The organism is Flagellimonas halotolerans (assembly GCF_035818535.1).
Lineage (GTDB): Bacteria > Bacteroidota > Bacteroidia > Flavobacteriales > Flavobacteriaceae > Flagellimonas > Flagellimonas halotolerans.
On sequence record NZ_JAYKYV010000015.1, the window covers coordinates 1 to 57671 of the forward strand.

General features: G+C 41.6%; 55 protein-coding genes (1 of these 55 running past the window's edge). 29 read left to right on the forward strand and 26 right to left on the reverse strand.

Annotation, left to right across the window (positions count from 1 at the left end; genetic code table 11):
- Nucleotides 1–87: 87 nt before the first annotated feature.
- The 7 genes from VM932_RS14145 to uvrC all read right to left on the reverse strand — a co-directional run bounded on the left by VM932_RS14145 (nucleotide 88) and on the right by uvrC (nucleotide 12007).
- Complete coding sequence (locus VM932_RS14145) at nucleotides 88–2736, reverse strand: TonB-dependent receptor (RefSeq protein WP_326279480.1); 2649 nt, start codon at nucleotides 2734–2736, stop codon at nucleotides 88–90.
- A gap of 172 nt (nucleotides 2737–2908) precedes the next feature.
- Nucleotides 2909–4546 carry a glucose-6-phosphate isomerase gene (pgi, locus tag VM932_RS14150; protein ID WP_326279481.1) on the reverse strand — a complete coding sequence of 546 codons (1638 nt, stop codon included), beginning with the start codon at nucleotides 4544–4546 and terminating at the stop codon, nucleotides 2909–2911.
- On the reverse strand, nucleotides 4546–5829 hold the full coding sequence (locus tag VM932_RS14155) for a M23 family metallopeptidase (RefSeq protein ID WP_326279483.1): 1284 nt from the start codon (nucleotides 5827–5829) through the stop codon (nucleotides 4546–4548). Before VM932_RS14155 ends, pgi begins: the two co-directional genes overlap by 1 nt.
- Before the next feature lie 8 nt (nucleotides 5830–5837).
- Nucleotides 5838–6812: a tryptophan 2,3-dioxygenase family protein gene (locus VM932_RS14160; RefSeq protein ID WP_326279485.1), complete on the reverse strand. Its 975-nt coding sequence runs from the start codon at nucleotides 6810–6812 to the stop codon at nucleotides 5838–5840.
- Nucleotides 6813–6823: 11 nt separating this feature from the next.
- Nucleotides 6824–7606 (reverse strand): DUF3108 domain-containing protein, encoded by a 783-nt coding sequence (locus VM932_RS14165; protein ID WP_326279486.1) that lies wholly within the window; start codon nucleotides 7604–7606, stop codon nucleotides 6824–6826.
- A 336-nt stretch (nucleotides 7607–7942) separates the two neighbouring features.
- On the reverse strand, nucleotides 7943–10210 hold the full coding sequence (locus VM932_RS14170) for a patatin-like phospholipase family protein (protein ID WP_326279488.1): 2268 nt from the start codon (nucleotides 10208–10210) through the stop codon (nucleotides 7943–7945).
- A gap of 3 nt (nucleotides 10211–10213) precedes the next feature.
- Nucleotides 10214–12007: an excinuclease ABC subunit UvrC gene (gene uvrC, locus VM932_RS14175; RefSeq protein WP_326279490.1), complete on the reverse strand. Its 1794-nt coding sequence runs from the start codon at nucleotides 12005–12007 to the stop codon at nucleotides 10214–10216.
- A 475-nt stretch (nucleotides 12008–12482) separates the two neighbouring features.
- Between uvrC and VM932_RS14180 the strand changes: the two genes are divergently transcribed.
- Nucleotides 12483–13046 (forward strand): 5-formyltetrahydrofolate cyclo-ligase, encoded by a 564-nt coding sequence (locus VM932_RS14180; RefSeq protein WP_326279492.1) that lies wholly within the window; start codon nucleotides 12483–12485, stop codon nucleotides 13044–13046.
- Here VM932_RS14180 and VM932_RS14185 read toward each other — a convergent pair.
- The 4 genes from VM932_RS14185 to ileS all read right to left on the reverse strand — a co-directional run bounded on the left by VM932_RS14185 (nucleotide 13034) and on the right by ileS (nucleotide 18155).
- Nucleotides 13034–13684 carry a lipoprotein signal peptidase gene (locus VM932_RS14185; RefSeq protein ID WP_326279493.1) on the reverse strand — a complete coding sequence of 217 codons (651 nt, stop codon included), beginning with the start codon at nucleotides 13682–13684 and terminating at the stop codon, nucleotides 13034–13036. The genes VM932_RS14180 and VM932_RS14185 overlap by 13 nt on opposite strands.
- A 33-nt stretch (nucleotides 13685–13717) precedes the next feature.
- Nucleotides 13718–14299 carry a DUF4097 family beta strand repeat-containing protein gene (locus VM932_RS14190; protein ID WP_326279494.1) on the reverse strand — a complete coding sequence of 194 codons (582 nt, stop codon included), beginning with the start codon at nucleotides 14297–14299 and terminating at the stop codon, nucleotides 13718–13720.
- Between the two features lie 67 nt (nucleotides 14300–14366).
- Nucleotides 14367–14750, reverse strand: coding sequence for a TraR/DksA family transcriptional regulator (locus tag VM932_RS14195; RefSeq protein WP_326279496.1), 384 nt, complete (start codon nucleotides 14748–14750; stop codon nucleotides 14367–14369).
- Between the two features lie 3 nt (nucleotides 14751–14753).
- Nucleotides 14754–18155: an isoleucine--tRNA ligase gene (gene ileS / locus VM932_RS14200; RefSeq protein WP_326279497.1), complete on the reverse strand. Its 3402-nt coding sequence runs from the start codon at nucleotides 18153–18155 to the stop codon at nucleotides 14754–14756.
- Between the two features lie 180 nt (nucleotides 18156–18335).
- Here ileS and VM932_RS14205 point away from each other — a divergent pair, with 180 nt between their 5' ends.
- Nucleotides 18336–18629, forward strand: coding sequence for a hypothetical protein (locus VM932_RS14205; RefSeq protein WP_326279499.1), 294 nt, complete (start codon nucleotides 18336–18338; stop codon nucleotides 18627–18629).
- Nucleotides 18630–18803: 174 nt separating this feature from the next.
- Here the strand turns inward: VM932_RS14205 and VM932_RS14210 are convergent, their stop codons facing one another.
- The 4 genes from VM932_RS14210 to VM932_RS14225 all read right to left on the reverse strand — a co-directional run bounded on the left by VM932_RS14210 (nucleotide 18804) and on the right by VM932_RS14225 (nucleotide 24655).
- Nucleotides 18804–21224 (reverse strand): TonB-dependent receptor, encoded by a 2421-nt coding sequence (locus VM932_RS14210; RefSeq protein ID WP_326279500.1) that lies wholly within the window; start codon nucleotides 21222–21224, stop codon nucleotides 18804–18806.
- A gap of 2 nt (nucleotides 21225–21226) precedes the next feature.
- Nucleotides 21227–21946 (reverse strand): DNA repair protein RecO, encoded by a 720-nt coding sequence (gene recO, locus VM932_RS14215; RefSeq protein WP_326279501.1) that lies wholly within the window; start codon nucleotides 21944–21946, stop codon nucleotides 21227–21229.
- 84 nt (nucleotides 21947–22030) lie between these two features.
- Complete coding sequence (gdhA, locus tag VM932_RS14220) at nucleotides 22031–23371, reverse strand: NADP-specific glutamate dehydrogenase (protein ID WP_326279502.1); 1341 nt, start codon at nucleotides 23369–23371, stop codon at nucleotides 22031–22033.
- Nucleotides 23372–23500: 129 nt separating this feature from the next.
- A complete protein-coding gene (locus VM932_RS14225; RefSeq protein ID WP_326279504.1) occupies nucleotides 23501–24655 on the reverse strand; it encodes a cystathionine gamma-synthase in 1155 nt (384 codons plus the stop codon).
- A 74-nt stretch (nucleotides 24656–24729) separates the two neighbouring features.
- Between VM932_RS14225 and VM932_RS14230 the strand changes: the two genes are divergently transcribed.
- Nucleotides 24730–25470 carry a DUF3298 and DUF4163 domain-containing protein gene (locus VM932_RS14230; protein WP_326279506.1) on the forward strand — a complete coding sequence of 247 codons (741 nt, stop codon included), beginning with the start codon at nucleotides 24730–24732 and terminating at the stop codon, nucleotides 25468–25470.
- On the opposite strand, the gene VM932_RS14235 is transcribed toward VM932_RS14230, so the two are convergent.
- Nucleotides 25467–25934: a DinB family protein gene (locus tag VM932_RS14235; protein WP_326279508.1), complete on the reverse strand. Its 468-nt coding sequence runs from the start codon at nucleotides 25932–25934 to the stop codon at nucleotides 25467–25469. The two genes, VM932_RS14230 and VM932_RS14235, sit on opposite strands and share 4 nt — an antisense overlap.
- Nucleotides 25935–26108: 174 nt before the next feature.
- Here VM932_RS14235 and VM932_RS14240 point away from each other — a divergent pair, with 174 nt between their 5' ends.
- Together VM932_RS14240 and VM932_RS14245 are read left to right on the forward strand one after the other, a co-directional pair.
- A complete protein-coding gene (locus VM932_RS14240; RefSeq protein ID WP_326279510.1) occupies nucleotides 26109–26462 on the forward strand; it encodes an arsenate reductase family protein in 354 nt (117 codons plus the stop codon).
- On the forward strand, nucleotides 26459–27355 hold the full coding sequence (locus VM932_RS14245; RefSeq protein ID WP_326279512.1) for a DMT family transporter: 897 nt from the start codon (nucleotides 26459–26461) through the stop codon (nucleotides 27353–27355). The genes VM932_RS14240 and VM932_RS14245 overlap by 4 nt, the downstream gene beginning before the upstream one ends.
- Before the next feature lie 11 nt (nucleotides 27356–27366).
- Here VM932_RS14245 and VM932_RS14250 read toward each other — a convergent pair whose 3' ends face one another.
- Nucleotides 27367–27855, reverse strand: coding sequence for an acyl-CoA thioesterase (locus VM932_RS14250; RefSeq protein WP_326279514.1), 489 nt, complete (start codon nucleotides 27853–27855; stop codon nucleotides 27367–27369).
- A gap of 118 nt (nucleotides 27856–27973) precedes the next feature.
- Here VM932_RS14250 and VM932_RS14255 point away from each other — a divergent pair, with 118 nt between their 5' ends.
- The 8 genes from VM932_RS14255 to VM932_RS14290 all read left to right on the forward strand — a co-directional run bounded on the left by VM932_RS14255 (nucleotide 27974) and on the right by VM932_RS14290 (nucleotide 33937).
- Nucleotides 27974–28951, forward strand: coding sequence for an NAD(P)H-dependent flavin oxidoreductase (locus tag VM932_RS14255; protein ID WP_326279516.1), 978 nt, complete (start codon nucleotides 27974–27976; stop codon nucleotides 28949–28951).
- A 22-nt stretch (nucleotides 28952–28973) separates the two neighbouring features.
- Nucleotides 28974–29933 carry a YheT family hydrolase gene (locus VM932_RS14260; RefSeq protein ID WP_326279517.1) on the forward strand — a complete coding sequence of 320 codons (960 nt, stop codon included), beginning with the start codon at nucleotides 28974–28976 and terminating at the stop codon, nucleotides 29931–29933.
- 117 nt (nucleotides 29934–30050) lie between these two features.
- Complete coding sequence (locus VM932_RS14265) at nucleotides 30051–30530, forward strand: c-type cytochrome (RefSeq protein ID WP_326279519.1); 480 nt, start codon at nucleotides 30051–30053, stop codon at nucleotides 30528–30530.
- Between the two features lie 83 nt (nucleotides 30531–30613).
- Nucleotides 30614–31321: a membrane or secreted protein gene (locus VM932_RS14270; RefSeq protein WP_326279520.1), complete on the forward strand. Its 708-nt coding sequence runs from the start codon at nucleotides 30614–30616 to the stop codon at nucleotides 31319–31321.
- Between the two features lie 34 nt (nucleotides 31322–31355).
- The gene (locus tag VM932_RS14275) at nucleotides 31356–31907 is read left to right on the forward strand and encodes a dihydrofolate reductase family protein (RefSeq protein ID WP_326279522.1); all 552 of its coding nucleotides are present in this window, start codon (nucleotides 31356–31358) and stop codon (nucleotides 31905–31907) included.
- A 181-nt stretch (nucleotides 31908–32088) separates the two neighbouring features.
- Nucleotides 32089–32508: an META domain-containing protein gene (locus VM932_RS14280; protein WP_326279524.1), complete on the forward strand. Its 420-nt coding sequence runs from the start codon at nucleotides 32089–32091 to the stop codon at nucleotides 32506–32508.
- A gap of 92 nt (nucleotides 32509–32600) precedes the next feature.
- Complete coding sequence (locus VM932_RS14285) at nucleotides 32601–33329, forward strand: META domain-containing protein (protein ID WP_326279526.1); 729 nt, start codon at nucleotides 32601–32603, stop codon at nucleotides 33327–33329.
- Between the two features lie 2 nt (nucleotides 33330–33331).
- Nucleotides 33332–33937 (forward strand): DinB family protein, encoded by a 606-nt coding sequence (locus VM932_RS14290; RefSeq protein WP_326279528.1) that lies wholly within the window; start codon nucleotides 33332–33334, stop codon nucleotides 33935–33937.
- A gap of 110 nt (nucleotides 33938–34047) precedes the next feature.
- On the opposite strand, the gene VM932_RS14295 is transcribed toward VM932_RS14290, so the two are convergent.
- Nucleotides 34048–34968: a nicotinic acid mononucleotide adenyltransferase gene (locus tag VM932_RS14295; protein ID WP_326279530.1), complete on the reverse strand. Its 921-nt coding sequence runs from the start codon at nucleotides 34966–34968 to the stop codon at nucleotides 34048–34050.
- A 124-nt stretch (nucleotides 34969–35092) separates the two neighbouring features.
- On the opposite strand from VM932_RS14295, the gene VM932_RS14300 reads away from it, so the two are divergent.
- The gene (locus VM932_RS14300; protein WP_326279532.1) at nucleotides 35093–36094 is read left to right on the forward strand and encodes an NAD(P)H-dependent glycerol-3-phosphate dehydrogenase; all 1002 of its coding nucleotides are present in this window, start codon (nucleotides 35093–35095) and stop codon (nucleotides 36092–36094) included.
- Here VM932_RS14300 and VM932_RS14305 read toward each other — a convergent pair.
- Genes VM932_RS14305 through VM932_RS14315 form a run of 3 tightly spaced genes read right to left on the reverse strand, consistent with a single transcriptional unit; the run spans nucleotide 36091 to nucleotide 38428 of the window.
- Nucleotides 36091–37758, reverse strand: coding sequence for a glycerol-3-phosphate dehydrogenase/oxidase (locus VM932_RS14305; protein ID WP_326279534.1), 1668 nt, complete (start codon nucleotides 37756–37758; stop codon nucleotides 36091–36093). The genes VM932_RS14300 and VM932_RS14305 overlap by 4 nt on opposite strands.
- A gap of 4 nt (nucleotides 37759–37762) precedes the next feature.
- The gene (locus tag VM932_RS14310) at nucleotides 37763–38071 is read right to left on the reverse strand and encodes an antibiotic biosynthesis monooxygenase family protein (protein WP_326279536.1); all 309 of its coding nucleotides are present in this window, start codon (nucleotides 38069–38071) and stop codon (nucleotides 37763–37765) included.
- Complete coding sequence (locus VM932_RS14315) at nucleotides 38072–38428, reverse strand: hypothetical protein (protein ID WP_293165934.1); 357 nt, start codon at nucleotides 38426–38428, stop codon at nucleotides 38072–38074.
- Nucleotides 38429–38487: 59 nt separating this feature from the next.
- Between VM932_RS14315 and VM932_RS14320 the strand changes: the two genes are divergently transcribed.
- The 6 genes from VM932_RS14320 (at nucleotide 38488) to VM932_RS14345 (ending at nucleotide 43288) form a co-directional block, all read left to right on the forward strand.
- Nucleotides 38488–39018 (forward strand): CvpA family protein, encoded by a 531-nt coding sequence (locus VM932_RS14320; protein WP_326279538.1) that lies wholly within the window; start codon nucleotides 38488–38490, stop codon nucleotides 39016–39018.
- Between the two features lie 188 nt (nucleotides 39019–39206).
- A complete protein-coding gene (locus tag VM932_RS14325) occupies nucleotides 39207–39722 on the forward strand; it encodes a CAP domain-containing protein (protein ID WP_326279540.1) in 516 nt (171 codons plus the stop codon).
- Between the two features lie 107 nt (nucleotides 39723–39829).
- Entirely contained in the window at nucleotides 39830–40372 is a 543-nt protein-coding gene (locus tag VM932_RS14330) for a 3-hydroxyanthranilate 3,4-dioxygenase (protein ID WP_326279542.1), read from the forward strand.
- Nucleotides 40372–40743 (forward strand): DUF1304 domain-containing protein, encoded by a 372-nt coding sequence (locus VM932_RS14335; protein ID WP_326279544.1) that lies wholly within the window; start codon nucleotides 40372–40374, stop codon nucleotides 40741–40743. The genes VM932_RS14330 and VM932_RS14335 overlap by 1 nt, the downstream gene beginning before the upstream one ends.
- A gap of 70 nt (nucleotides 40744–40813) precedes the next feature.
- Nucleotides 40814–42367, forward strand: coding sequence for an L-piperidine-6-carboxylate dehydrogenase (amaB, locus tag VM932_RS14340; protein ID WP_326279546.1), 1554 nt, complete (start codon nucleotides 40814–40816; stop codon nucleotides 42365–42367).
- 363 nt (nucleotides 42368–42730) lie between these two features.
- Complete coding sequence (locus VM932_RS14345; RefSeq protein ID WP_326279548.1) at nucleotides 42731–43288, forward strand: hypothetical protein; 558 nt, start codon at nucleotides 42731–42733, stop codon at nucleotides 43286–43288.
- Between the two features lie 27 nt (nucleotides 43289–43315).
- Here VM932_RS14345 and VM932_RS14350 read toward each other — a convergent pair whose 3' ends face one another.
- Together VM932_RS14350 and VM932_RS14355 are read right to left on the reverse strand one after the other, a co-directional pair.
- The gene (locus VM932_RS14350) at nucleotides 43316–44311 is read right to left on the reverse strand and encodes an acyl-ACP desaturase (RefSeq protein WP_293165948.1); all 996 of its coding nucleotides are present in this window, start codon (nucleotides 44309–44311) and stop codon (nucleotides 43316–43318) included.
- Between the two features lie 47 nt (nucleotides 44312–44358).
- Nucleotides 44359–45084 carry a metallophosphoesterase gene (locus VM932_RS14355; RefSeq protein WP_326279550.1) on the reverse strand — a complete coding sequence of 242 codons (726 nt, stop codon included), beginning with the start codon at nucleotides 45082–45084 and terminating at the stop codon, nucleotides 44359–44361.
- Nucleotides 45085–45235: 151 nt separating this feature from the next.
- Here VM932_RS14355 and VM932_RS14360 point away from each other — a divergent pair, with 151 nt between their 5' ends.
- The gene (locus tag VM932_RS14360; RefSeq protein ID WP_326279551.1) at nucleotides 45236–46180 is read left to right on the forward strand and encodes a carbohydrate kinase family protein; all 945 of its coding nucleotides are present in this window, start codon (nucleotides 45236–45238) and stop codon (nucleotides 46178–46180) included.
- Nucleotides 46181–46193: 13 nt separating this feature from the next.
- On the opposite strand, the gene VM932_RS14365 is transcribed toward VM932_RS14360, so the two are convergent.
- From VM932_RS14365 to VM932_RS14375, 3 genes are all read right to left on the reverse strand, one after another.
- Nucleotides 46194–47330, reverse strand: a complete 1137-nt coding sequence (locus VM932_RS14365; protein WP_326279552.1) for an ATP-binding protein — start codon at nucleotides 47328–47330, stop codon at nucleotides 46194–46196.
- Nucleotides 47331–47481: 151 nt separating this feature from the next.
- Entirely contained in the window at nucleotides 47482–48240 is a 759-nt protein-coding gene (locus tag VM932_RS14370) for an SDR family NAD(P)-dependent oxidoreductase (protein ID WP_326279553.1), read from the reverse strand.
- Between the two features lie 9 nt (nucleotides 48241–48249).
- Nucleotides 48250–49122, reverse strand: coding sequence for an aldo/keto reductase (locus VM932_RS14375; RefSeq protein ID WP_326279555.1), 873 nt, complete (start codon nucleotides 49120–49122; stop codon nucleotides 48250–48252).
- Nucleotides 49123–49281: 159 nt separating this feature from the next.
- Here VM932_RS14375 and VM932_RS14380 point away from each other — a divergent pair, with 159 nt between their 5' ends.
- From VM932_RS14380 to VM932_RS14415, 8 genes are all read left to right on the forward strand, one after another.
- On the forward strand, nucleotides 49282–50283 hold the full coding sequence (locus VM932_RS14380; RefSeq protein ID WP_293165960.1) for an AAA family ATPase: 1002 nt from the start codon (nucleotides 49282–49284) through the stop codon (nucleotides 50281–50283).
- Nucleotides 50284–50352: 69 nt separating this feature from the next.
- Nucleotides 50353–51219, forward strand: a complete 867-nt coding sequence (locus tag VM932_RS14385; protein ID WP_293165961.1) for a DUF58 domain-containing protein — start codon at nucleotides 50353–50355, stop codon at nucleotides 51217–51219.
- Nucleotides 51219–52883, forward strand: coding sequence for a hypothetical protein (locus VM932_RS14390; RefSeq protein ID WP_326279558.1), 1665 nt, complete (start codon nucleotides 51219–51221; stop codon nucleotides 52881–52883). Before VM932_RS14385 ends, VM932_RS14390 begins: the two co-directional genes overlap by 1 nt.
- Nucleotides 52884–53882 (forward strand): vWA domain-containing protein, encoded by a 999-nt coding sequence (locus tag VM932_RS14395; protein ID WP_326279560.1) that lies wholly within the window; start codon nucleotides 52884–52886, stop codon nucleotides 53880–53882.
- A gap of 3 nt (nucleotides 53883–53885) precedes the next feature.
- Nucleotides 53886–54938, forward strand: coding sequence for a VWA domain-containing protein (locus tag VM932_RS14400; protein WP_326279562.1), 1053 nt, complete (start codon nucleotides 53886–53888; stop codon nucleotides 54936–54938).
- Nucleotides 54925–55818, forward strand: coding sequence for a tetratricopeptide repeat protein (locus VM932_RS14405; RefSeq protein WP_326279564.1), 894 nt, complete (start codon nucleotides 54925–54927; stop codon nucleotides 55816–55818). Before VM932_RS14400 ends, VM932_RS14405 begins: the two co-directional genes overlap by 14 nt.
- A complete protein-coding gene (locus tag VM932_RS14410; protein WP_326279566.1) occupies nucleotides 55818–57605 on the forward strand; it encodes a BatD family protein in 1788 nt (595 codons plus the stop codon). The genes VM932_RS14405 and VM932_RS14410 overlap by 1 nt, the downstream gene beginning before the upstream one ends.
- Nucleotides 57606–57607: 2 nt before the next feature.
- On the forward strand, nucleotides 57608–57671 hold the start of the coding sequence (locus VM932_RS14415) for an SH3 domain-containing protein (protein ID WP_326279568.1). The gene runs 695 nt beyond the window's last position; only the first 64 of its 759 coding nucleotides appear in the window; it begins with the start codon at nucleotides 57608–57610; its stop codon lies off the right edge, out of view.

Consider the following 57671-nt stretch of genomic DNA (forward strand, 5'->3'; position numbering starts at 1 on the left):
AAAAATCCAGCGAAGCTAGCTTCGCTGGATTGATTTAATTATTAAAAACTGTCAACCTATTTTAGGACGACTCAATCGGTATAACGATTAGAACCTGTAAGTCACACTTGCATTAAAAGTACGACCGTTTCCATAAAAAACACCGAAGGCATCAGTTTGGTTCAAATAAGCATGGTTGAACAAGTTGTAAACGTTTGTTCTTAATTCCATTTTGTTTGTTCCAAAGTCAAATGTGTATGCTGCTGTCATATCAAATAACGTGTAAGCATCCAACTTTGAGGTTTCATAAGAATTTCCTTCGGCAACAACATCAGCTACATCATTGAACTCATATAGGTTACTAAAGTGGTTCACATCAAAACCAACCTCAAATCCATTTGCAAAATCATAGTCAGCGTTAAGACCCATGGCAAACTGAGGTGCATTGCTAATCTCAACTCCATCAAGATTCACATTTCCATCAAAGAAGTTTGCTGGAAGTGGGTCACCATTTTGATCGGTATAATCATCAATTTGAGCATTGGTGAAGTATGTATTATCCCTAAAATCTCTTGTTCTGTAAGGAGTGCTTCCAGAGTATACCCAGTCTCCAATAGAAGTATAGCCCCCAATTATCAATCCTTGAGCCGCTCTCCATCGGGCAGTAAGCTCAATACCCTGGTGCAACTGTGTTACATCAGTTTGTTCACGGTTAATATCTACTTCTGTATCAGTAGCTATATCAACAATACTGTTACCATTGGCTATAAATCTGTTAGCCCATTCTGTCCTATACAAATCAATTGTGAATTGGAAATCATATGTGTTGAATTTATATCCAATTTCCAAGCCTGTAATCTCTTCATTTTCAACTTCTGGATCAGCCAGCTCAGCTGTACCTGAAAAAATATTATCCAAGAAAGGTTGACGGGAATAGAAACCTGCATTGGCATATACAGTGTTTTTTTCGTCAAAGTTATATGCTCCACCACTTTTCAGGTTGTATCCAAACTTGTTTGCCTTGTCGGATGTTTGGGTAGTCTGATTACCATTGATGTCAGTAGCGAATCTATCTTCCCTTTGATACGATTGGTTAGATATTGCTCCTTGAAAAAATACGGAAAATGCTTCTTCAGCATACTCAACCTGCCCGAACATTCCCTGATAGTTAATATCTTCGGAGTAATCGTAGTTGATTCTCTCGTCTTCATCAGCAAATGTTGTCAAGGTTTTCCATGGATTTATACTAAAAGATTCAGTAACGACTCTATCATCTGGCCTGTCGTTAGACCATCCAGAAAGTCCATAAAAATCAGCTACTTGCCTGAAGTGATCACCTGTATAAAATCTGAAATCGGCACCAACGTTAAAACTAAGGTTGTCGTTAAGGTCGTGACTAAAGTTGGATACCATTCCATACCATTGGTGATTGTTCATAGAAGCACGACGGATATAACCAGCTCCATTTGGTGCACTATAATCACCACCGATACCTACTTGAGCATTTCTTTCACGTGTTGCCGCATAGTCAATTTGTCCATCTATTCCTCCAGCAACAGGATAATCTGGTAATCTTAGGGCACTATTACCTCTTGGTCCAGTTCCACCACCACGACCCCAAGATGCGTAAAGCACTGTTGAAAGGTCTGATTTATCTGAAATATCCCAATCCCAGTTTAAGTTCATGACCGGCTTGTGGTAGAAGTTCGTTCTTTCAGACTCCAATTCACCTTCATCAAATCCCCAGTGTTGATTATATTTTCTTTTGGCTTCAACAACTTCCAAAGGCTGTGACCAACGCTGCATGTGCCATTGTGGGGCACCAAAAACCAAAAAGTTGAAGTTATGGTCTCCGATAAGTTTACCCACAGAGAAGAAATAATTCTGACCTTGTCCTTTAGTTCCTTCAGCAAACTTTCTTTGACCTTGCCAATGATCTAGCATAACTGAGAATCCCCAGCCATTCTCATTGATTCCTGAATCGTAAGAAGCAGTTGTCTTAAAGAAACTGTCGTTACCAACCATAAAACGACCGAAACCGCCTTCCCTTTTTTCAGTAGCTTTAGAAACGATGTTAACCGTACCTCCTACTGATGAAATGGCCAATTTGGAAGAGCCAAGCCCTCTTTGTACCTGAACTGCATTGGCAATGTCTGCCATACCAGCCCAATTGGACCAGTACATTCTTCCATCTTCCATGCCGTTGATGGGCTGTCCGTTCAATAGGAAGGCCGTGTTGGTTTGATCAAAACCTCTCAAGAACATTTGTGAATCCCCAAAACCTGTTTGGTTGGAAACATATACAGAAGGAACATTTTTCATTACCTCAGGGAATTCCACGTTACCAGCAGAAACAGCTTGTATTTCGTCTCTTTTAATTGTGGTTACAGCAATTGGTGTACTTCTGTCTTCTTCAAGGTCGATAATACCCGAACCAATTACAACAACTTCTCCCAATTCTTGTGCATCTGGCAACAATTCAATTGTTCCGAGATTTCCTGTTGAAGTAAATTCAACCTGTTTTTTAATAAAACCAATGTAAGAAACAATCAATGTTCCCGAACTTTGGTTTACCTCCAAAGTAAAGTTACCATCAAAATCTGTAGATGTACCATTAGAGGTACCTTTAACAACAACGCTGGCTCCTGGAAGCGGACCGCCAAGCTCGCCGTCAACTACAGTACCAGTAAGAGTTCCTTGTGCAAATGCCATCGCGGAAATAAAAATAGCCGCAAAAGCCAAGTAAATTCTTTTCATTTAATTCAGTGTTTAAGTGTTTAATTAGCCCTGCAAATGTGATTCATTTTTGACACTCTGCGATTAAGTCAAAGTTAAAATCGGGCAAATATAGTTAACACTAAATTAACAAATAAAGTTAACTGACAAACAATTGTTTACGGTTTTGTTCCTAATTTGAGAAGATAGCAGCCTACTCCTTAAAAAAATGTAAAAGATTCAATGTGGAACTATCGTGCTTGCCAATTTTTGAATTCTCGATGTCAATCAAAATATTTTTGGCCAATTGCTTGCCCAATTCCACCCCCCATTGATCATAGCTGAAGATATTCCAAACTACGCCCTGAACAAATATTTTATGCTCGTAAAGTGCAATCAATGCACCTAGGCTTTTGGGCGTAAGCTTTTTAATTAAAATGGTGTTGGTAGGTTTGTTTCCCTCAAAGATTTTGAAAGGAAGCAGTTTTTGAAGTTCTTCACCTGACAAGCCTTGGGACTCGAGTTCTTGTTTTACCTCATCAGCGGTTTTCCCGTTCATCAAGGCTTCGGTCTGTGCAAAAAAGTTGGCCATTAATTTATTATGATGGTCCACATCGCCATGCAATGATTCCTTATACCCGATAAAATCTGTTGGAATCAGTTTTGTTCCCTGGTGCATCAACTGGAAGAAGGCATGTTGCGAATTGGTTCCCGGCTCGCCCCAAATTATGGTGCCGGTTTCATGCCCAACCCTGTTTCCAGCTCTATCCATACTTTTTCCGTTGCTTTCCATAATACCTTGTTGCAAATATGCGGAAAAGCGGTGCAAGTATTGTGTGTATGGGATGATGGCCTCGGTCTCTGCCTTGTAAAAGTTGTTGTACCAAACACTGATTAAGCCCAACACCACCGGAATATTCTCTTTAAACGGGCTTCCCTTAAAATGGTCGTCCATTTCATTGGCTCCGGTCAAAAGGGCTTCAAAGTTTTCATAACCAACGGAAAGCGCAATGGATAATCCAACGGCGCTCCACAGCGAGAATCGACCGCCGACCCAATCCCACATGGGGAATACATTGTTATCGGCTATACCAAATTCCTTGATTTTTTCAAGGTTGGTGGACACTGCCACAAAATGATCGGCCACATCTTTTTCGGATGCACTTTGCAAGAACCATTTTTTAATGGTCAGTGCATTGGACAATGTTTCCTGCGTGGTAAACGACTTTGATACGATAACGAACAAAGTGGTCTCGGGGTCGAGTTCCTTCAACACTTCGTGAACTAAATCACCGTCCACATTGCTCACAAAATGCGTTTTTAGGTCATTTTGATAGAACTTCAATGCCTCGGTCACCATCACAGGTCCTAAATCCGACCCGCCGATTCCAATATTAACCACATCGGTAAAGGCTTTACCGCTATGCCCTTTTCTTTCTCCAGAAATAACGGCTTCTGAAAAAGATTTGATTTTTTCCTTGACCTCAAAAACCTCATCAACAATATTTTCTCCGTCAACAATAACCTTACCCCCCTTTTTGGCCCGCAAGGCGGTGTGCAGCACGGCCCTTCCTTCGGTTTGGTTTATAAGCTCTCCATTAAAGTAGCTTTTAATAGCGTCCTTCAATCCCACTTCGTCGGCCAGATCCAACAACAACTTCAAGGTTTTATCGGTAACCCTATTTTTTGAGTAGTCCACCAAAAAATCGTTCCAAAGTATAGCGTATTTTTTGCCACGGTCTTCTTCGGTCGCAAACAATTCCCTTAAATGTACTTCCTCGGTTTCTTTGTAATGTTCCTGAAGTTTTTTCCAAGATTCAGTGGTAGTAGGGTTGATTGTGGGTAGTGCCATTATTGGGTGTATGATATTAAGGTTTCTTCAGGTTCTTCTGGGGTTGGATCAACAAATTCGACACAGTCCAATTGTTCTTTTAAGGGGGTAATATGCGCCATATAGTCTGCGCGCAACGAATCTGCTATGGGTTCTGCAGCGGGAAGTTCTTCTTTAAATGGGTCCACCTGTCTTCCATTCTTCCAAAAACGGTAGCAAACATGGGGGCCTCCAGTATTTCCCGTCATTCCAATCCAACCAATTACATCGCCTTGGCGCACAAAGTCACCTCTCTTTACATTTTGTGCCTTCATATGGAGGTATTGAGTGCTGTAGGTACTATTGTGCTTGATCTTGACATATTTTCCGTTGCCGCCCCTTCGGGTAGATTCCGTTACGGTTCCATCCGCGGTAGCCACAATTGGCGTTCCTATTGGTGCGGCAAAATCTGTTCCTTTATGGGGCCGAACTTTGTAACCATAGTAAGCTATCCTTCTTTTAAGGTTATAGCGAGATGACAAACGATACCTAAATTTAACCGGTGCACGTAAAAAGGTACTGCGTAAGTTATTGGCATCTTGATCAAAATACTCCAAAATATGGTTAGTGGCATCTGATATATAGGGAAAAGCATAAATGGCTTTTCCTTTATGCTCAAAATAAGCTGCCTTTATGGAACCAATACCTGCATAAATACTGTCATTGATATAGCGCTCATCAAAAACCACCTTGAACTTGTCTCCTTTGTCCAATCGTCCAAAATCGATGGTCCATGCATATATATCGGAAAGCGCAAAGGTTAGATTGTAATCCACTCCCAAAGTATCAATGGACATGGACAAACTATGATCGATAACCCCTCCTATCTCACGCTCTACCAACGTTACTTTTTTCTTGCTCTTGTAGGCTTTGGTAGAATCGCGGAGGTCTACCACCGTATAGTTTATTTTATCGTTTTGATAGATAAAGACTTCGGCAACCTCGGAAGTGTCCTTGGATTTAAGGATCAGGTAGGGTTTGCCTACCATGATCTTGCGGACATCGAAAGTATCTCGATATTTTTCGGAAATGGCGGCAATCTTTGGGTAATCTACCTTGTTCTTGAGCATAAGCTCACCAAAACTATCGCCACTGCGGACAGTATCGTGGACTACATTGAACTCATCCAAATTAAAGCCATAGCGCAGCACTGGAAGTTTTTCTATCGGTTCTGCCTTTGCTACTTCATTAATAACCGGTTCTTTCGTCTGTTTACACGATATGAGCACTGCCAGCGTCAATATCGCCCCAATAATTTTCCGCATTTCTCTTCTTATTCCTTGTATTCTTCTTTTTCGGGATTAAAAACATGATCGACCCATTGTTTGCCCCATGTATCCAACTCTTCTTTGGTATGCAAAGTTGGGAAAAAAATTATTTTCTGGAAACTTGGCGGCAAATAGTCCTTCCAATTAGTGCCTCCAGTTGCCTCGACATCTTGGCCTTCCCTTGCCAAATATCTGTGTGCCGATCCCATGTGCATCAACGGCCAATTTACATTGGCATTCAAATCCATTGTCTTTAACGCAGAAATCAGTTCTTCATTGTTTTTGGATGCATCGGGTAGTTGAAGATATTTGTGGTATATGGTACTGTTCTTTACCTGATTGGCAATCCGCAAGAGTCTGGGCGTGTATCTTACCTCAAACTGTTTCAGTGTAAGGGTTTTTTCGCCCGTTGCCAAATCGGTTGCTCCTTTTTTCCAATATACGTGTTCAAAAAGTTCTTCTATGCTGTTTTCCGAAGAAAACAACCCCCTTTCAGATGGATGTACCATATTCTCCAACGGGGTTGCGTAGAACTCTATCATCCTGTATTGTGCCGATTGGAATCCACTTGCCGGAAGCAAGGCCATTCGGTAACGCAGGAATTGCTCCCTTTCCATACCTTTGATCATAATACTAAAGGAGGATATAAGGGCCTTGAAGTAACTGTTGATTCTTCGAACTTTTTCTATAAAAAAAGCTACATCCTGGGATTTGTCTTCAACAATCTGTTTTTGTTCATGTAGAATAAGTTTGAAGTACAGCTCTGTAATCTGGTGGTACATGATGAAGATTTCCTCATCCGGAAAATGTGTTCGCGGTACTTGAAGACTGAGCAAGGTATCCAAGCGGATATAATCCCAATAAGTAAGATATCTCTCGTAAAGGAGTCCATCCAAGTAAGAACTTAAGTCCTGCCCCGAGTTTTTGAACTTTTCCTCTAGTTTATTGATTTGGGAAGCGATTTTTGCATCCTTATCCATTAATCTCGATACTAATCCATTATTATTTTAAACTGGTTCTTAAGTCCATTATAGCCGTCTAAGTCCGCCTTTAATGACCCTACGGCCAAATCTGCCTTGATCCGAATGGGTATTTTGTTCCAATCATTGGAAACCCAAAGCGTAAGACTCTCTTTTTCCTTAAAAACACGACCGGACTGAACCAAAGGTCTAAATTTAAGACATTCTACCTTTCCAAACTTGGTCCTAAGGATTTCTTTTCCCAAATATTTTAACTGGAACTTAAAAACCCCGTCATCGTCAAAAAGCATATCCAAATTAATGGATTCCCCTTCTTCAAACTCTTCAAGATTGTAGTTGCTTCTTAAATAATACGAAGCGGAAATCAAATCCTGGATCCCATCATGTATGGCAATGTTCTTTTTTGTATCATTTTTATTGTCAATCAGAATCGCTTTGTCCTTATCGTAATCAAATTCAATTTCTATGTCCTTGGTATAACCGCCTTCATCTATTTTTCGGATAAACTTGTAGGGTTTACCGTGTTCACGGCCAAAATAGCTTTCGTAGGTATCGTCGACCTTAAAAAAGATACTTGCAAATCCGGTAGTCCTCCCCTTGCCCACAACGTGATATACGGGAATATTGTCCAAGTTTTCGGAAGTCAAGTGCAATGTGGCATAACTGGCATTTAGGATGCCATAGTGTATCCTAAATTTTAGCCATTCACCTGGTTTAAAGGCAGGGCGTGAACTTTGACCCATAACGGACATTGACAAAAGAAGCAGTAGTGTAGGTATTATAGTCTTTTTCATTTGCAATTTTATTGGTATAAAATTAGTAAAATCACTTTAGGGGCCATGCTGTTCACATATACTTAAACAAAACTTATTCCAAAATAGTATAAACAAAAAAAGCCCAGTCTTAAGACTGGGCTTTTCCTAAATAACCAACCAAACTTTAAATTATGAAAAACCAATACTTAAAGTTATAAGGGAACCACCCCTTATGTGGGTCAAAGATACGGCAAGGTTTTGTAGGAAAAAGTGTTTTTAACGGACTTTAACTAAACACTTATATTATTGGTTGATTTTATCGGTTTTTTTGACAAATTATTAAGAGAATTGGGCTGATTGATCAAGTGATTTTTATTAGAACCAATACCCGACACTGAAGAAGATATTGCTTTCACTAATCTCCGGAGACCACGAATAGTAAACTTGAATTGGTCCTAGAAAAGATTCGAAACCATAGCCTACCCCATATCCTGAAAAACTCGGCTCTTTGAACCAATCCCCTGTTCTAAAAAGATCGTCGTTGATATTGGCATAATTTGCAGAAAACAAAAAGTGGTGCTTGTAGGTAAATTCGTAATCCAAACGACCATATCCTTTAATGTAACTATTGCCTGGCAAGCTAAGAAAATCGTAACCGAAGAAGGGCACAAAATTGTTTACAAAGTCGTTGCCAAAACCTCCCAGGATAAAATCAAAAGAAGTTACTTGCGAAGTTCCAAGCTTTACACCTCCATCCGCTTCCAGCTGTAAGCTTAAGTTATTTAGCATTGAAAATGTGCCGCCAAACTTAGTCTTTGCTACGGCAAACTGGCTAAAATTATTGTTATAATCGGAAGAGAACGCGTAAAAGTGAAAATCGCCATCGAACAAAAGCCCTTTGGTGGGAAAGTATTTATCATCGTACGTGTCCAGTTTTATTTGGGAGAACGCGCTAAAATAATTGGAGTTTTCAAAAGTAGTCCTTTTGTTGGATGCCGACATTGCAACCTCCCCATCTGTATCTATTTGGTTTAGTGTTCGAGTACTATAGTTCAAGAATTTGTACTCTGCTCCAATGGTAAAGGCAAACTCTTCTTGGAGAACGGTTTGCAGATATACTTGGTTGGTAAGGTCGGTCACATCTATATTAATTCTTTGGATATTGGGATTGTTCGGAACATTAAAGTTGCCTTGAATCAAAGAAAAATCGGTTTCAGCATCAAAATCGGTCAATTTTGAATTTATCCCAAGGCTCCAGTAATAGCCTTTATCCAAATAGTACTGCATGTTGTACCTAATATGGTCGCCCAATATAAAATCAAAGGAAGCCACATCATCCTTCATTAAAAAATTCTTTTTGGTGAGATTGATCAATGCCGCACTTTTATATAGATCATCATAATGAGCAGACATTTTTATGAACATTTTGGTGGGGTTCTCTTTGAGTTTTAGAATCAAGTCCGTGCCCAGACCGTTAGATACAAGGTCGTACCGGATTGCCTTAAAGTTTCCCGTTGCAGAAAGATTGCTCATTCCTTGCTTTAAATCATCAAACGAAATCTTCTCCGCCAGATTAAACCTCAACTTACCTTTAATGTACCCTCTGGTGTACTGGTCGTTACCTTTAATGATCATCCTGTTGATGGTTAGGCTGTCTACCATCTTGATTCTTTTACGGGGTTTTGGGGCTTCATCTTGACTTTGTGCTATTTGTTTTAGCTCATCCATTTTATTTTGAGCCGCAGCTTCCCCACTCTTCAGAATTTGTTTGCCCTTATCAAAAGCAATAACGGAAAATTCGTCAATGTCCGGCCGGATATACAAATCGGTTTCCTTGGATTTTTTCTTCATATCGTTTACCGTACGATAATTGTTGATCTGGAGCAATATTTCCGTAGCCGAAGAAAGTGATTCCCTTGTGGCCAGATCGTGTTGCACGTCTACCCCAATAATAATGTCTGCCCCCATTGCCTTTACTTGATTTATAGGGTAATTGTTCACCACGCCGCCATCGATCAAGATCTGTCCATCGATCTCAGCAGGTTCAAAAAGTGAAGGGAATGTCCCACTTGCCACAATGGCCTCGGGCAGATATCCTTTGTCCAGAAGAACCTCTTCCCCAGTTTCTACATTGGTGGCCACACACAAGAAAGGTGTAGGCAATTTTCTGAAATCCTGCACATCCTTTACATGGTACAAGAGCTGAACCAATAGGTTGTATATGTTCTGTCCGCCAGAAATAGCTTGCGGGAAGGTTACCTTAAAATTTTCGAAAGGCAAGGAAAGGGCATAGCGTTCGGAATCCTCTTTCTCGTAAAATGTTTTTGCACTTCGGGGAACATTGTCCTGTATCAAATCGGTAAAATCGGTACTCCTAAAAATGGAATCCAATTGCTGGGCGGAGTAGCCCGATGCGTACAAAGCCCCAACAATGGCCCCCATACTGGTTCCGCCAATATAATCCACTTTAACACCAGCTTCCTCAATAATCTTTAATGCGCCAATATGAGCCAAACCCTTGGCACCGCCTCCACTTAGTACCAGCCCAACTTTTGGCGACTTTTTGTCTGTAGTGTTTTGGGCCATCCCCACCACACCTAGTAAAGCAATTAAAAGTGTTGTGATTGTTAGTTTTTTTCGCATTGCTCACTTATGAAAAGTTTTATAAATCTTCTTTGCCTTGGACACCCCAACGGAAGCTGTTAAAGTTTCCAGGGACGCTTCTTTGATTCGTTTTACCGATTTAAAGCTTTTTAGTAGTTGCTGGGCGGTTTTTTCCCCTATCCCCTCAATATTAACCAATTCTGAACTAATTGCACCCTTACTCCTTTTGTTCCGGTGATGGGTGATCCCAAACCGGTGGGCTTCATTTCGGAGCTGTTGGATTATTTTTAAACTTTCCGACCTTTTGTCCAAATACAGCGGTACCGGGTCGTCCGGAAAATAGATTTCTTCCAACCGCTTGGCAATGCCAATAATGGCTATTTTTCCACGTAGCCCCAAAACTTCCAAACTCTTTAACGCCGACGATAATTGCCCTTTTCCTCCATCTATTACAATAAGTTGGGGCAGGGATTCTTCTTCTTCGAGCAACCTTTTGTACCTCCTAAATACTACTTCCTCCATACTGGCAAAGTCGTCCGGTCCCTCCACAGTTTTTATATTGAAGTGACGATATTCTTTTTTTGAGGGTTTTCCATCCTTGAAAACAACACAGGCCGCAACGGGATTACTGCCTTGTATGTTGGAATTATCAAAACACTCAATATGTCGTGGCTCCTCCGAAAGCCTTAAATCCGACTTCATTTGTGCCATGATGCGTTTGGTATGGCGGTCTGGGTCGGTAATTTTGATTTGCTTTAGCCTATCCTGCCTATAAAACCTTGCGTTGCGTTCGGACAGATCTAATATCCTGCGTTTATCGCCCAACTTGGGCAGGGTCATCTTTACATCATCTTCCACGATAACCGGAAAGGGCAAATACACTTCCTTGGATTGTGAGTTGAAGCGCTGTCTAATTTCCGTAATTCCCAATTGGAGCAATTCTTCATCGGTTTCATCAAGCTTCTTCTTTATTTCCAGAGTATGAGACCTAATTATGGCCCCGTGGGAAATCTGTAAAAAGTTGACATAGGCATGGGTCTCATCAGAAATAACCGAAAATACATCCACATTGTTGATCTTGGGGTTCACTACAGTGGATTTGGCTTGATAATTTTGCAGAACTTCAATCTTATCCTTCACACGCTGTGCCTTTTCAAATTCCATTTTCTCGGCAAAATCCTTCATTTGCTGCTTAAAGGTCTGTATGGAGTTTTTTAAGTTTCCTTTTATGATCTGCCTAATATCTTCTATCCGGTCATGATACTCTTTTTCGCCCTGAAGTCCCTCGCAAGGCCCCAAACAATTGCCCAAATGATAGTCCAAGCATACTTTATATTTACCGGCATCTATTTTTTCTTCGGATAGGTCGTAGTTGCAGGTACGCAATGGGTACAGGCTCTTTACCAGATCCAGAAGCGTCCTCACCGTTTTCATGCTGGTGTAGGGGCCAAAGTATTCGGAACCGTCCTTGATCAGTTTTCGTGTGGAAAATACTCTGGGGAATCTTTCATTTTTAATACAGATCCACGGATAGGATTTATCGTCCTTGAGCAAAACGTTGTATCGGGGCAACAGTTTTTTAATGAGATTGTTCTCCAGCAAAAGGGCGTCCGACTCCGTAGGCACCACAATATGTTTAATGGAATGGATCTTCTTTACCAGCACCCGGGTTTTGCCATACTCTTGTTTTTTATTGAAATACGAGGAAACCCTCTTTTTAAGGTTTTTGGCCTTGCCCACATATAAAATCTTTCCATCGGCATCATAAAATTGATAAACCCCTGGATTGTTGGGCAGCGAGCTTAACTGTACTTTTAAAGATGCTGATTTGGACATAAGTAGTTCTAAAATGAACTGTTTTTGACTTTATAACAAAGTTATATTTTAATTGTGGTGATAATTGTTAAACTTGATGAATTCACGTTTTGCGTTCATATTTGACCGTTTTCACTTTAAAATCCGTCAAAAAGCACACAAAATCAGAATTTTGGCTACCCTATCCCAAACAAGGGTTTGTCCCTAAAAAAACTATGGAAATTGGACAATTTGATGATTGAGGTTTGGTTTAATTTGTTAAACAGTTGCTAAAAATTGTGCATTTCGTCGATAAAAAGTGCATTTCATGGTAAAATTTTCAATTGTTTTACTTACATTTAACCATCTAAATACAGTCCGATGGAAAACTATATTATCGTTTTGGGAATGTACTTGATTTTGATGCTTTTCTTCAAAATATTTTTCTTCGTTGCAACCAACAAGGGAGAATAATGCTCCATTGCCCAAAAACAACCCCAAAATCTTCAACAGTTAAATGTTGAAACGTGAACTTAGAAAAAAATACACAAATCTGAGAGCAGCTATTACTCCTGCAAAAGCCTCGGATTTGAGTTTAGTGTTAGCCAACAATATACTCCAAATCCCTATCTGGGATTTTTTTTATTTCCATATATTTCTGAGCATAGAGGAAAAGAGCGAAGTGGACACTTTGCCTTTGATAACACTTCTCCAAGGAAAGGATAAAAACGTGGTGGTCCCCAAAGTGGTAAGCAGCAATTCCATGGAAAATTATTTGCTCACCGACAATACTTCTTTAAAAAAAAGTGCCTGGGGCGTACCCGAACCTGTGGATGGCATTGAAGTCCCTGAAAACAAAATTGATGTAGTCTTTGTACCCTTATTGGCTTTTGACTCCTTGGGTAACCGGGTGGGATACGGAAAGGGCTTTTACGATACCTTTTTGAACAAATGCCCCAAGGAAACCATAAAAATTGGCTTATCGTTTTTTGAAGCTGAAAATGAACGAATTACCGATGTCCATAAAAACGACGTAAAATTGGACTACTGCGTTACCCCAAAAAAGGTTTATGCATTCTGATCGGCAACGGCTTCTTTCTTATCTTCCTCCTTTGGAAATGCTTTTTTATTGAAAACAATCAAAATTCCTACCCCTGTACTTATTGCGGTATCGGCAATGTTGAACACTGGCTCAAAAAAGCGAAAACGTTGACCTCCCCATGAGGGAACCCAATCTGGCCATGTGGTATCCACCAAAGGAAAGTAAAGCATGTCCACCACTTTGCCGTGGAACAAACTTCCATAAGGCTCTTCCGCAAAAAGCGTAGCTACCTGACCATGGCTGTGGTCAAAAATAAGTCCGTAGAAAACAGAATCGATAATGTTACCTACCGCTCCGGCAAAAATTAGGGAAACCGCCAAAATCAAAGTTTTGGGTGACTGTTTTCTAATAATGTCCCACAACCAATATCCAATTCCAAAAACGGCAAAAATCCTGAATATCGTCAAAACCAGTTTTCCCACTGGCTCGGATATTGGCAGCAAATCACTCAATTTTGTGCCCCAAGCAGCGCCTTCATTCTCAATAAAAAGTATTTTGAACCAACTGAAAACCTCATGCGCCTCACCCAATATAAAACTGGTTTTGATATAGATTTTACTGATCTGGTCCACCAATAGGATCAGAATGATTATAATAAGGGACTTCTTTAAATTCATTATTCTATTAAAAGGGTAGCAAAAATATGGATATTATTTTGTTTTGGTTAAGAAGATGTCTCCTTCTATCGTCTTCAGAACAAATTGATTGTGACCAAAGGGTATTGTTTCCTTCTCTACTCTTCCGTAAGTGCTCTCCGCAACAATATCTCCACTCGGTACAGTTACCGTAATATCCCCTTTTTGGGTGGTCACCTTAACAGATTCGGAAACATTCTCCAAGGTACAGCGCCCATCGGACAAGGTAACGTTCAAATCTCTATATTTTCCCGAAACATACAAATTGGTATTGGTTCCAAATACATCTACACTTTTATATTCGGGAACACTAATTTCCAAAGCTATGGAAACAACTTTGTGCGCACTGAGTTTGTCGTTGGGGTTTACAAAAAGGGGTTGAAAGCCAGCACTTATCATGGCCGTGGTCCCGCTTTGTTCAATGGATATCAATAAATCTTTGGCATATTCCCCCTCCATACTTGCAGCGACCTGTACCTCATCGGACGATGTGGTCTTTAAATCAATTCGGTAACAATATTGGGCATCTATTTGAATAGTTTCCGTGCGAGGGCCAATAAAGGCTTTCCTTACTGATTTTTGCGCGTGAGTATTCACGAGCGTAAAAAAAACCAGCAAAAACAATAGTGCCCTCATAAATAAAAAACGCCCGAAGGCGTTTCAATTACTTCTGCATGTTCTTCGCCTCAATGCTCAAAGTAGCATGGGGCACAAGCTTTAATCGCTCCTTGTTGATGAGCTTACCGGTAACCCTGCAAACACCATAGGTCTTGTTCTCGATTCTCAATAGCGCATTCTTTAAGTCGCGGATAAATTTCTCCTGACGGATGGCCAATTGGGTGTTCGCTTCCTTGCTCATGGTCTCAGAGCCCTCTTCAAATGCTTTAAACGTTGGTGAAGTATCATCTGTACCGTTGTTACCATCGTTCATATAGGAGCTCTTTAAAAGTTCCAAGTGTTTCTTGGCCTTCTCTATTTTTTCCTCTATCAAAGCCCTGAATTCTGCAAGGTCATTGTCGGAATATCTTACTGTTGAATCTTCTGCCATTTTCTAATGTTTTTGAATAAACAATTTTGTATTCACTTCATCAAAGGCAATTGCTATACCTTCTTCAAGTTTTTCTTCAAAGTTGAGCTCAGCGGTCAAAGTTTCCGTTTTGATGTAATCCTCGTTACTGGAAACCGCATTTTCCACAAAGCCGTCCTTCAATATCTTAATATCAATTTTATCAGTCACCTCAAACCCGGATTCCTTTCGAAGATTCTGGATTCGGTTCACCAGCTCTCTCGCAATACCTTCTTTTCTTAAGGTTTCATCTATGGTAACATCCAGCGCTACGGTCAATGGACCGGAACTGGCCACCAACCAACCTTCGATGTCTTGGGAACTTATATCTACATCGGTTAACTGTAAATTAACGGTTTTATTTTCCAACTGTAGCAATAATTCTCCCTCGCGTTCCATTTTTTGTATGTCCTCTTGGCCCAATTTAGATACTCCGGCAGCAATTGCTTTCATATCCTTACCAAATTTTGGGCCCAACACCTTAAAGTTGGGTTTTATTTGTTTTACCAGAACTCCTGAAGCATCGTCCAACATCTCAATTTCCTTCACGTTTACTTCGGATTTCACCAAATTGGAAACCGCTTCAATATCACTCCTTTGCTCATCATCCAAAACTGGGATCATGATTTTTTGAAGCGGTTGGCGTACCTTTATTTTCTCCTTCTGACGGATGGAAAGTACCAAAGAGGAAATTTTTTGGGCCAACTGCATTTTGCGTTCCAAGTCTTTGTTTACCATATTGGCATCAAAAACAGGGAACTCGGCTAAGTGTACACTTTCAAAACCTTCCTTTTTGGTGGTAGCGTCCAAATCCCTGTACAGTTGATCCATAAAAAATGGGGCGATCGGGGCAGATAATTTGGCTACTGTGGATAAACAAGTATAAAGGGTTTGGTAAGCCGAAATCTTATCGGTTTGATAATCGCCTTTCCAGAAACGTCTTCTGCTCAAACGCACATACCAATTGCTCAAATTCTCCTGTACGTAATCGGAAATCATCCTTGCTGCCCGGGTAGCTTCGTAATCTCCGTAGGCTTCATCCACATTTTTGATCAAGGTATGGAGCTCGGACAAAATCCATTGGTCAATTTCTGGCCTTTCCTTTAACGGAATATCGGCCTCGGAATAATCAAATTCATCAATATTGGCATAAAGTGCCATAAAGGAGTAGGTGTTGTAGAGCGTTCCGAAGAACTTTCGTTTTACCTCAACAACGCCTTCGATATCAAATTTGAGATTGTCCCATGGGTTGGCATTGGAAATCATGTACCAACGTGTGGCATCGGGGCCATGCTCCGGCAACACCTCGAACGGATCTACCGCATTGCCCAATCGTTTGGACATCTTTTTGCCTTCCTTGTCCAAAACTAGCCCGTTGGAGACTACATTTTTGTAGGCAATGCTATCAAAAACCATAGTGGCGATCGCATGCAGGGTATAGAACCAACCACGGGTCTGATCCACACCTTCAGCAATAAAATTGGCCGGAAATGCAATTCCATCATCAATGAGTTCCTTGTTCTCAAAAGGATAGTGCCATTGGGCGTAGGGCATGGAACCACTATCAAACCAAACATCGATAAGATCTGCTTCGCGCTTCATGGGCTGTCCAGATGGCGAAACCAAAGTGATGCCATCCACTATATTTTTATGCAGGTCGATTTTATCGTAGTTGGACTCGCTCATATCACCAACCACAAAATCCTCAAAAACATCCTTCTCCAACACACCTGCCTCAACAGCTTTGGTCATTTCTGACTTTAGTTCTTCCACGGAACCAATCATCAGTTCCTCCTTGCCATCTTCGGTGCGCCAAATGGGCAATGGAATACCCCAGTATCGTGATCGGGACAGGTTCCAGTCGTTTGCATTGGCCAACCAGTTTCCAAAACGACCTTCGCCAGTGGATTTTGGTTTCCAGTTGATGGTCTGGTTTAGCTCGAACATACGGTCTTTTACATCCGTTACTTTGATAAACCAGGAGTTTAACGGGTAATAAAGGATAGGTTTGTCCGTACGCCAGCAGTTCGGGTAGCTGTGCACATATTTTTCGACCTTAAAGGCCTTATTCTCTATTTTCAGTTTGATGGCAATCTCAACATCAACAGACTTTTCGGGTGCTTCACCCTCATCATAGTATTCGTTCTTTACATATTTGCCGCCAAATTCCTTCATTTCAGGTCTAAACCTGCCTTGCAGGTCAACGAGCGGAATCGGATTGCCATTTTCATCCAAAACCAACATCGGCGGAATCTCTGGAGTGGCTTGTTTTGCCACCAAGGCATCGTCCGCACCAAAGGTGGGTGCCGTGTGCACGATTCCCGTACCATCTTCTGTGGTTACAAAATCACCTGGAATTATTCTGAAAGCATTTTCCGGGTTTTGGTAGGGCTGCACATAATCAATCAACTGCTCGTACCGGATGCCTACCAAATCCTTGCCCACAAAAGTTTCGCACACCAAATATGGAATCTTTTTATCGCCTTCTTGGAATACATTCAATTCCTCTTCTGTCTCAACCTTAGAGAACTTTCCTGAAAAATTGTAGTTTACCAAGTTTTTGGCCACCACCACATTGATAGGTTCAAACGTATATTGGTTGAAGGTTTTTACCAACACATAATCTATTTTTGGACCAACTGTCAACGCCGTATTAGATGGAAGCGTCCAAGGTGTGGTGGTCCAAGCTAAAAAATAAATATCCCCATCAACTTTCTTCAAAAATTCTGGAAGCGAATCGATTTTGGCCTTGAATTGCGCGGTTACCGTGGTATCCGTCACATCTTGATAGGTCCCTGGCTGGTTCAGTTCGTGTGAGCTTAACCCGGTACCCGCCTTTGGGGAATAGGGCTGTATGGTATAGCCTTTATAGATAAGCCCTTTGTCGTAAATCTGTTTAAGCAACCACCAAACGGATTCCATGTACTTGGACTTGTAGGTGATGTACGGATTGTCCATATCCACCCAATACCCCACTTTTTCGGTCATCTCGTTCCAAACGTCCGTATAGCGCATTACCGCTTTTTTACAGGCTGCATTGTATTCTTCAACCGATATTTTTTTGCCAATATCCTCTTTGGTGATGCCCAGTTCTTTTTCCACGCCGATCTCTACAGGTAGGCCGTGGGTATCCCATCCCGCTTTTCTTTTTACCTGAAATCCCTTCATGGTTTTGTACCGCGGAAATATATCCTTGATGGTACGTGCCATAACGTGGTGGATCCCGGGCATTCCGTTTGCAGATGGCGGTCCTTCGAAGAACACATAGCTTTCCTTGCCTTCCCGTGTGGAAACGCTCTTTTCAAAAATCTGTTTGTCCTTCCAAAAGTCAAGAATTTCTTCAGATACTTTTGGCAAATCCAATCCCTTATATTCCGCAAACTTCATATACTGCTTCTTCTACTAGAATTCAAGTTTGCAAAATTATAAATTTAGATGGAATTACACCCTCCCTTTTTGCATTAGAATTCACTTAATTCCCTTAACCTAAATATGATAAGCACCAAATCAATTCTTAACATAAATTTCCTTATATTGATTCCTCATTAACACTTAACCATATATATCATGAAAAAAGTACTAATTGCCGCAATGGCATTGACCTTGTCCATGTCTGTTATGACTTCCTGTAGGGACACTAAGGACAAAACCGAGGAGGCTTCGGAAGAAGCTGCAAAAAGCTTGGAAGAGGCTGGTGAAGATTTAGAGAGGGCCGCTGAAGATGCTGCAGACGCCATGAAAGAAGCAGGCGAAGATGCCAAAGAAATGGGCGAAAAGGCTCTGGACAGCATTAAAAAAGTTGGTGAAGAAACCATGGATGCTACAAAAGAGGCTGCGAAAAAAGCTATTGATAGCATGTAGCTTTATACTGACTCAAGACGAAACCTCAACAAAAAAAGGAGGGTGTCCAAAAGCCTGTTACTCGTCAGTTCGGGCGCAGTCGATAACCTAATTAAATCTGATAATCAAGAGGTTTAGACTGCGCTCATCCTGACAAAATCGAAATTTTGTTGCTTAGAATTCACCCTCTTATCTTTAAAATACATATCCCAAGCCCAAAACCAAATTAACCCCGGGGGCAGCAATGCCCGAAGAATACATCCGATACCGTTGGTTTGTCATGTTTTCCAAGCTCACAGATGCTTTCAAAGCATTGGTTATTTGATATTGCGACCTAAAATTTAAAGTGTACCAAGATGGCGAAAAAGGGTTTCCATTAGCATCACTGGCGTACATATACGTCTTGCCCTGTTCTGAAAGTGCCAAATCATTGTTGCTTACCTCGCCATTGTAGTTGACAAACACATCTGCTTTCAGTTTTTGGTTTTCCCAAATCAAATGTACATCACCAAAGGTTGGCGCGGCGTGGCGGGATGGGCTATCGGTTCCATCATCGTCCTCCTCAACTCCTTTTGTTAAGGTTAAATTGGAGTTTAAGGAAAGGTGTTCGTTAAAATAGGCTTCCAATCCAAACTCAAAACCATACACATAGGCCTTGGCTGCATTTTGTATGGCCTGCACATTGCTTGGTTCCCCGTTGTATTCAATTTCGGTTTGCCCACCGAAGGTGAAATCCCTTCGCACCAAAGCATCCACCAAGTAAGTGTAATAAGTAGCACCTTTCAAAACCAAAACATCATTAAAATTTTTTCTGAGCCCCAGCTCACCATTGTAGGCATATTCGGGTTCCAAATCGGGATTGGGCACTACTACCGAGCCAGGTTCGGAGTCAAATATTTTACCGATATCATCAATATTGGGTGCTCTAAATCCAGTAGAACCGTTCAAGGTTACCTGTAAATCGGATCTTGGGAACCAACTTATCCCCAAACTTCCAGTAAGGGCTCCGGTTACAATATCTGCCTCATCAAAAGGAAAGGTGTAATAGGTGGTATCGAAAATAGCATCTACCCAAACTTGGCTATACCGGATTCCCGATAATAAAGTAAGGTTTGGCTTTAATTGATACTCTCCATTTATATATCCGGCCAAGGTTTGCCATGTGGAACCATCGGGATATCTTGAAGCTGTTTCCGATACTTCATCCGTTTCAATATCTTGCATGCTTCCTTTGGAATCGACCTTATTAAAGACATACTCAGCACCATAATATAGGTGCAAGTCCCCCATTTTCTTGTTTTCAAAATCCAAGTTTACGGATAGGGCATCTACTTTTTCCCTGGTTGAATAAAGTTCAGGATCTTGAAAGCCCCTGTCGTGTCGACTTTCTTCAAAAAACTGATAAGCTGTGGTCAGTTTTACTCCATCATAGAATTTGTTTTTTCCTTTTTGTGTGATTTGAAAATTTCCCATGAACCATTTTTGTGGGCCATAGTACCATTCTGCCGAACGAAGTCCATCGCCATCCTTACTGGGCCTGATTAATCTGTCATACCTTGGAAAATCCGATGTTTCGGAATAATACAATCCCAAATCGTAGTTCCAAGCGCTATTGGGTTTATAGGTGAACTTTTGTAGCAGATTGACCTGGTCGTATCCTGAACCCACTTGTTTTTTAGGTTCATCATTCGCAACCAAAACATCGGTTCCGTTCTCACGAACCACATAATTGTTTCGCAAATAGGATTCAGGCCCGTGCTTGCCCATCTTCAGATCATCAAAATTGTTGTAGGTAAAGCTTGTGTAGGATGCCCACTTTTGCTTTCCGAAATTAAAATCAATGTGGGCGGTGTTCTCATTATTGGCGGTCGAATATCGGTAGTTCACATTGGCGGAAAAAGCGAGGCTATCTGTAAAAGAAAAGCGTGGCTTTTGTGTGTAAAAATTCATTACACCTCCAATGGCATCACTACCGTAGATTACCGAACCCGGACCAAAGGTCACCTCTGTTTTTTTGATGGTGAACGGGTCAATGGATATCACATTTTGAAGGTTTCCTCCTCGGAATATGGCGTTGTTCATTCGAACTCCATCTACGGACAATAGTATTCTGTTGGTAGCAAACCCCCTGATCATGGGGCTGCCACCACCCAATTGACTTTTTTGCACAAATACTTTACCGCTATGCTGCAATAGGTCTGCGGAGGTCTGCGGAGCGGTAAACGCAATATTTCGGGCATCAAAAGTTTCAATTTTTTGGGGGATGTGTTTTTTCTGCTGCTCCCATTTGGAGACGGACATCACTACTTCTTGAAGTTCTTCTGTTTTTAGGTGGAGATAGACCCGGTTGCCTCGCCTTTCTATTTGATTTTTGGTAGTGGTATAGGTTGCATAACTAATATGTTTAAAAGTGATTTTTTCATCAGACGAAAAAATATCGAGCTCACTTTTTCCATTGAAATCTGTTACCGTAGTCTTACTCTGATCTTTGTTGAAAATCGCAATGTTGTCCACTGGCACTCCAGTATCTGCATCCAAAACGGTTACTTCTTGGGCATAAAATGTTAGGGTGAAAAATATAAGAATTAGAGGTAAGGTTGATTTTAGGTTTTGCATTGTTAGGTAAATACTGCATTTAATACGGCGAGGGATTTTGGTTCCCGAAATCCATATACATGTAAGCGGAAATACTGGACTACCGTTTTTAAGAGTTCTCGCCTGTTCGACTTAGTTAGTTGTATTCCTTGTAGTGCCTCAAAATTCGTGCCTAAAAATTTCTTAAAGTTTTCCAGATTTTCATTCTGAATCAAGGGATTAAGCGATGGCTCATTACAGAAACGGCCTTCCAAAAGATCAAAAAATGGCGAGTTTTGGTAAGAAGTGTCTGGATAGAAGCCCAAATACTTGGTAAGATTGAGCAAAAATAGGATGTGAAAATTAGGCGAGAGCTTATGCGCATCCATCCAATGGAGGGCATACTCCAAATAATTGAAAAGGCCTTCGTCCTGTTCTTGTTCCTGAATACTGTTTCCCAACATTTCAGCTAAAAAAAGCACCACGCTGTTCTTTACAACATCGGTGTGCATGGTTTGGTAAGGAAAGGCCACCCTAACATCGCGGATACTTTCCAAAGTGCCCTTGTTTTTATGGTTGGCCACAATCTCCAACTGCATCAGGGGAAGAAAATAAGCGGGTCTAATTTTAGCTTTTTTGGAAGCGAGAACTCCTTTTAGCAAATACGATTTTACCCCATCGGACTGCGTAAAGGCTCGAACAATAAGGCTGGTGTCCCCATATTTTAAGGAAGAGAGAACAATGGCCTTTGTTGTGATTTGCATGGGCTAAAAAAAAGCAGTTAACAGAAGTGTAAATGTAGCCACTACTTCTGGTAACTGCCAATCTAAAATTATTTTGGAACCGGATTAGATCACTCCTTGGGCCAGCATTGCATCTGCGACCTTGACAAAGCCGGCAATGTTGGCTCCTTTTACATAGTTACAATACCCGTCTTCTTCTCCATATTCCACACATGAATCATGAATATCGGCCATAATCCCTTTCAATCGTTTATCCACTTCTTCCCTTGTCCAACTGATACGAAGTGAGTTCTGACTCATCTCCAATCCTGAAGTGGCCACCCCACCCGCGTTTGAAGCTTTACCTGGTGCGAACAGAATTTTAGCATCGTGGAATGCGTGAATCGCTTCTGGGGTAGAAGGCATATTTGCGCCCTCTGCCACGGCAATACATCCGTTTTTGATCAAGGTAGCTGCATCGTCCCCATTCAATTCGTTTTGGGTGGCACATGGCAATGCGATATCGCAAGCAATCTTCCATGGTGTTTCTCCCTTGCGGAACTCTGCCGATGGATATTTATCGGCATACTCGGAAATTCTTCCTCGTTTGTTGTTTTTCAAATCCATCACAAAGGCCAGTTTTTCGGTATCAATACCATCCTTATCGTAGATGAATCCTCCGGAATCAGAAAGTGTTAAAACGGTACCTCCAAGTTGCAATACTTTTTCAGCTGCATATTGTGCCACGTTCCCAGAACCTGAAATCACCACTTTTTTACCTTCAAAAGTCTCGTTTCTGGTTTTGAGCATGCTATCGGCAAAGTAAACCGTACCATAACCGGTTGCTTCGGGACGAATCAAGGAGCCTCCCCAAGAAAGTCCTTTACCTGTTAACACGCCGGTAAACTCGTTTCGTATTTTCTTGTACATCCCGAACAGGAACCCGATTTCACGGGCACCTACACCTATATCACCTGCTGGAATATCGGTATTTGGACCAATGTGTCTGCACAGCTCGGTCATAAAAGCATGGCAAAAACGCATAATCTCATCGTCCGACTTACCTTTAGGGTCAAAATCGGACCCCCCTTTACCTCCACCCATGGGCAGGGTTGTCAAACTATTTTTGAAAACTTGTTCAAAAGCCAAGAACTTAAGCACACTGGCGTTTACGGTAGGGTGAAAACGAAGCCCCCCTTTGTATGGCCCAATGGCCGAGTTCATTTGAACACGATAGCCACGGTTTACATGGATTTCTCCATCATCATCTATCCATGCCACACGGAATGAAATCAATCGCTCGGGCTCCACCATCCGCAATAGAATGTTTTTACCGTGGTATATGTCGTTCTGTGCTATGTAAGGTATCACGGTCTCCGCTACCTCTTGCACGGCTTGTATGAATTCGGGCTCATGACCATTCCTGGCAATCACCTCATCCATAAACGTTTTTATTTTTGCTTCCATATATTGGGTTAAAATTTATTGTCTTTCCGCTCGCGAAAAGTGTTTTTTTAATGAATTATGAATTTGAGGGCAAAATTATATTATTTCAATAATTTGAATGTATCTATTTTATAAATTTTTCAAAAAATGTTATTTCAACGCCTGATCTAAATCTGTAATCAAATCAGTTATATCCTCAATACCTACGCTAAGCCTGATCAGGGCATCGACTACACCATTTTTTTCTCGCTCTGCCTTTGGAATACTACCGTGCGACATACTCGCTGGATGTCCCACTAAACTTTCGGCACCTCCTAACGATTCGGCCAGCGTGAATAATTGAAGGTTCTCCACAATTTTTATGGCACTCTCGTAGTTACCGCCTTTGGGCACAAAGGAAATCATACCGCCAAAGCCCCTCATTTGATTTTTGGCCACATTGTGGTTGGGATGATTCTCAAAACCAGGCCAATACACTTTATCAATTTTGGAATGATTCTCCAAATATTTGGCAATCAATTCCCCATTCTCGCAATGCCGTTGCATGCGCACGTGAAGAGTTTTAATGCCTCGAAGGGTCAAAAAACTGTCCATGGGACCACAAATACCTCCACTGGATTTCTGGATAAAATAGAGTTGCTCGGCCAATTTTTCATCCTTTACCGCCAAAGCCCCGACCACTACATCGCTATGCCCTGCCAAATATTTGGTAGCGGAATGCATTACAATATCTGCCCCGAGCTCCAAGGGTTGCTGTAGGTAGGGTGTGGCAAAGGTGTTGTCCACCGCTAACAGCAACTTATGCGATTTCACGATTTTTGAAACGGCTTTAATATCAATAATGTTCATCATGGGATTGGTAGGCGTTTCCACCCACACCAGTTTGGTATTTTTATTGATTTGCGAAGCTAGTTCCTCCATATCCGTCATATCCGAAAACCTGAACCTGACCCCAAATTTTTCAAAAACACCTTTAAAAAGCCGGTAGCTTCCTCCGTATAGGTCACTTGTGCAAATCACCTCATCACCAGGGCCCAACAGTTTCATCACGGCATCTATAGCGGCCATGCCACTGCCAAAAGCCATCCCAAAGTTGCCGTTTTCCAAGCTGGCCACCGCATTTTCCAAAGCAGTTCTAGTAGGGTTTGCCCCTCTGGAATATTCGTAACCTTTATGCCCTCCAGGAGTGGATTGCGCATAGGTAGAGGTTTGGTAAATGGGAGGCATTACGGCACCATAGGCTTTGTCGGGGTGCTGCCCACCGTGAATGGCTCTACTGTTGAACTTTAACTCTTTTTTGCTCATGCTAAAACTATCTTACTACAAATGTATCGTTATCTTTCCGAAGTATTATTTTTGATGACCCAAAACCTCGACCCATGAAAAAACATCTTGCAACAATCTTTTTTTTGTGCCTTTTGATGAGTTGCCAAACCGAGAGCAAACTTACTTTTGAGCCAACACAGTTGTTGGGCGAAAACTGCAATGGTTGTCCAAAAATAGAGATCAACATTCCCAATGCGCTGGACGACTCCCCGGTTGCCGAAACTATAAATATTGCGCTACAAGAAGAGATTATCAGTATTTTGTCCTTTAATGACGATGAAACCATAGACAGTGTGGACAAAGCCCTGCAATCGTTTACCGCGAGCTACAAGGAACTTAAGGCCAAATTCCCCGATGAGGTGCAATGGGAGGCCGAGATAGATGGCACAGTGGTTTATGAGGATGAAAACATTCTTACTTTGATGCTCAATTCCTACTCCTTTACGGGCGGTGCCCATGGCTACGCGTCCACTTCCTATCTAAATTTTGATAAAAGAAAGGGTACAGAACTCGAAAACTCGGAACTTTTTGATGATTTGGAAGGTTTTGAAGATTTTGCGGAGACTAAGTTTCGCCTTCAAGAAAAGATCCCAAAGCATAAAAATATTAATGCTACGGGCTTTATGTTCGATGGAGATTCCTTTCACTTATCCAACAGTATTGGGTATACAAAAGATGGGTTAAAATTGATCTACAACCAATACGAGGTAGCCTCATACGCCGATGGACCCATTGTTTTAACATTGCCTTACGGTGAAATCAATACCTATTTAAAAAGAAAAGTGAAGCACTAACGATTCCGTTCCAACGCCTTTTTCAAAGCCAAGATGGCCCCAAGGTGAAGCCCCTCGTGAAACACATTGAAAGCCAAAGCATCTTTCACATTGCTTAAACCAATTTTGGGGGTTGTCATATATTCCTTAAAAGTTTTGAATTTGCCGTGTTCATAGTCCAACTGGATAAGCTTTACCGTACTGAACAGATAGGCCGATATTTTCTCCATCTCCTCCTTTGTCGGCTCTCCTTCGGGAAATGTTCCTTTTCGGTATTTATCTATCAGCTCTTTCTCGATGGTAAATCCCATCCCGCTCAATCCGTAGAACAATAATTGGGGCGTAACCACTACATGGGCTATGTTCCACCAAATATTGTTGTTGAAACCTTCAGGAATTCTGAACAAATCCTCCCTTGGGGTATGCTCCAAATGGTCGTGAAGTATCTTTCTGTTCTTGAGAAGAATGTCGAATAACTTTTCCATGGGATAGCAATTGGTTGATGTAAAACTAGCCCTAAAATCTGAAAAAGTATCCTTCAAGCGTGATTAATCCATCATCAAAAAAACAAACACTGCCTTTAAAAGCTGTTGAATTTACATGTTCGTAATGTGTTTTGATAGTTTTTTGATTTCCTTTGTCGATCCAAAACCATTGTCATGAAAAAAATATACCATTTGGGCAGTTGCTCAACCTGCAAGCGTATCCTTAAGGAATTGGAACCGTTGGGCGGCGTGGAGCTCCAAGAAATAAAGTCCGAGGCCATAACCCCGGAACAATTGGAACAAATGGTGAAACTCAGCGAAAGCTATGAATCGCTCTTTAGCAGGAGGGCCATGCTTTTCCGCCAAAGAGGTTTACATAAAAAAGACCTTTCGGAAAAGGATTACAGGGATTTGATCTTAGAACATTATACCTTTTTAAAAAGACCCGTGGTTATGGCCGACAGGCAAATTTTTATTGGAAACTCCAAAAAAACGGTTCAAGCCGCCAAGGAAGCCCTGCATTCATGAGCAAAAGAACGCTGGCCATTTTGGCTGCCATCGGTGCCACTGTAATTTACGGTATCAACCACACCTTGGCCAAAGGGGTCATGCCCACGCACGTTAAACCCTTTGGGTTCATTTTTTTAAGGGTTGGGGGAGCTGCCATGCTCTTCTGGCTCATTTCTTTTTTTGGTCCCAAGGAAAAAATTGAGAAACGGGATTGGGGCCGTATGTTGGCCTGTTCCATTTTGGGCATGTCAATCAACATGCTTTCGTTTTTTAAGGGCCTACAACTTTCCACGCCGATCAACAGCGCTGTTTTGGTAACAATTACACCTATTATAGTGGTCGCTATTTCAGCTTTATTTTTGAGTGAAAGAATCACCCTGAACAAGGGATTAGGGATCTTTTTGGGTTTTGTAGGGGCGGTAGGACTCATTCTATTTGGAGCAGAAGCCCGCCAAGATGCGCCTAACATCCCTCTGGGGAACTTTTTGTTCATTATCAATGCAACTGCTTACGGCGCCTATTTGGTAGTCGTAAAAAAATTGATTGAAAAGTACCACCCCTTCACCATAATGAAATGGCTCTTTACCATCGGCGTTCTTATCAATCTGCCCATTACCCTGCCAGAGGTTTTAGAGATACAATGGTCCACCATGCCTCTCTGGGCCTATGGTTCTGTTGCCTTTGTGGTGATCGGAACCACATTCTTGACTTATTTGTTCAATATTTTTGCATTGACACAGCTCAAGGCTTCATCCGTAAGTGCTTTTGTTTATATGCAGCCCCTTGTAGGCATACTTTTCGCCCTTTTTTCGGGCAAAGACCACCTTACCTTGGTTAAAATTACCGCAATGGCCTTTGTTTTGGTCGGGGTGTATTTGGCGAGTAAAAAACCGAAGCCCATAGTACGTTAAGTTAGTTCAATCTATGATTGAACATCCTCCAAATCCTTCGGAACCTGAACATGCTTTCGGGTATCTTCCTTAGTCAGGGTTTTAAAATCTGCTGTTTTTTCCATGGACTGAAAAGCCTTGAGAAACTTATCGGGCAATCCTGTTAGTTTCCTTTCTTTCAAATCTATCCAAGCGCCCATCATCTCGCAACGTGCAAAGTTTTTGCCCTTATGGTCGTAAAAATTGTGCCGGAACTCAAAAAACATTCCGTCCTCGCTCATTCCTACAAACTCCAACGAAACTTTTACGGGCATGCCAGGAAATGCTTCTTTAAAATAGTATACGTGCTCGTAAAAGACCACGGGACCAATATTGTGGGCGGCCATACTCTTTTGGTTAAAACCAAGCTGTTGCAAATAAGCCATTCGGGTATGGCTCATAAAATTGATATAAGCGGAATTCGCCAAGTGCCGATTAGCATCCGTATCGCTCCATCTGATCTCAAATTCTTTAAAAAACATAGCGGGTTATTTTGTTATGCATGCATAATAATTGTAAAAATACCATAGTTTTGGTAACTGATTCCAATACGGAAGAAGAATTGTTCCTATTTTTAAACATAGTTTAACACGAAAAACCATGAGCCAAAAAGCTGAATTCATCAAAAACCTATCCCTTCCTGTAATTGCCGCACCCATGTTCTTGATTTCGGGATCTAAATTGGTGGTGGAATGTTGCAAAAACGGTATTGTTGGTACATTTCCTGCCCTTAACCAACGTACTAGTGAAGGTTTTGAGGAATGGCTCATCCAAATAAAATCCGAACTAAAAACATTTGAAGAGGAAACAGGTAAAAAAGCGGCTCCTTTTGGTGTCAATCTTGTGGTACACCCTACAAACCCGAGATTGGAGGCAGATGTTAAACTCTGTATAAAGCACAAAGTGCCATTGGTAATCACTTCCTTAGGTGCTGTGAGCCAAGTGGTGGATGCCATTCACAGTTATGGTGGCTTGGTTTTTCATGATATCATTAAAAAACGTCACGCAGAAAAAGCTGCCGAAGCAGGCGTGGACGGACTTGTTTTGGTGTCTGCCGGAGCAGGCGGGCATGGTGGCACCATAAACCCGATGAGCCTAATTGCCGAGGTGAAAAAATTCTTTGATAAGACCATCATTCTATCTGGATGCATCAGTACCGGACGTGATGTTGCCGCTGCGCTTCAAATGGGAGCCGACCTTGCCTATATGGGCACTCGATTTATCAATACAGAAGAAAGTAAGGCCACAGATGAATATCAAAAAATGATCATTGATGCAGGTGCCGGTGATGTAGTCTATACCGCGGCCATTTCGGGGGTACACGCCAATTTCCTGGCAGAAAGTTTAAAAGCAGCCGGAATAACCGAAGAATACTTAAAAAAAGATACGAAGATTGATTTTGGCAAAGAACTGGATACCGAAGCCAAAGCATGGAAAACGATTTGGTCTGCCGGACAAGGGGTAACGACCATAGACAATGTATTGCCCGTATCAAAACTCGTTGCAAACTTGAAAGACGAATTTAAAACGGCGGTTGAAGAACAAGCAAACCTTTTAAAAACCTTCCCAAAGGAGTAATTTTTAAACCAAAATTGTACCGATGCCCCAAGTCACTTCCGATTACACTCCGCCTTTTCTGTTTAAAAATGGTCATTTTGCCACCATTTACTCAGGCATTATCCGTTCGGTAAACGGCGTGGTCCAAAAAAGGGAAAGGCTCACCCTTTCCGATGGGGACTTTTTGGATTTGGACTGGAGTGATTCTCAAATACCGACCCAAAAATTGGTGGTCCTTCTCCATGGGTTGGAAGGAGATGCGCAACGACCCTATATTACCGGAAGCGCCAAAATACTCAACCAAAATGGGTACGACACTTGCGCCGTAAATTACCGCGGTTGCAGTGGCGAGCCCAACAAAATGTACCGTTCCTATCATTCTGGGGCGACTGAAGATTTAATCGAGGTGCTCGACCATATCCTAAATACAAGTGATTACTCCGAAATTTACTTGAAGGGGTTTAGTTTGGGAGGAAACCTATTGCTAAAATATTTGGGGGAAGAAAACAATGTTCCAAAGGAACTGAAAGGTGCGGTTGCAGTTTCCGTACCCTGTAATCTTCACGACTCTTGCCAGCAATTGCTCAGTCGAAAAAATATTCTCTACGCCATCCGCTTCAAAGGAAATTTATTGGGCAAGCTCAGGCAAAAACAACAAATGTTTCCCGAAAACATAAGCGAAGCCGACATCAAAAAAATTAAGACTTTAAAAGATTTTGATGACATCTACACCAGTAAGGCGCATCATTTTAAAGATGCCTTGGATTATTACCACAAATGCAGTTCCCTTCAATTTTTGCCGAATATAAACGTCCCGAGTTTGATCATCAATGCAAAAAACGACTCTTTCTTGGGACCGGAATGCTATCCGATCGAAGAAACCAAAAACAACGATTCACTTTATTTGGAAACCCCAACTTATGGTGGACATGTTGGTTTTTGGGGCAAAAAAAACATCACTTACACCGAAAAAAAAGCTTTGGATTTCTTTAATTCTCTCTAACTACAACGTTTTCTGATCTTATATTGTGATGATCAACACAGAAATGCCCATAATATTATTGGCTAATTACCTATCTTAGTGCCTACGTTTACACAAACAAAATTCAATAGAATCAGAATGAAAAAAATTGTAATGTTCTTGGCCTTGGGTGCCTTGATAGTGAGCTGCGGCGGAAAAAAAGAAGAAAAAAAAGATGGTTTTGAGGTGAGCCGTACCAAAACTGAAGAAAAAAAAGCTGAAGAAAAAGAAGGTGTTCCCGTTGATTTGGACAACAAAGGAATTGGACCCATAACCAATTTGGAATTCCCCGACGAAATCAATGATGAAATGGCTGCGCGCGGAAAAGCTAAATTCGATGCCATTTGTGTGGCTTGCCATATGATTGATAAACGCATGATCGGGCCTGCCCTAAAAGGAGTTTACGACAGAAGAAGCCCTGAATGGGTAATGAACATGATTCTAAACCCTGATGGGATGCTGAAAGAAGACCCCATTGCAAAAGCTTTGTTGAAAGAATACAACAATGCGATAATGCTTAATCAAAACCTAACTGAGGACGAGGCGAGAGATATTGCCGAGTACTTAAGAACGCTCTAACGAACCGACCTAATTATATAGAAAAGCTGCTGTTTTGCGATAAAACAGCAGCTTTTTTTTATCTTAATAAAAACTTTTAGGCCATGAAAAAATCAATATTGCTTGCTGTTTCTTTATTAATCGCCCCTCTTGCACATGCACAGGACTTGCATGGTGCATGGACCGCAACAGAATCTGACAATACGGGAGACCAGACGGAACATACACTTATTTTTGCGGGTACTTTTTTTTCGGAGGCCATTTTTGGAAAAACCCACGGAAAATTTATAGGCACCAAAGGGGGCAGTTACACATTGAATGACGACACCCTTGACCTTACCTACGAATTTGCCAACCAGAGCCCCAACTTGGTCGGGGAAACCAGATCCGTTTCATACACCTTAAAAAACAACATCCTAGAAATGGGCGGGTCGACATGGACCCGAATTGACGACGGAACCCCGGGCGATTTATTCGGGGCATGGCTGATATCGGGCAGAAAACGTGACGGTGAAATTATAAAGCGCGATACCTCGGGGCCACGAAAAACTATGAAGATATTGTCCGGCACCCGTTTTCAATGGATTGCCTTTAATACGGAAACCAAACAATTTATGGGAACAGGTGGTGGTACCTATACCACTATTGATGGCAAATACACCGAAAATATCGGTTTTTTTTCCAGGGATGATTCCAGGGTAGGTGCAAGCTTAGAGTTCAACTACGAACTGAAGGACGGCGATTGGCACCATTCTGGACTAAGCAGTAAAGGGCAACCCATTTATGAGGTTTGGAGCCATAGAAGGCTATAAGTTATACGTTTGACAATCATTTTGAGAAAATACCATGAGAAAGATTGTTGCGGCATTAAATATGACAATTGACGGGATTTGCGACCATACTGCTGGAATACCCGATGAGGAAATACACCAACATTATACGGAATTATTAGGTCAGGGAGACGCAATTTTATATGGCAGAACTACGTATCAACTTATGGAGTTTTGGCGAACATTTTTAGAAAATCCCTCCGAAGAAAAATCAATGAACGACTTTGCTATGGCTATAGACAACATTCCTAAAATAGTTTTTTCCCGCACGATTAAAAATGTAGCATGGGAAAGTGCAACAATAGCAAAACGAGACTTAAAAAATGAAGTTATAGAACTCAAGCATCAACCGGGTAAAGATATTTTTGTCGGTAGTCGCAGTTTAATCATACAACTGATAAAACTCGAATTGATCGATGAGCTCCAACTTTGCATTCATCCAATGGTTGAAGGAAAGGGCTTGCCGTTGTTTGAAAACTTAAACGACAGGACTATTTTTAAGCTTGTCAAGAATAAAACCTTTAAGAGTGGGGCTATAATTCTATATTATCAACCAAAAAACGAATGACAAAGAAAACAAAGACGGTTATACGTAATTGTTTCTGCCCGTTTACTCCGAAAATTCCTGTGACCGCTCGGCCAATACTGCAAATGGAACAATGCTCCGAGCCGTTTTACCCAACAGAATAGATGCTTACAAGCAATATTTTTAGTATTTTACCGACACATTAACCACTCATTTCTGTAAAATGAAATTATCCGTCACCCTCTTTTTTACGGCTGTTCTACTGGCTGAATCCTGCGGTGGACCAAAGTCCAATGAAGAAGCATTGCACGGTCCCACTTGGGAGCTCGAATATATTTCTGGGCCACGGATTGCTTTTGATGGTCTTTTCCCGGAAAAAAAACCACAAATAACCTTTAACAAAAAATCCGGTAAAGTATCCGGCACGGATAGTTGCAACGGGTACTCTGCAGATTATATGCTGGAGGGCAGCTCCATCACTTTTGGTGAACCAGGGCCAACCACCATGATGTTCTGTGGAGGTAGCGAACGCCAATTCTTGGAAATGATGAAAAAAATAGATGGTTATTCCTTCGAGGGCAACAAACTCAATCTATTGGTGGACGAAATTCCCATGATGCGCTTCAAAGAAGTTAACCCATGATAAAAATACTCATCCCGATCTGCGCTTTGTTTTTGTTTTCCAACTGTATCGAAAATAAAAAACAAGAAATTTCCGAACCTAAATCATTAGAAATGGGAACAAAGGACACGGTTCAAGTGAAGGAACAAATCAGGCAAATGGAACCCATTACCATAAAAATTGATGGAAGCTATTTTAAGGCCACTGGAACCGAACCTTTTTGGGGACTCAAAATTTATGATGACAAAATTGAGCTTCAGACCATGGAGGACACTATTGTAACGCCCCCGTCAAAAGCGATTAAGGCACAAGATGCCAATATTAAAATGTTCCGTATTAAAACTGAGGCAAACCAATTGGACATTATTATTTCGAACAAGGGATGTGCCAATGCCATGTCGGGAGAGGTTTTTCCCTATACCGTAACCGTTTCTTATAAAAATACAGACGGAGACGAAACGCATGTTCTGGAGGGCTGTGGGTCGTACATTACGGACTATAGGCTTCACGATATTTGGGTGTTGGAAGAAATGCAAGGAGCACCCGTATCCAAAGAGGATTTTAACGGGAACGATGTTCCCAATATGGAGATCAATATCAACAACAATAAATTTTCAGGCTTTTCTGGCTGTAATAGGATGAACGGCAGTGTTTTTTATGAAAAAGATGTGTTACGCTTTACCCAGGTAGCCTCTACCCGAATGGCCTGCTCCAATATGGAAATGGAAACCGAATTTTTAAAGGCATTACAGCGCAGTACCAAACACAAAGTGGAAAACAACAGATTGTACCTATCCAATGGTTCCAAAGAAAACCTTCTTGTTTTTAAAAAAATAGACTGATCATGAAAAATGATTTCCCCTATCAATTTGCGACCATTCTCTTTATCTTGATGGCCTATTCAAACCTTCAAGCACAAGTAATGGAGCTACCTTACAAAGAAATCCCTGCCTACCCCCCAGATTATACTTCGGGCAATGTGATATCCCGAATGATCGACGGGTTGGGATACCGGTATTATTGGGCCACGGAAGGCTTAACACAAAAAAATCTTGACTATAAACCCTCGGAAGATGGGCGTACCGTTATGGAAACCTTGGAACATATCCATACAATGTCCAACAATATTTTATTGGCACCTGACGCAAAACCGTATGAGCGCCCCAAGAATCCTCCAAAATACTCCTACAAAGAGCTTCGCGCTCTCACCCTGCAAAACTTAAATGCCGCAAGCAACAAGGTGTTGGGCAAAAGCCCTGAAGAGATGGAGCATTTTAAAGTAATTTTTAAGCAAGGGGAGAGGACATCGGAATTTCCGTATTGGAACATGATCAATGGAATGATTGCAGATTGCATTCAACACACTGGGCAAATAGTTTTGATGCGACGGGCAAGTGGCAACCCGCAGAACCCAAACGTAAATGTGTTTTTGGGGAAAACCAGGGAATAACAAAGCCACGCATAAAAAAGAACCGCCCCAAGTTTAAATACTGGGGGCGGTTCTTAACTAAATAACCAACCAAAAAACTTGTTTGTAAAGTCGAACAATATTGTTTTTCCTTACATATTTCGTTGACGGGTAACGTTCATTATCGGATTTTTGGTTTTTGAACGTTTTTTGCCCGTTACATCACTCGATTTCAAATATTGAATGTATCCTCTTCCTGTGAATTCATAAACCGTTCCGCTGGATACATGGTACAACTCTATGGTGCTATCGTTAATAACGTACAACTCAAAATAATCATTGCCCAAGAAGTCATAATCGAGTGTTAAAGTTTTCAAAGTGGCATCATTTGCCACATCATACACTTCATAATGACCTTCGTAATCCCATTGTATATTGGTAAGTGGAATTCCTTGTGCATCTAGGGATGATCTGAAAATCCTTCCTCCATCAGCAAAAAATTGTAGGTAGTTTTCCCCATCAAACTCGTTTAAGGCACCGACCTCGCTGGTATATGTTTTTTCCCAAACTTGGTATTCCTGTAAAAAGTAATGGATGTTGTCATAGAACACCATATCGTAATCAAAGTTGTTTCTTTGGTAACCTTCCAAAATGTAGGACGTATCCGAACTTGGGTCGTAAAACTCCAATGTGTTGTTGTCCAAGGCGAATACCTCCATCAACCAAAGACCGTCCACATCGTGGTCTATTTCCACTTGACCGCTGTATGTGGCGTAAGTACCCACATCAATACCCAATCCGTTGCCCGTTTTTCCTATTCCTGAAAGGTTGTTGTTGGCATAAACGATACCTCTATCGAAAGAAATGGTAAAAGCGCGCTGCAAAAAGGGTACTTCGCCATTTCCACGGGTTTTGTTGATATCCACATACCAAAGGTCGTGCGATTCCAAAACCAATGCGGTATTGATCGGTGGTTCTGTAATCAAGTCATCTTCCACAATAACCTCGGTGTAGCAAGAACTGGCCAAAAGACCTAAGAATAAAATTCCGAAGAGTAGTTTTCTATTTTTCATAATCGAGGTTTTAAAATTCCCTTTACGTAAACCAAGCACTGTGCCAAGTTTTTTAACTATTTGATAATCAAGTAAAAACAAGCTGATTATTTTATTCTTTAGCTTTACACCATAATTTAGATGCATGAAAGATAAACTTACGTTTGGAGTATTTGGAGGTGGAAGCTGGGGAACTGCTATCGTAAAAATGTTGACCGAAAATTTGGAGCAGGTAAACTGGTATATGCGAAGCGATTCTGCAATACGGCATATTAAAAAAGAGTGGCACAATCCCAATTATCTGAGTTCGGTTGAGTTTGATGTGGACCAACTTGTTATGAGCCATGATATTAACGAGATTATTGAAGCATCTGATGTGCTCATTTTTGCTATCCCATCTGCTTTTTTGGACGGGGAGCTTCAAAATTTGACGGTTTCCTTAAAAGATAAAATCATTTTTTCGGCCATTAAGGGCATTGTTCCGGAAAGTGGACGGATCGTGGGAGAACATTTTAATGAAAAACATGATATTCCCTTTGAGAATATTGGGGTAATCACGGGGCCATGCCATGCCGAGGAGGTCGCCTTGGAGCGGCTATCTTACCTTACCATTGCCTGTGCTGATGCCGACAAGGCCAAAATGGTGGCCAAACACTTGAAAAGTGATTATATCCGTACCAAAATATCCGACGACATCATCGGTACGGAATATGCTGCCATGCTGAAGAACATTTATGCCATTGCTGCTGGTATTGCGCACGGACTCGGCTACGGGGATAATTTCCAAAGTGTTTTGATGAGCAACGCTATTAGAGAGATGAAGCGGTTTATTGACCGCGTGTACAAAATGAAGCGTAATATCAATGCCTCTGCTTATTTGGGTGACTTATTGGTGACGGGTTACTCTGTTTTTAGTAGAAACCGCATGTTTGGGAACATGATAGGCAAGGGCTATACCGTAAAGAGTGCCATGATGGAAATGAATATGGTGGCCGAAGGTTATTACGCCACTAAAAGTGCCCATGACCTAATGGACAAACTGCTAAAGAAGTCCAAAACGCCCATCATCAACGCTGTGTACCAAGTGCTTTATAAAAACAAGAACCCAAAAAAAGTTTTTGAGAAATTGACGGAGAAGTTGGATTAATCCCGCTCCAACGAAAAATCGGAATGCTCTTTCAGTTGTGCCTCCAGTTCCTTGGAAAAGACTTCCATTTCTGCTGCTGAGTAATTGTACGCTTTCTGGAACTCTTCAAAAACAGGTTCTTTGTATTTCCTTACACTTTCTATATCAAAATAAAGCCTGCCCGTTCTTCTTATAAAAAAGTCCAATGGACTCAAGGCCATTTCACAAGCTATGGCAAACTGGGCCTCGGCCCTGATCATCCTTTCCTTGGGTTTATCTCCTTTAATGCGGGCATAGCGTTCTAAAATGGATTCGGTTTGTTTACCATAAGTGGTCACCAAATACCAAGCATCATACTGATCAAATTTATCAGCTTGTAAGCCTTCAAATACCTTGCTGATGTACTTTTTTACGTGCTTATACTTTTTAAAACCGTTTCCACAAAGTGGAATCTTATCCGTAGTACAATGCTCCAGTTCTATATCATATTCTTCCCCCATTTTTTTGGCGATACGGTTTACCGCACGCTCGGCCATTTTTCGGTATCCGGTGAGTTTACCCCCGGCAATACTCACCAAACCGGTATCGGAAGTAAAAATTTCATCTTTTCGTGATAGCTCGGAGGCCGATTTTCCTTCTTCGTGAATCAGAGGGCGTAATCCTGCCCATGAGGAAATGATATCGTCCAACTCCAATGCAATATCGGGGAACATATTGTTCACCGCGGAAACCAAGTATATGGCATCGGCAATATCAGTGGTCACATGGTCCTTGTCCAAATTATAGTTGGTGTCGGTGGTACCAATGTAGGTGACCTTACCGCGTGGAATGGCGAACATCATCCGTCCATCAGGGATATCAAAATAAACGGATTGCTTCACGGGGAGTTTTTCCTTTGGAAACACCAAGTGAACCCCTTTGGTCAAATGCAATCGCTTCCCCTTTTTTGACCGGTTCACGCTACGGAGTTCATCCACCCAAGGCCCAGCGGCATTGATTACATATTTTGATGATACACTATATTCATCCCCATGGGCTTCATCGGTGAATTTTACGCCTGCTACTTGCCCATCCTCGTAAATAAAATCGGTTACCTTGGCATAATTGAATAGCTGTGCGCCAAATTGAAGGCTGGTTTTTAGGTTTTCCAAGGTAAGCCTAGCGTCATCGGTACGGTACTCGGCATAATATCCTGCTCCGTTCAAAATCTTCTTGGGCAAAAGGGGCTCTAACTTCATGGCTTCCTTTTTCTCCAGCATTTGCCGTTTATCATCACCGGAAACCTGGGCTAAAATATCGTACACCTTCAAGCCGATGGACGTCAACCATTTTCCGTAGGAACCGCCCTCGATAAGTGGTAGCAACATCTTTTCGGGAAGTACCAAATGTGGTGCCAATTTATGTACGATGGCCCTTTCGGAACCTACTTCTTTCACCAACCAAAAATCGAACTGCTTTAAATAACGTAGCCCACCGTGAATAAGTTTTGTGGATTTACTGCTGGTGCCCGAGGCAAAATCCCCTTTTTCGAGCAAAAGCACTTTCATGCCGCGAGAAGATGCGTCCAAAGCAATGCCAGCTCCCGTGATTCCCCCTCCAATTACCACAAGGTCGTAAGTATCCTTGGTAATCTTTTGCAGGTTGTTCTTTCTATCTACGTTTGAAAAAGCAATGTTCTCGCTCATGAGTCTATTTGTTGAATTTGTATTCGCGTTCCACCCTGCAAATCCTGACTTTATACCAAGAATACCATGTTTTTATCCCATTCTTCTGCGCCTGCTTATGGTCCATATTGGCTTTCCAGTCGGCAATGGCCTCCAAACTTGCCCAATAGCTCACCGTAATGCCCAATCCGTCCCTGGCACTTTCAATATCCAAAAACCCCGGTTGTTTTCGAGCCAGGGTTTCCATTTCTTCCGCCATTTTCGCGTAACCTTGGTCCCCCTCAGTTCTAAGACTGGTGAAGATTACGGCATAGTACGGTTTTTTAAGGTCCATTTATGTGATGTATTCTTTTTCCAAGAAATAATTGACTACGGCTTCTTTCATTAAAACAGCCTGTTCCCCGGCCTTGAGCGGTGGTAATTGCTCTTTGATTTTATAATGCGGCCATCCGTCATCATCGAAAAAATCAAAATCGTAATAGCCATAGGGTTCCAATAATCTACAAATGGCTATATGCATTAGGTTGACTTTTTCGTCCTTTTTAAATTTGCGATGAAAATTGCCCAGTTCCTGTACGCCCACCAAATAGACAATTCCATCCAACTCCAAGGGGTCGCCATCAGAAAATTGCGCGGACAATTTTTCCACCAAAAATTCCCACCGTTCTCTTAATTGTTCGTCTCTAGACATGTTTTTGCAATGAATACCAAAGGTACAAATCAATATTCTATATTTGTTAAAACCCGTGTATGAGCTTTTTGGATATTATCATCGGAATTCTTTTGGTCTGGGGCCTATACAAAGGCTTAAAAAATGGCCTTTTTGTAGAATTGGCCTCCTTGATTGCCCTGATTGCGGGAATTTACGGCGCCATCCATTTTTCGCACATAACGGGCAACTACCTTGCCAATCGGTTTGATTGGAGCGACCAATACCTTAAAATTACTGCATTTCTGATTACTTTTTTTGCCATCATCATTGTAGTAAACTTGGCCGGGAAGTTCCTGACCAAGATTGCCGATTTTGCCATGCTGGGCCTTTTGAACAAGATTGCCGGTGGTATTTTTGGTGCCCTTAAAGTTGCTGTAATCCTTGGGGCATTTCTTGTTTTCTTCGAAAAGCTTTCCTCCCCCCTCGGATTAATTAATGAGGAAACCAAAGAAGAGTCCGTTTTCTACGAGCCCATCAAAGAAATAGGTGCCTTGGTTTTTTCCTATGTTTTTGATGATGAAGAAAACAATCCTTCAAACCAAATCGAGGTAAAGGAAGAGGTTATATAAACGGTACACTTTTACCGATAACAGGATTCTGGTTTCATCAAAAAATACACTATTGAATACAGCTTCCTGTATTTCAACGTAATAATCTATCCTAACATGGAAATTTCATGGAAAAGGGAAATGTCTCCTTTAGTTTAGCAACGAGAACACTTGGGAATTTAGAACACTCCCTGAAAATACCCCGAAAAATGAAAAAATTTTCTAGTGTAACGCTGCTAGTATTGGTCTTTTTATGGCTGCTTGGCAGTTGCAGCGACTCTTCATCAGAAGAGTTTGAGCAAATGTACTCTGAAACCAATCTTGAAAACCAAAAGGTTACTGTTGATCCCAACAAGATGGAAAAAGAACTATTGGGCCTAATCAACGAACATCGAACATCGATAGGATTGAGTTCTTTGGCAGATAGTGCCCCAGCTTACAAATATGCGGAGGAACACACCAATTATATGATTTCCAAAAACAGCCTAAGTCATGATAATTTTGAGACACGGGCCTCTAAGATTGCTGATGAAACCAATGCGTTAAAAGTATCTGAAAATGTAGCGAGATTTTATACCACTGCCGAAAGAACATTAAAGGCATGGGTAGAAAGCGACTCGCACAGAAAAGCTATGGAAGGAGATTTTAGCCATACAACCTTAAGTGTTCAATTGGATAAAGATGGCAGACCCTATTTTACGCAGATATTCATCAAGGTAGAGTAACAAAACAAGAACATAACTTTTAAAAAGACCCGTCAAGTTGCGGGTCTTTTTTGCTAATCGCTATGTTGCCAGCAAGGTTTTTTTTACCTTTCGTAAAATCTTTGGACATGGCAATACAGGAACCTTTCAACCTTAACAAATGGATTGAGGAAAACCGAGAAACCCTAAAACCCCCGGTCGGGAATAAAAACCTTTATAAATCGTCTGGCGATTATATTGTGATGATTGTTGCAGGACCAAACGCCAGAAAAGATTATCACTACAACGAAACCGAAGAACTTTTTTATCAGCTTGAGGGCAATATAGAAGTGCACATTCAGGAAGATGGCCAGAAAAAAACCATGAAACTGGGACCAGGCGATATGTACCTTCACCCCGCCAAAGTACCCCATTCACCTGCCCGCCAAGAAAATTCCATTGGCTTGGTCGTGGAACGTAAACGTGCAGATCTTGATACTGAAGATGGCTTACTATGGTTTTGTGACAACTGTAATCACAAATTGTACGAGGTCTATTTTAAACTGAATGATATTGAAAAGGATTTCTTAGGACATTTTAAACATTTTTACGGTTCGGAAGAATTGCGTACCTGTAATAATTGCGGAACCGTTATGCCCGTTGATGAACGTTTTGTAGCCAAAGAAGATTGATGCTCCTTCCCGCAAAGATAATTATTGGAATTGTGGCTTTGCTCCACATCTATTTTCTGTGGTTGGAAATGTTTGCTTGGACGACAAAAGCAAAAAAGGTATTCCGTACTTTTCCCGAAGAACTGTTTGAACCCACAAAAACATTGGCTGCCAACCAAGGGCTTTACAATGGCTTTTTGGCAGCTGGGCTTATTTGGTCTTTGATCATTCAAGATGCGGTATGGCAAGTTTACGTAGCTATGTTCTTTTTGGGATGTGTGGCAGTTGCCGGTATTTATGGAGCTGCAACAGCATCAAAAAAAATATTTATGGTACAAGCATTTCCGGCCATGGTGGGAATTCTTCTTCTTTTGATTCATCAATTCCTCTAAACCGTTCATTGGCTTCTATATTATTTGTAATATTGTAATAATATAACAATACATCTATTAAAAGTTATAAATGTCAAAAACAGCAACTGATTTTGGAATTGAAGAAGCCTTAAGGGAACTTGGCTTAAACGAAATAAATAATGGTACTTCCACAGGAAAAGATTGGTTTTCCAATGGAGAAATCATCGAATCCTATTCACCAGTAGATGGTGCGCTTATTGGAAAAGTGAAAACCACTGCCAAAGAGGATTACGAAAAAGTAATCACTACAGCCCAAAAGGGGTTTAAAACTTGGAGAACCATGCCAGCCCCTCAACGCGGTGAAGTGGTTCGCAAATTTAACGATGAGCTTCGCCGTTTAAAAGAACCTTTGGGCAAATTGGTGTCCTACGAAATGGGGAAGAGCTACCAAGAAGGATTGGGCGAAGTGCAGGAAATGATAGACATCTGTGATTTTGCCGTGGGCCTGTCCCGTCAATTGCACGGACTTACCATGCACAGCGAACGTCCCGGACACCGCATGTACGAGCAATACCATCCACTTGGTGTTGTGGGGATTATTTCTGCCTTCAATTTCCCAGTGGCCGTTTGGTCTTGGAATACGGCTTTAGCTTGGGTTTGTGGTGATGCCTGTATTTGGAAAGGCTCAGAAAAAACTCCGATGACCTCCGTAGCTTGCCAAAACATTGCAGCACGTGTGTTTACCGAAAACGGAGTGCCAGAAGGTATTTCCTGTTTGATTACCGGCGATTATACGGTAGGTGAATTTATGACCAAGGATGATCGTGTTCCCTTAATTTCGGCTACTGGATCCATTAGAATGGGTAAAATAGTTGCCCAAGCCGTTGCTGCAAGATTAGGAAAATCCCTGTTGGAATTAGGTGGCAACAACGCCATTATTGTAACCCCCGACGCCAACATAAAAAACACCGTAATAGGTGCTGTATTCGGTGCAGTGGGTACATGCGGACAACGTTGCACCTCTACACGTAGATTGATTGTCCATGAAGATGTGTACGATAAGGTAAAAAATGCCATTGTAGATGCCTACAAGCAAATCCGCATCGGAAATCCCTTGGATGAAAACAACCACGTTGGACCGCTAATAGACAAGGATGCTGTGAAAAATTATTTGAATGCCCTTGAAAAAGTTAAGGCAGAGGGCGGAAACATTTTGGTAGAAGGTGGCGTGCTCGAAGGTGAAGGCTACGAAAGCGGTTGCTACGTGAAACCAGCTATTGCCGAAGCCGAAAACCACTTCGACATTGTACAGCACGAAACCTTTGGTCCCGTTTTATATATTTTGAAATATAAAGGTGACCTTCAAAATGCCTTGGACATACAAAATGGTGTAAGGCAAGGACTATCCTCTGCAATTATGACCAACAATCTTCGGGAAGCGGAACGTTTCCTTTCCGTAGAAGGATCGGATTGTGGCATTGCCAATGTTAATATCGGTACTTCCGGAGCTGAGATCGGTGGAGCCTTTGGTGGCGAAAAAGAAACCGGTGGTGGCAGGGAAAGTGGTTCGGATGCTTGGAAGATCTATATGAGAAGACAGACCAACACCATTAATTATACCACCGAATTACCGCTGGCACAAGGCATTAAGTTTGACCTATAAAAATAAAAAGCCGCCCATTTAGTATCTAACCTAAATGGGCAGTCTTTAAAACCAACTTAACTAACTCAAACTTAACTTTAAAACCCTATTTCAATGCCGGATCTTCGTCGGGAGAAACAGGGTTCTTCACTTAATATTGATTTTCAAATTTCTAAATATTTTATCAAGAAATTAAAAGTTATCTTATAAGTGGTCATAAAAAATGTATAATCGGTAATTTTAGTTTTGTTTTTGGCCTTAGATTTTTCCTACAAAAGCCCCCTGTTTTCAGAAATCCCTCAATTTTAGGTGGTTTAATTTAGAATTTTAAGATTTTTTTAATATTTTAAATGAGCAGTTTCTACTGTTTATTTTGTGTGAAATATGGATTGGATAAGTTCTACAATTTGGTATTGGATTGTTTTGGCCATAACGGGAATCATTTCTGGGATTCTTGGTTATTTTTTTGGAAAATCCAGCACACCCTCAGCAGCCGAAAATTCAGTTCAACTCAATATCCTTGAAATTGAAAACGCCAAGTTAAAATCCGATCTGGAAACTTGCAAAAAAAGACTGGATACATCCAAAACAAAGCAACTAAGCCTTGAACGGGATAAAAATCCTCCAAAAAAAGACGCTTTCTTCTTTGATGCAAATAGGGCAAAGACAGCTTTTGGGGAAAAAATCAAAGAAAATGATTTAAAGCTTGTTGAGGGCATCGGCCCAAAAATTGAAACCCTTTTTCACAATTTTGACATCAAAACATGGAAAGATTTGGCCGAAACCTCCGCGGACAAATGCCAAGAGGTGTTGGATTCCGGCGGTAAGCGCTATCGTATACACGACCCCGCCTCATGGCCCATGCAGGCAAAAATGGCTTACGAGGGCCATTGGGAACAGTTGTTCGAGTGGCAGGAAAAACACCGTGCCGGCAAATATTAATGCCATCGGCCAGACTTAACTTGATTCCTACAACATTCCGTTGGCTTCTACCCATTTAAAAGTATGCTGCTCTTGGGAAAATTTCATACGTTCGGATATGCGTTGTAGCCTTTCGGGGAGTTTCATCAGATAATCCCTGGCCTTTTCTGCCTGATCAGAAAGTCCGCGAAGGTTTCCTATATCCCAGTAATCGTTCAATTTTTTCAAAATATCAATATAGTCCTGTGAGGTATACACCCCCAACCGTTGGGCACAATTGGAAAACTGTTCGAATGCCTCTCCTATACTTCCGCCCGATTCCCTAAGAAAATGGGCCGGCATCACAATTTTTTTCTTCATCATATCTGCAAAGGCCAAGACCATTCCATCGGGATCCTGCCCCATAATTGTCTTTACAAATTCGCGATATGCCAAATGGTGCCTCATTTCATCACCTGCAATTATGGTGCACATTTTTGCGAGCAGCACATTGCCTTTCTTTCTGGCCATTTTTCCCACTCTTTTGTGCGAAATATTGGTGGCCAGTTCTTGGAAAGTGGTATATACAAAATTCTTGTAGGGATCCCTGTCCGTTCCAATATCAAACCCATCAGAAATCAAATGTTGCGTAGTTATCTCGATCTCGCGCATGTTTACACGGCCAGAGAGGTACAAATATTTGTTCAAAACATCTCCATGGCGATTTTCCTCAGCTGTCCATGCACGCACCCATTTGCTCCATCCATTGTCCTTGCCATTGTGCTGATCAATGCCTTCCACATCCATCAACCAGGATTCATACGTGGGGAGTGCTTCTTCCGTAATGGTATCGGCCACAAGGGTCACCCAAAAATCGTATCCCAATTCCTTGGCCTCACCACGAAGCTGCTCCACCTCATCAAAAAACTTATCGCTTTGGGAGTCTGGCAAAAAATCGGTGGGCTGCCATATTTTTTCTGTTGGAATAAGAAATTCATCAATAAACCCTTCAACTTTGGGTTCAATCGCCTGCATTACTTCCAATCTTACATTTTTTATCGACATAGTACGGGGTTTTTTACAAAGGTCTATATAAAATAATGAAAACTGCGCTAATTTCTTCCTCTTTCGCCAGGATAAAATGTGTGTACGGGATCACTTTGCCAATATTCCTTGGTTTCCACATCCAACATGGTCAATCCGCCCATAAAAGCGGCCCCTGTATCCACGTTCCAAACATTGGCTTTGTTCTGCGGTTCTACAAACCCGTTTTTGGACAAAGGGGTGTGGCCTATGTAAATTTCCTTGTAGTGGGTCAAGCGTTTTGGAAACTTGGGACTTGTAGGTTCCAAATCAGGGTCAAGTGCCGTTACCAGTTCCCATAATGTCCTGTCCCAGTAAAAAGATTGTTCAAAATATTCGTAATCCACTCCCTTAAGGTTTGTGTAACCGGCGTGCAAATACAACCGGTTGTCATCTGTGAGATAATAATTTTGCAATTCGTTATAAAACTTCAAATGTAATTCCCATATATCCCTATCTGCATTCAAATAAGAATCTCTGGTTGCAATGCCGCCGTGTGCCAACCATTGCGGATTTTCTTTTTGATCTACCAACCAAGCCCTACAGAGTTCATCGTGATTTCCACGAATAAAAGTGCATCTATATTCACTTTTGAGCTGAATCAAAAAATTTACGGTTTCCACTGCCGTGCTCCACCCATCAACATAATCGCCCAAAAATATGATATGATCTTTGGAGGTGACATTGGCCTTGCCCATTAATTGCTCCAACCCCCGCACCCCTGAATGGATGTCGCCCACAACAAGTGTTCGCATAGAAAAGTTTTTGACAAAATTACGCACAAATGCTTGGCCAATAAAAAATCATGCTGGCTTTATCAAGCATTTAACCTATATTTCAAATTAACCTAACTGTTTTTTGGACATGGTATAATTTTCTATGTACCTTAGAATATTCCGAAACAATATGAAAAAAGTATACTGCATTGGTGAAGTGTTGATTGATTTTGTTGCCGAACGTCAAGGAAGCGACCTTTCCAAAGCAAACGAGTTTACCAAAAAAGCAGGGGGAGCTCCTGCCAATGTGGCCTGTGCCATATCCAAATTGGGAGGAAACGGAATTTTTATTGGTTGTGTAGGGGACGATCCGTTTGGGAAATTTTTATTGGAAACCCTGAAAGAGGTTGGCGTTGACGTTTCGTTGGCCCAATTATCGGATACTTTCACCACGCTGGCCTTTGTATCGCTTTCGGAAGATGGAGAACGCGATTTTGTTTTTAGCAGGGGCGCCGATAAGGAATTGAAGTATAATCCCGACCTAAGAAAGAACCTTCCCGGAAATATTCTTCACTTGGGGGCCGCGACCGCTCTTTTGGGCGGACCTTTGGAAAAAACATACAGCAAATATCTTTTTGATGGCCTTACCAAAGAAATGTTTATCTGTTTTGACCCAAATTTTAGAAGCGACCTTTGGAAAGATCACGAAGAAACCTTCATAAAAAAGTGCATGCCCTTTGTGGAAAAATCACATTTGTGCAAGTTCAGCCAAGAAGAAGCACAACTTATTTCAGGTAAAGAAGATTTACATGAAGCCTGTGATGTTTTGCACAAGGCCGGAACGAAAATAATTACCGTTACCTTGGGGAAAGACGGTACCTTACTGAGCATGAACGGCACCAAAAAGGTAATTCCGAGTATAAAGGTAGCTCCCTTGGACACTACTGGTGCTGGCGACGCTTTTATAGGGTGTTTATTGTATCAAATTTCCGATTTGGGCAATTTTGGGCCTGTTTTCGAAGATTTTTCGTTAGTGGAAAACATGGTCGCCTTGGCGAACAAGGCCGGTGCCATTACCACTACTAATTATGGCGCTATTGTTGCCTTGCCCACAAAAGAGCAGCTCGAAAAATAAAACAACCAAACGACTAAGCGTACCTTACTTTCCTTAGAATTCGTTGGGATTCCTTTAAGGATTGGTAAATATTGCTGTCGTAAGTTTTTAACAACGTCCTTGAACTGTCCATTTTTTCCTTGGCCTCCTCAAAACCGTTCAGGTAACAAATAAGATACGTTGCTGGGAGGTGGGTCATATCCGTATGCTCCGAATCTGTTAACGGAATATGGTTTTCCAACTTTTTGAGCAATGCATTGTTGGTATTGTAAACATGATACAGCGTTTTTTTATCAAACTGTGGTGGCTCAAATATTAATTTACTGTTGATGGTGTACTTGCCATTGTCTGAAAATGTGATGACCACTTCTTCCAAAGGATAATATTTTTGTTGAGAGCCCAAGCCCAATTGCACATACTCCAAGGTTTTGAAGTGGTCGTCATCATAATCAATAGTGATTTCGTCCAAAGCGGAATAAAACAGTTTTACCTGTTCGTTGATGAGTTCAATATCCACTCGGGAATAGTAGACCTTGCCCTTAACTTTCTTCTTGTTTCCCGCCCAACAGACCACAAATTGTTCTTTAAAGACTTTGTAATCACTTGTTAAGTCAGGATGTCTGGTATTGAAGAATTTTATGACCGCATCCAGTGTCAATTCTATGTTATTCCGAGCATGCTGTTCAATCGTCGCCACCTTATCGGAGTTGATGTCCTTTAGCTCAATATCAAAAGCTTTGGGCAAGCTGATGCTACCTTCCCTAAAAAAGACCGCCCCCCCGTAATACTTCCAAATATTTTTGCGAAGGGCACAAACTTTTCCGTTGGACCTAATTGTTACAAGACCAACCACCTTGCCTTCGGGCAAATGGGGAAAGGGAATATTTTCATAGGAAATTAGAGGCGGATTGTCCAAATAGGCATTGACGAGGTTCTGAATTTTGCTGTCATCAAAAAAATCAACGCCAACAATAGTATTGTCCTCATCCTCCACCCCGATCACAATAAAGGAGTTGTTTTTTGGGTTGCTGTTGGCCAAGGCACAGACATGTTTTAAAAATTTGGCCTTGCCCTCCTTTTCCCCAATGGATATAAAACGCTTTTTATCGTAAAAACTATTCTCGTCGTTGTGGGCCAAAAGATTTTTTACGAGTAGGCGTTTATTGATCATAACTTAGTGTTTCGGGATTTTATAAACCAAAGAAAAATTCGTCATTTCGAGAGGTTTTTTGAACTTAAGTTCAAAAAAATGTATCGAGAATAGAATTTTTAATAGTACAAACCTTGTTCTCGACCCGACGGTTTTGACATTTAACCATCAACTATGAACCATTTTTGTTGACGATTGTACTGCTGGCCTGTGCGGTGGGCATTACCACAAGGTCGGCAATGTTCACATGGTAGGGTCGAGTTACCACAAACAGGATAATATCCGCGATATCCTCTGGTTTTAAAGGTTGAAAGCCTTTGTACACCTTTGATGCCTTATCACGATCTCCCTTAAACCGAACATCACTGAACTCAGTTTCCACCAATCCAGGGTTTACGGCCCCTACGCGAATTCCGTAAGCATTCAAATCTATCCGCATACCTTGGTTAATGGCATCCACGGCATGTTTACTGGCACAATACACATTTCCGTTGGGATATACTTCCTTCCCCGCCGTGGAACCAATGTTGATGATATGCCCAGATTTGCGCTCCACCATTTGGGGAATAACGGCTTTTGACATATACAACAATCCCTTTACATTAATGTCCAACATGGCATCCCAATCATCTGGATCGCCCTTATCAATAGGGTCCAATCCATGGGCATTGCCAGCATTGTTGACCAAAATGTCTATTTCTGAAAATTCCTTGGGCAAACTTTCAATGGCCGAGAAAACGTCCTCTCGATTTCTAACATCAAAATTTAAGGTAAAGATTGCTGTGTCTCTTCCCAATTCATTTTTAAACCCTTCCAAACGTTCCTGTCTTCTTCCACAAAGAATTAAATTAAATCCTTGCTTTGCAAAAAGCTCTGCCGTTGCTTTACCTATTCCACTTGTAGCTCCTGTTATTAATGCTGTTTTTCCCATTTCCAATTTTTACGGAACATCATGTCCTTGGCTCGCCACCAAAAGGGCAAACCAATCTTGAAGTTCCAATTCTATATCTATGGCTTCTGCGGCCATTTCCATTCTTTTTTTGTTTGTGGTTCCAATGACCGGATGCACTTTTGCAGGATGTTTTAAAATCCAGGCCAAGAGCAACTGGCTCTCATCAGCATCATACTTCTCCATCAAAGGCCCCATGGCCTCTTTAATACGTTCTACTTGCTCATCATCTTCCCTAAAAAGTGTTCCCAACGGGCTCCATGCCATGGCCAATCTTTTGTTGGCTATGCAATCATCAAAAGTTCCATCGTACATAGGATTATGATGCGTCAAAGAAAATTCGACCTGATTTCCTTCAACGGGTATGGCTGTTTCCAACATAGCCACTTGAGAGGTTGTAAAATTGGATACCCCAAACTGTTTTATTTTTCCACTTTGCAATAACTGCCGAGCAGCTTCCGCAATCTCTTCGGCTTCCATCAACGGACTTGGCCTGTGCATTAAAAAAAAGTCCAAATAATCCGTTTTCAACTTTTTTAAAGACGCTTCCGCAGACCAAATAATATAATCCTTGTCATACTGGTAATGATTGATTCGGTTATTCCTGCCACGGCTCATTTGAATACCACATTTGGTGATCAGTTGAATATCCCCCCTTTTAATTCCACTATTCCCAAATGCCTGTCCAAAATCGGCCTCGGTGGAATAGCTTCCATAGATATCGGCATGGTCAAAAGTGGTTAAGCCACAAGCAATGCTGTGGTGCATTAATTCGATCATTTCCTTTTTGGAAAGTTTTTTCCCCCAACTTCCCCATGTCATCGCTCCCGATATAATGCGGGAAAAATTCGTTGTCCGTCCCATAAGTGCTGAATGTATAAAATTAAAGCCTTAAATCCTTCATAAAACTAGGGGTTTAGCGTTTTTTTTAACCATTAATTAACAGCTAGGTTTTAAATAAATTTTCATTTTGCACACCTTAGCGAAAACCCCGACATTAACACCAAACAATAAAAGTATATAATGGAAGAAAACACTACTATTGATATTAGTGCTGTGAATGAAAAAATTGCCCAGGAAAGCGCTTTTATTGACCTTTTAAGGGTTGAGATGAACAAGGCCATTGTGGGGCAGACCCACATGGTGGAGCGCTTACTGATAGGTCTACTGGGAAAAGGCCACATTCTGCTCGAAGGTGTTCCCGGACTGGCAAAGACATTGGCCATCAACACCTTGGCCAAAGCGGTGAAAGGAAGCTTTAGCAGGATACAGTTTACGCCCGACCTTTTGCCCGCTGATGTGATCGGTACATTGATATACAATATAAAAGAGAACGATTTCTCCATTAAAAAAGGACCCATCTTTGCCAACTTTGTTTTGGCAGATGAGATCAACAGGGCTCCCGCAAAGGTACAATCGGCACTTTTGGAAGCCATGCAGGAAAAACAGGTGACCATCGGGGACGAAACATTTGTGCTGGACGCGCCCTTTTTAGTAATGGCCACCCAAAACCCTGTAGAGCAAGAAGGTACTTACCCGCTTCCTGAAGCGCAGGTGGACCGTTTTATGTTGAAAACCGTAATCGACTATCCAAAGTTGAACGAGGAACAACTGATCATCCGTCAAAACCTAAAAGGTGCAACCGAGGCCGTTAACCCCGTAGTTTCCTTGGAGCAAATTCTAAGGGCCCAAGAAGCTGTTGGCGAGGTTTATATGGACGAAAAAATCGAAAAATATATTCTCGACCTCATTTTCGCTACGCGTTACCCGGAAAAATACAACTTGGAAAGTTTGAAGCCTCTTATCAGTTTTGGTGCTTCTCCAAGAGGTAGCATCAACTTGGCGAAAGCGTCCAAATGCTATGCGTTCATCAAGCGAAGAGGTTATGTGGTTCCCGAAGATGTCAGGGCCGTGGTGCACGATGTACTACGTCACCGAATCGGAATCACCTACGAGGCCGAGGCAGAAAATATTACCTCCGAAGAAATCATCAACAAGATTGTAAACGAGGTAGAGGTGCCTTAGCGGTTCAATGTTTATCGGAATAAGTAGCAATACTTTTAACCAACCCGAAAACCTATTTTTTTGAACCAAATGGATACAAAGGAACTACTAAAAAAAGTACGTAAAATTGAAATTAAGACCCGACGTCTTTCCGACCATATTTTTGGTGGGGAATACCATTCTACGTTCAAAGGTCGGGGGATGACGTTCAGCGAAGTACGCCAGTATCAGTTTGGAGATGATGTACGAAGCATTGACTGGAATGTTACCGCACGCTACAACGAACCCTACGTGAAGGTTTTTGAAGAAGAGCGTGAACTCACCATGATGTTGATGGTCGACGTGAGTGGGTCTGAACTTTTCGGTACGTCCAATCAGTTCAAAAAAGAAATCATCACAGAGATTTCAGCCACGCTCGCATTTTCTGCGCTTCAGAACAACGATAAAGTAGGTTTGATTCTATTTTCCGATAAAGTAGAGCTTTATATCCCGCCTAAAAAAGGAAAAAGCCACGTACTTCGAATTATTAGGGAATTGTTGGAGTTCCATCCAAAAAGCAGTGAAACCAATCTTGCAGAGGCGTTGAAGTTCCTGACCAACGTGATGAAGAAAAAAGCCATTGTTTTTGTGCTATCGGATTTTATTGCGGATAACTACGAGAACACGCTTCGCATTGTGGGAAATAAGCACGATGTTACCGGAATAAGGGTTTATGACCAACGTGAGGAAGCCATCCCAAATTTGGGAATGGTACAAATGCAAGATGCCGAAACAGGGGAAATACAATTGGTGAACACCCAATCCAAACAGGTTCGTTTGGCTTATGGACAACACTACAAAGACAAAGTGGCCTATTTCACCAATTCCTTTAACAAATCAGGCTGCGGGGTCATCAATTGTAGGGCAGACGAAAGCTACGTAAAAAAGCTATTGGGGTATTTTAAACGAAGAGGATAATGCGAATAAACGGTCTACATAAAATAAAAAGCAAAACAACAAAGCCCCGATCAGTTTGGGGAACCATGTTGTTTCTATTGCTGATACCCACGATCGGTTTTTCGCAAACAGGACCCAAAGTTGATGCCGAAGTGGACACCTTGGCCATTAAAATTGGGGAACAGATTCAATACAAAATTACAGTTGAGACGGATTCCACCGATGTGGTTTTCTTTCCCGAAGGACAAACTTTTTCCCCGCTGGAAACCGTAGAGGCCATCATGGCCGACACCCTCAAAAATGACAATAAGGTCATCCTACAGAAAATATATTCCCTAACCCAGTTCGATAGTGGCGCATACACGATTCCCCCACAACGAATTGCCATTAACGAGCAACCTTTTTTTACGGATTCTTTTCAAGTTAAAGTCGCGGACGTATTGGTGGACACCACTAAACAAAAAATGTACGACATCAAACCCTTGATCGAGGTAGAAAGAAGTACCGCCGATATGTGGCTTACGGCACTTTGGATTCTTTTAGGGTTGATTGTGGTCGGGGGATTGGCATATTGGTTCTTTCTAAGAAAGAAACCTTTGACCGAGGAAGAAAAAGTGGCCTTGCTCCCACCCTATGACCGAGCCCTTATGGAGCTTAAAAAGTTGGAGAACTCCAAATACCTTATTCAGGACGAATACAAGCAGTACTATTCGGAACTTACCGATATTGTGCGGTCCTATCTGGAAGAAGATGTGCACGTCACTGCCATGGAAAGTACCACGTCAGAACTCATTACCAAACTGGAAATGTTAAGGGATGCCGGAGAGCTTAAATTGGACGATGACACCATCCAACAATTTCAAAAAATATTACAAACGGCCGATTTGGTAAAGTTTGCCAAAAACAAACCAGCCACAACCGTTGCCGAACAAGATAGGAAAATGGTCGAAGAAATCGTGACCAAAACCCACGAAGCACTTCCAGAACCCACAGAAGAGGATCTTTTACTGGATGAGGAATACCTAGAGGAACTGGCCAAGAAAAAACAACGTAAAAGAATCTATTGGGCTGCAGCCATTTTTGCAGGAATCATTGTTTTGGGCGGTGTAGGTTCTACCATTTATTTTGGCACCAAAAAGGTTCGGGATACCGTATTTGGCTACCCTACAAAGGATTTGCTGGAAAATGAGTGGGTGGCCAGTTCGTACGGTTTCCCTCCCATTGAAATAGAAACACCAGAAGTTTTGGTCCGTCAAGAATTGGAACTTCCCAAAGAAACCGAAGAGCTCATTAAAGAGCTTCAAGCATTTTCCTACGGTAGCTATGTGGGGATATTTTCGGTAAGCACAAGCTCCATCACATTCAAAGAACAAAAAGAGGAGCCTCAATTTGATGCGGTAATAGGTTCCACCCTGACCAATTTTGAACAATTGGGACTAAAGAATATCATCACCAAACAAGAAGAATTTGTGACACAATCCGGTGTAAAGGGTATGAAAACCTATGGCACGGGAACTTTGGAACGACCCAACGGAGATTCCAAAAGGGCCAAGTACAATATTCTAACTTTTGGAGGTAAAGGTTTCATCCAACAAGTTGTGATCACTTGGGAAGAGGACGATGAGTATGCGGAACAAATCGTAGATCGGATTTTAGGAAGTCTGGACGTAAAAACACAAGTATAAATGTTTGAGAATATAGAATTTGCAAATCCTGAATTTTTCTGGCTGCTTTTGTTGCTGCCATTGGCTTTGCTATGGTATTTTTTCAAACGAAAAAATGAAATGGCCTCCCTGCGGATTTCCAGCATCAAAGGGTTCACGGTCAAGAGTTGGGCATCAAAATTAAAACCTGTTTTGTTTGCCATTCGATTATTGGCTTTGGCTGCAATAATTACGGCATTGGCCAGACCTCAAACGGAGGATATTTCAACACGGACAAAAACAACCAAGGGCATCGATATTGTAATGGCCATCGATGTATCGTCCAGCATGTTGGCCCGCGACCTAAAGCCGAACCGATTGACCGCATTGAAAGAAGTAGCCGCCGATTTTATCGAAGGTCGCCCGAACGACCGTATCGGTTTGGTGAGCTATGCGGGCGAAAGCTATACCAAAACCCCTATTACCAGCGACAAGGCCATTGTTTTGAATGCCCTAGAAGAAATCACCTATGGTGTATTGGAAGATGGAACCGCAATCGGAATGGGCTTGGCCACTTCGGTAAACCGACTAAAAGAAAGCAAGGCCATAAGTAAAGTTATCATTCTTTTAACGGACGGTGTCAATAATTCTGGCTTTATTGAACCTAGAACCGCAGCCGATCTAGCAGTCGAATTTGGAATCAAGACATACACCATTGGCCTGGGAACCAACGGAAATGCCTTGTCTCCCATCGGCTACAATAGGGATGGTTCCTATAGATACGGTATGCGACAAGTGGAGATTGATGAAGAATTGCTCAAAGAAATCGCAGAAGTGACAGGAGGAAAATATTTCCGTGCCACCGATAATGAATCCTTGGAAGCCATTTACGAGGAAATCAACAAGTTGGAAAAAACAGAAATAGAGGAATTCAAATATTACAAATACGAGGAAAAATTCAGGCCGCTGATTTTCTTGGCCGGAATTTTATTGCTGTTGGAATGGGGATTGCGAAACTCCATCTTTAAAAGTTTTATTTAGCGAATGATTCAGTTTGACGAAAAAATATATTTCTACCTCTTGGCCATAATCCCGGTAATGGCCCTGGCGTTCTTTTTTCTTCAAATCTGGAAGAGAAAGACACAAAAACGTTTTGCAGAATCAAACCTATTGAAGCGTCTGGCACCCAATAAATCCAACTTTAAGTCAACCCTTAAACTGATATTTTTATTGGGAGGGCTTACGTTTTTGGTATTGGGGTTGGTCAATCCAAAAATCGGTACAAAACTGGAAACCGTTAAACGCGAAGGTGTGGATATCGTTTTTGCCATCGATGTTTCAAAAAGTATGCTGGCAGAGGACATTGCCCCCAACCGTTTGGAAAAAGCCAAACGTATTGTTTCGGAAATCATCAACCAATTGGCGAGCGACCGTATAGGAATAATTGCCTACGCAGGGCAAGCCTACCCTCAATTGCCTATAACCACGGACTATGGCGCCGCTAAAATGTTCTTACAGAGCATGAATACCGATATGCTCTCATCACAGGGAACCGCCATTAACGCAGCCATAGATTTGGCCAGTACTTATTACGATGATTCCCAACAGACCAACAGGGTGCTTTTTATTGTTTCTGATGGGGAAGACCACTCCGAAAGTTCCACTATCGATGCAGTTGAAAAAGCTACACTGAACGGAATCCGTGTTTATACCATTGGAGTGGGTAAAGCCAAAGGAGCTCCGATTCCCATCAAAAAGAACGGCATTGTAGAAAGTTTGAAAAAGGACAACCAAGGCGAGGTTGTCATCACAAAATTGAACGAAAACATATTGACAGGGATTGCCGACAGGGGCAATGGCGATTATATTGATGGCTCCAGCACCGAAAATGCCGTGGAGTTCATCAAAGAGGAACTGAACCGGATGGACAAAACAGAGTTTGAAGCCAAACAATTTGCAGAGTACAAGGACCAATTTCAATGGTTCCTGGCCGCTGGCTTTTTATTTCTATTTTTGGACATTTTTGTTTTGGACAGAAAAACACAATGGTTGAAAAAACTGAATCTTTTTAACGAGCATGATGATGAGCAAGATTAAGTTGATGTTTGGACTATTACTATGTTTCGGGATTGTCCATGCGCAGGACGATATAACCGAAAAAGCGAACAAAGAAGCGGAAAAAGCATTGCAAGCCTCTACCAATCTTACCTATGAGGCCAACGAAGAACTTACCGCCAACGATTTTGTTACGGCAGAGGCCGATTACAGAAGGGCCATTTCCAAAAGCAACAAAAATGCCGCCGCCCGATTTAATTTAGGGAACGCCTACTATAACAGGGAAAGTTATGGAGAAGCTTTTGGAAGGTACAAACAGGCAGGAGAAGTTGCCGAGGATAAAGGAGAAAAGCACAAGGCATTCCATAACATGGGCAACGTGTTCATGAAGCAAAAAGATTACAAACAAGCCGTTGAGGCCTACAAACAAGCCTTAAGAAAAAATCCTAACGACGACGAGACTCGCTATAACCTTGCTCTGGCCAAAAAGATGCTAGAAAAACAACAGGACGAGCAAAAGAACGACCAAAACAAGGACAACGAAGACAAGAAAGATCAGGAAAACGAGGACAAGGATAAAAACCAAGACCAGAAGAACGAAGGCGGGGATAACGAGAAGAAAGACAAAGGCGAGCAAAAAGAGGATGAAAACAAAGATAAAGGCGATCAGGGTGAAAATGGAGAGGATAAGCCCAAGGAAAATCAAAAAGGCAATGGTGACAAGAAAAAAGAGCAAGAGAAAAAACCCAATGAGGGTGACCAGCCCGAAGATAAAAAGCAGCAACCTAGACCCAATCAATTGTCTGAACAACAGATTCAGAATTTGCTAGAGGCCATGCAGAACGAAGAGAAAAAAGTGCAGGAAAAAATGGAGGCCCGAAAAGTTCGAGGCAAAAAAATTAAAAACGAGAAGGACTGGTAATGAAAGTGTTGAAGGGCAACATATTGTTTATTCTGGGAATGTTACTCTTTACGGGCTTACATTCACATGCCCAAGACGATGCGGAAGAGATTTCGTTTACCATGAACTTGAGCAAAGAGGAATTGGGGCTAAACGAACGTCTTCGGGTAGATTTTACCATGAACAAGGATGGCGACAACTTTAAGCCGCCTCAATTTAATGGTTTTAATGTGGTGATGGGCCCTTCGCAGTCCATTAGTTCTTCTTGGGTAAATGGCAAACGTAGTTTTTCCAAGACCTATTCTTACATTTTAAAGCCCACGGCGAGGGGGAGTTTCACCATAAATCAGGCCACTATCGAGATTAACGGCCAAACGTACAAGACAACCCCCAAGCAAGTAGAGGTTACAGCGGCAGTGGACAAGCCTAATGCACAGAAGACCGTGGACGATGTGGCCGACGAAAGCCTTCATTTAGTTGCAGAAGTATCAAAAGGAAATCCGTATTTAAATGAAGCTGTTACCGTAGTCTATAAGCTCTATGTAAGTCCAAACATAAGTGTTACAAATTACAGACCCTTGGACAATCCCACCTATAATAATTTTTGGAGCCAAGATATTCCGGTTACCAAGCACACCGCGCAAAACGGCACTTACCAAGGTAAACCCTATAGATATGTAGTTTTAAAACGAGTGGTACTTTACCCCCAAAAATCAGGACAGCTGGACATTGAGCCACTTTCTCTCGAGATTTTTGTTGATGTACCCACCAACAGAAGAGACTTTTTTGGTGGCCGAATTTATACCTCTACAAGTAAAACCGTTTCTGCAGGTAACAGAACCATCAACGTAAAACCATTGCCAGAAGCTGGAAAACCGGCCGGTTTCAGTGGAGCTGTTGGTGATTTTGATTTTTCGGTGACCACAAGCAAAACCCAACTGAATGCCTCGGAATCGCTTCAGGCCAAAGTTGAAGTTACTGGAAAAGGGAACTTGAAATTGTTCCAACTTCCAGAGCCAGAACTGCCGAGCTCTTTAGAGGTTTATGATCCCGAATACGAGGAATCCATCAACACCTACAGTACCGGCATGGAGGGCAAAGTGGCCAATAATTATACCATTGTGCCTTCATTTAGGGGAAAATACCCCATTCCAAGTATCTCTTTCAGTTATTTTAATCCGAGTACAGGTAACTATAAAACCATTAATTCAGAAGAAATCAATATTGAGGTAATCGAAGGACCTACAAGTGGTTCTGCCAATATATCAAGTTCCTCTGCCAACAAGCAATTGGTTGTGCCGACCGGGGAGCAGTTTCATTTTATCAACATAAATCCGAACCTGATTCCTATTGGTTCTCACCGCTTTTTTGGCTCAAGCCTCTTTTTTATTCTTTTGCTCGCCCCGTTATTGTTTATTCCGATAGCCATTTTCACATTTAAGAAGAGAGAGGCCATTGCCAGCGATGTGGTAGGGAACAAAATAAAGAAAGCCAACAAACTGGCCAGAAAATATCTTTCAACAGCCAAAAAGGAACTCGGAAACAAAGAAGCCTTTTATGTGGCTCTGGAAAAAGGTTTGCACAACTACCTGAAGGCAAAATTACACATAGAAACTTCGGAATTCAGCAAGGATAAAATTACAAGCATTCTTTCGGAAAAAAAGGTTGACCAAAAGGATGTTGATGGCTTTATAGCATTATTGACCAGCTGTGAAATGGCACGATATAGCCCGTTTTCCAATGTGCAGATGCAACAAGATTATGAAAAAGCAAGTGAAGTAATTTCTAATTTGGACAAACAGTTATGAGCATGAAAAAGATGGTCCTTTTATTTTGTATGCTTTCGCTCTCTTTTGGATTTTCCCAAAACGAGG

Bases quoted from the DNA above. Each gene is read 5' to 3' on its own strand.
- VM932_RS14145 (WP_326279480.1), bottom strand. From the start codon at position 2,736: ATGAAAAGAATTTACTTGGCTTTTGCGGCTATTTTTATTTCCGCGATG.
- pgi (WP_326279481.1), bottom strand. From the start codon at position 4,546: ATGGCACTACCCACAATCAACCCTACTACCACTGAATCTTGGAAAAAA.
- VM932_RS14155 (WP_326279483.1), bottom strand. From the start codon at position 5,829: ATGCGGAAAATTATTGGGGCGATATTGACGCTGGCAGTGCTCATATCG.
- VM932_RS14160 (WP_326279485.1), bottom strand. From the start codon at position 6,812: ATGGATAAGGATGCAAAAATCGCTTCCCAAATCAATAAACTAGAGGAA.
- VM932_RS14165 (WP_326279486.1), bottom strand. From the start codon at position 7,606: ATGAAAAAGACTATAATACCTACACTACTGCTTCTTTTGTCAATGTCC.
- VM932_RS14170 (WP_326279488.1), bottom strand. From the start codon at position 10,210: ATGCGAAAAAAACTAACAATCACAACACTTTTAATTGCTTTACTAGGT.
- uvrC (WP_326279490.1), bottom strand. From the start codon at position 12,007: ATGTCCAAATCAGCATCTTTAAAAGTACAGTTAAGCTCGCTGCCCAAC.
- VM932_RS14180 (WP_326279492.1), top strand. From the start codon at position 12,483: ATGTTGAAACGTGAACTTAGAAAAAAATACACAAATCTGAGAGCAGCT.
- VM932_RS14185 (WP_326279493.1), bottom strand. From the start codon at position 13,684: ATGAATTTAAAGAAGTCCCTTATTATAATCATTCTGATCCTATTGGTG.
- VM932_RS14195 (WP_326279496.1), bottom strand. From the start codon at position 14,750: ATGGCAGAAGATTCAACAGTAAGATATTCCGACAATGACCTTGCAGAA.
- ileS (WP_326279497.1), bottom strand. From the start codon at position 18,155: ATGAAGTTTGCGGAATATAAGGGATTGGATTTGCCAAAAGTATCTGAA.
- VM932_RS14205 (WP_326279499.1), top strand. From the start codon at position 18,336: ATGAAAAAAGTACTAATTGCCGCAATGGCATTGACCTTGTCCATGTCT.
- VM932_RS14210 (WP_326279500.1), bottom strand. From the start codon at position 21,224: ATGCAAAACCTAAAATCAACCTTACCTCTAATTCTTATATTTTTCACC.
- recO (WP_326279501.1), bottom strand. From the start codon at position 21,946: ATGCAAATCACAACAAAGGCCATTGTTCTCTCTTCCTTAAAATATGGG.
- gdhA (WP_326279502.1), bottom strand. From the start codon at position 23,371: ATGGAAGCAAAAATAAAAACGTTTATGGATGAGGTGATTGCCAGGAAT.
- VM932_RS14225 (WP_326279504.1), bottom strand. From the start codon at position 24,655: ATGAGCAAAAAAGAGTTAAAGTTCAACAGTAGAGCCATTCACGGTGGG.
- VM932_RS14230 (WP_326279506.1), top strand. From the start codon at position 24,730: ATGAAAAAACATCTTGCAACAATCTTTTTTTTGTGCCTTTTGATGAGT.
- VM932_RS14235 (WP_326279508.1), bottom strand. From the start codon at position 25,934: ATGGAAAAGTTATTCGACATTCTTCTCAAGAACAGAAAGATACTTCAC.
- VM932_RS14240 (WP_326279510.1), top strand. From the start codon at position 26,109: ATGAAAAAAATATACCATTTGGGCAGTTGCTCAACCTGCAAGCGTATC.
- VM932_RS14245 (WP_326279512.1), top strand. From the start codon at position 26,459: ATGAGCAAAAGAACGCTGGCCATTTTGGCTGCCATCGGTGCCACTGTA.
- VM932_RS14250 (WP_326279514.1), bottom strand. From the start codon at position 27,855: ATGTTTTTTAAAGAATTTGAGATCAGATGGAGCGATACGGATGCTAAT.
- VM932_RS14255 (WP_326279516.1), top strand. From the start codon at position 27,974: ATGAGCCAAAAAGCTGAATTCATCAAAAACCTATCCCTTCCTGTAATT.
- VM932_RS14260 (WP_326279517.1), top strand. From the start codon at position 28,974: ATGCCCCAAGTCACTTCCGATTACACTCCGCCTTTTCTGTTTAAAAAT.
- VM932_RS14265 (WP_326279519.1), top strand. From the start codon at position 30,051: ATGAAAAAAATTGTAATGTTCTTGGCCTTGGGTGCCTTGATAGTGAGC.
- VM932_RS14270 (WP_326279520.1), top strand. From the start codon at position 30,614: ATGAAAAAATCAATATTGCTTGCTGTTTCTTTATTAATCGCCCCTCTT.
- VM932_RS14275 (WP_326279522.1), top strand. From the start codon at position 31,356: ATGAGAAAGATTGTTGCGGCATTAAATATGACAATTGACGGGATTTGC.
- VM932_RS14280 (WP_326279524.1), top strand. From the start codon at position 32,089: ATGAAATTATCCGTCACCCTCTTTTTTACGGCTGTTCTACTGGCTGAA.
- VM932_RS14285 (WP_326279526.1), top strand. From the start codon at position 32,601: ATGGGAACAAAGGACACGGTTCAAGTGAAGGAACAAATCAGGCAAATG.
- VM932_RS14290 (WP_326279528.1), top strand. From the start codon at position 33,332: ATGAAAAATGATTTCCCCTATCAATTTGCGACCATTCTCTTTATCTTG.
- VM932_RS14295 (WP_326279530.1), bottom strand. From the start codon at position 34,968: ATGAAAAATAGAAAACTACTCTTCGGAATTTTATTCTTAGGTCTTTTG.
- VM932_RS14300 (WP_326279532.1), top strand. From the start codon at position 35,093: ATGAAAGATAAACTTACGTTTGGAGTATTTGGAGGTGGAAGCTGGGGA.
- VM932_RS14305 (WP_326279534.1), bottom strand. From the start codon at position 37,758: ATGAGCGAGAACATTGCTTTTTCAAACGTAGATAGAAAGAACAACCTG.
- VM932_RS14310 (WP_326279536.1), bottom strand. From the start codon at position 38,071: ATGGACCTTAAAAAACCGTACTATGCCGTAATCTTCACCAGTCTTAGA.
- VM932_RS14315 (WP_293165934.1), bottom strand. From the start codon at position 38,428: ATGTCTAGAGACGAACAATTAAGAGAACGGTGGGAATTTTTGGTGGAA.
- VM932_RS14320 (WP_326279538.1), top strand. From the start codon at position 38,488: ATGAGCTTTTTGGATATTATCATCGGAATTCTTTTGGTCTGGGGCCTA.
- VM932_RS14325 (WP_326279540.1), top strand. From the start codon at position 39,207: ATGAAAAAATTTTCTAGTGTAACGCTGCTAGTATTGGTCTTTTTATGG.
- VM932_RS14330 (WP_326279542.1), top strand. From the start codon at position 39,830: ATGGCAATACAGGAACCTTTCAACCTTAACAAATGGATTGAGGAAAAC.
- VM932_RS14335 (WP_326279544.1), top strand. From the start codon at position 40,372: ATGCTCCTTCCCGCAAAGATAATTATTGGAATTGTGGCTTTGCTCCAC.
- amaB (WP_326279546.1), top strand. From the start codon at position 40,814: ATGTCAAAAACAGCAACTGATTTTGGAATTGAAGAAGCCTTAAGGGAA.
- VM932_RS14345 (WP_326279548.1), top strand. From the start codon at position 42,731: ATGGATTGGATAAGTTCTACAATTTGGTATTGGATTGTTTTGGCCATA.
- VM932_RS14350 (WP_293165948.1), bottom strand. From the start codon at position 44,311: ATGTCGATAAAAAATGTAAGATTGGAAGTAATGCAGGCGATTGAACCC.
- VM932_RS14355 (WP_326279550.1), bottom strand. From the start codon at position 45,084: ATGCGAACACTTGTTGTGGGCGACATCCATTCAGGGGTGCGGGGGTTG.
- VM932_RS14360 (WP_326279551.1), top strand. From the start codon at position 45,236: ATGAAAAAAGTATACTGCATTGGTGAAGTGTTGATTGATTTTGTTGCC.
- VM932_RS14365 (WP_326279552.1), bottom strand. From the start codon at position 47,330: ATGATCAATAAACGCCTACTCGTAAAAAATCTTTTGGCCCACAACGAC.
- VM932_RS14370 (WP_326279553.1), bottom strand. From the start codon at position 48,240: ATGGGAAAAACAGCATTAATAACAGGAGCTACAAGTGGAATAGGTAAA.
- VM932_RS14375 (WP_326279555.1), bottom strand. From the start codon at position 49,122: ATGGGACGGACAACGAATTTTTCCCGCATTATATCGGGAGCGATGACA.
- VM932_RS14380 (WP_293165960.1), top strand. From the start codon at position 49,282: ATGGAAGAAAACACTACTATTGATATTAGTGCTGTGAATGAAAAAATT.
- VM932_RS14385 (WP_293165961.1), top strand. From the start codon at position 50,353: ATGGATACAAAGGAACTACTAAAAAAAGTACGTAAAATTGAAATTAAG.
- VM932_RS14390 (WP_326279558.1), top strand. From the start codon at position 51,219: ATGCGAATAAACGGTCTACATAAAATAAAAAGCAAAACAACAAAGCCC.
- VM932_RS14395 (WP_326279560.1), top strand. From the start codon at position 52,884: ATGTTTGAGAATATAGAATTTGCAAATCCTGAATTTTTCTGGCTGCTT.
- VM932_RS14400 (WP_326279562.1), top strand. From the start codon at position 53,886: ATGATTCAGTTTGACGAAAAAATATATTTCTACCTCTTGGCCATAATC.
- VM932_RS14405 (WP_326279564.1), top strand. From the start codon at position 54,925: ATGAGCAAGATTAAGTTGATGTTTGGACTATTACTATGTTTCGGGATT.
- VM932_RS14410 (WP_326279566.1), top strand. From the start codon at position 55,818: ATGAAAGTGTTGAAGGGCAACATATTGTTTATTCTGGGAATGTTACTC.